General features: G+C 46.0%; 47 protein-coding genes and 1 tRNA gene (2 of these 48 only partly in view). 7 read left to right on the forward strand and 41 right to left on the reverse strand.

The window, feature by feature from the left end; genetic code table 11:
- Window positions 1-690, reverse strand: partial view of a PIG-L deacetylase family protein gene (locus tag FJQ58_RS16230; protein ID WP_238404104.1) — the 5' portion only. The gene continues 21 nt to the left of window position 1, outside the view; 690 of the gene's 711 nt are visible here — the first part of the coding sequence; the start codon lies at window positions 688-690; the stop codon falls past the left edge of the window.
- Window positions 691-838: 148 nt separating this feature from the next.
- Between FJQ58_RS16230 and FJQ58_RS16235 the strand changes: the two genes are divergently transcribed.
- Window positions 839-1,735, forward strand: coding sequence for an AraC family transcriptional regulator (locus FJQ58_RS16235; protein ID WP_139995253.1), 897 nt, complete (start codon window positions 839-841; stop codon window positions 1,733-1,735).
- 188 nt (window positions 1,736-1,923) lie between these two features.
- Here the strand turns inward: FJQ58_RS16235 and FJQ58_RS16240 are convergent, their stop codons facing one another.
- Window positions 1,924-3,273 carry an FAD-binding oxidoreductase gene (locus FJQ58_RS16240; RefSeq protein ID WP_139995255.1) on the reverse strand — a complete coding sequence of 450 codons (1,350 nt, stop codon included), beginning with the start codon at window positions 3,271-3,273 and terminating at the stop codon, window positions 1,924-1,926.
- 198 nt (window positions 3,274-3,471) lie between these two features.
- Between FJQ58_RS16240 and FJQ58_RS16245 the strand changes: the two genes are divergently transcribed.
- From FJQ58_RS16245 to FJQ58_RS16255, 3 genes are read left to right on the forward strand one after another with little or no spacing between them, the layout of a single operon-like run.
- The gene (locus tag FJQ58_RS16245; RefSeq protein WP_139995257.1) at window positions 3,472-4,326 is read left to right on the forward strand and encodes an ABC transporter ATP-binding protein; all 855 of its coding nucleotides are present in this window, start codon (window positions 3,472-3,474) and stop codon (window positions 4,324-4,326) included.
- Complete coding sequence (locus FJQ58_RS16250) at window positions 4,319-4,972, forward strand: ABC-2 transporter permease (RefSeq protein ID WP_139995259.1); 654 nt, start codon at window positions 4,319-4,321, stop codon at window positions 4,970-4,972. Before FJQ58_RS16245 ends, FJQ58_RS16250 begins: the two co-directional genes overlap by 8 nt.
- Window positions 4,972-5,337 carry a GntR family transcriptional regulator gene (locus FJQ58_RS16255; RefSeq protein WP_139995261.1) on the forward strand — a complete coding sequence of 122 codons (366 nt, stop codon included), beginning with the start codon at window positions 4,972-4,974 and terminating at the stop codon, window positions 5,335-5,337. The genes FJQ58_RS16250 and FJQ58_RS16255 overlap by 1 nt, the downstream gene beginning before the upstream one ends.
- Window positions 5,338-5,441: 104 nt before the next feature.
- Here the strand turns inward: FJQ58_RS16255 and FJQ58_RS16260 are convergent, their stop codons facing one another.
- The 20 genes from FJQ58_RS16260 to FJQ58_RS16375 form a co-directional block, all read right to left on the reverse strand.
- Window positions 5,442-5,810, reverse strand: a complete 369-nt coding sequence (locus FJQ58_RS16260; RefSeq protein ID WP_139995263.1) for a DoxX family protein — start codon at window positions 5,808-5,810, stop codon at window positions 5,442-5,444.
- Window positions 5,811-6,077: 267 nt separating this feature from the next.
- Window positions 6,078-6,695, reverse strand: a complete 618-nt coding sequence (locus FJQ58_RS16265) for an acetate uptake transporter (RefSeq protein WP_139995265.1) — start codon at window positions 6,693-6,695, stop codon at window positions 6,078-6,080.
- A gap of 131 nt (window positions 6,696-6,826) precedes the next feature.
- Window positions 6,827-7,483, reverse strand: a complete 657-nt coding sequence (locus tag FJQ58_RS16270) for a response regulator transcription factor (protein ID WP_202915277.1) — start codon at window positions 7,481-7,483, stop codon at window positions 6,827-6,829.
- Window positions 7,443-8,639, reverse strand: coding sequence for a sensor histidine kinase (locus FJQ58_RS16275; protein ID WP_162341516.1), 1,197 nt, complete (start codon window positions 8,637-8,639; stop codon window positions 7,443-7,445). Before FJQ58_RS16275 ends, FJQ58_RS16270 begins: the two co-directional genes overlap by 41 nt.
- A 29-nt stretch (window positions 8,640-8,668) precedes the next feature.
- On the reverse strand, window positions 8,669-9,076 hold the full coding sequence (locus tag FJQ58_RS16280; RefSeq protein WP_139995269.1) for a CPBP family intramembrane glutamic endopeptidase: 408 nt from the start codon (window positions 9,074-9,076) through the stop codon (window positions 8,669-8,671).
- A 22-nt stretch (window positions 9,077-9,098) separates the two neighbouring features.
- Window positions 9,099-9,446 (reverse strand): hypothetical protein, encoded by a 348-nt coding sequence (locus FJQ58_RS16285; RefSeq protein ID WP_139995271.1) that lies wholly within the window; start codon window positions 9,444-9,446, stop codon window positions 9,099-9,101.
- Between the two features lie 366 nt (window positions 9,447-9,812).
- The gene (locus FJQ58_RS16290; RefSeq protein WP_139995273.1) at window positions 9,813-10,424 is read right to left on the reverse strand and encodes a nitroreductase family protein; all 612 of its coding nucleotides are present in this window, start codon (window positions 10,422-10,424) and stop codon (window positions 9,813-9,815) included.
- Window positions 10,425-10,558: 134 nt separating this feature from the next.
- On the reverse strand, window positions 10,559-11,539 hold the full coding sequence (locus FJQ58_RS16295) for an ABC transporter substrate-binding protein (RefSeq protein ID WP_139995275.1): 981 nt from the start codon (window positions 11,537-11,539) through the stop codon (window positions 10,559-10,561).
- 27 nt (window positions 11,540-11,566) lie between these two features.
- Complete coding sequence (locus tag FJQ58_RS16300) at window positions 11,567-12,763, reverse strand: alpha/beta hydrolase family protein (protein ID WP_139995277.1); 1,197 nt, start codon at window positions 12,761-12,763, stop codon at window positions 11,567-11,569.
- A gap of 171 nt (window positions 12,764-12,934) precedes the next feature.
- On the reverse strand, window positions 12,935-14,521 hold the full coding sequence (locus tag FJQ58_RS16305) for a helix-turn-helix domain-containing protein (RefSeq protein WP_162341517.1): 1,587 nt from the start codon (window positions 14,519-14,521) through the stop codon (window positions 12,935-12,937).
- Window positions 14,522-14,731: 210 nt separating this feature from the next.
- A complete protein-coding gene (locus FJQ58_RS32585) occupies window positions 14,732-20,623 on the reverse strand; it encodes a glycosyl hydrolase family 95 catalytic domain-containing protein (protein ID WP_202915278.1) in 5,892 nt (1,963 codons plus the stop codon).
- Between the two features lie 118 nt (window positions 20,624-20,741).
- Window positions 20,742-21,758 carry an ABC transporter substrate-binding protein gene (locus tag FJQ58_RS16335; RefSeq protein WP_420799843.1) on the reverse strand — a complete coding sequence of 339 codons (1,017 nt, stop codon included), beginning with the start codon at window positions 21,756-21,758 and terminating at the stop codon, window positions 20,742-20,744.
- A 63-nt stretch (window positions 21,759-21,821) separates the two neighbouring features.
- Window positions 21,822-22,817 carry an ABC transporter permease gene (locus FJQ58_RS16340; protein WP_139995283.1) on the reverse strand — a complete coding sequence of 332 codons (996 nt, stop codon included), beginning with the start codon at window positions 22,815-22,817 and terminating at the stop codon, window positions 21,822-21,824.
- A 25-nt stretch (window positions 22,818-22,842) separates the two neighbouring features.
- Window positions 22,843-24,351, reverse strand: a complete 1,509-nt coding sequence (locus tag FJQ58_RS16345) for a sugar ABC transporter ATP-binding protein (RefSeq protein ID WP_139995285.1) — start codon at window positions 24,349-24,351, stop codon at window positions 22,843-22,845.
- 392 nt (window positions 24,352-24,743) lie between these two features.
- A complete protein-coding gene (locus FJQ58_RS16350; protein ID WP_139995287.1) occupies window positions 24,744-25,730 on the reverse strand; it encodes a substrate-binding domain-containing protein in 987 nt (328 codons plus the stop codon).
- Entirely contained in the window at window positions 25,714-27,492 is a 1,779-nt protein-coding gene (locus FJQ58_RS16355) for a sensor histidine kinase (RefSeq protein WP_238404090.1), read from the reverse strand. Before FJQ58_RS16355 ends, FJQ58_RS16350 begins: the two co-directional genes overlap by 17 nt.
- A 23-nt stretch (window positions 27,493-27,515) precedes the next feature.
- Entirely contained in the window at window positions 27,516-29,135 is a 1,620-nt protein-coding gene (locus FJQ58_RS16360; RefSeq protein WP_139995291.1) for a response regulator transcription factor, read from the reverse strand.
- Window positions 29,136-29,587: 452 nt separating this feature from the next.
- On the reverse strand, window positions 29,588-30,787 hold the full coding sequence (locus FJQ58_RS16365; RefSeq protein WP_162341518.1) for a YhgE/Pip domain-containing protein: 1,200 nt from the start codon (window positions 30,785-30,787) through the stop codon (window positions 29,588-29,590).
- Between the two features lie 90 nt (window positions 30,788-30,877).
- Window positions 30,878-31,492, reverse strand: a complete 615-nt coding sequence (locus FJQ58_RS16370; protein ID WP_139995295.1) for a TetR/AcrR family transcriptional regulator — start codon at window positions 31,490-31,492, stop codon at window positions 30,878-30,880.
- A 104-nt stretch (window positions 31,493-31,596) separates the two neighbouring features.
- Window positions 31,597-32,208, reverse strand: a complete 612-nt coding sequence (locus tag FJQ58_RS16375; protein ID WP_139995297.1) for a TetR/AcrR family transcriptional regulator — start codon at window positions 32,206-32,208, stop codon at window positions 31,597-31,599.
- Window positions 32,209-32,231: 23 nt separating this feature from the next.
- Between FJQ58_RS16375 and FJQ58_RS16380 the strand changes: the two genes are divergently transcribed.
- The gene (locus tag FJQ58_RS16380) at window positions 32,232-33,437 is read left to right on the forward strand and encodes an MFS transporter (protein ID WP_420799846.1); all 1,206 of its coding nucleotides are present in this window, start codon (window positions 32,232-32,234) and stop codon (window positions 33,435-33,437) included.
- A 30-nt stretch (window positions 33,438-33,467) separates the two neighbouring features.
- On the opposite strand, the gene FJQ58_RS16385 is transcribed toward FJQ58_RS16380, so the two are convergent.
- Window positions 33,468-34,700: an acyltransferase family protein gene (locus FJQ58_RS16385; protein WP_139995299.1), complete on the reverse strand. Its 1,233-nt coding sequence runs from the start codon at window positions 34,698-34,700 to the stop codon at window positions 33,468-33,470.
- A 173-nt stretch (window positions 34,701-34,873) separates the two neighbouring features.
- Here FJQ58_RS16385 and FJQ58_RS16390 point away from each other — a divergent pair, with 173 nt between their 5' ends.
- On the forward strand, window positions 34,874-38,479 hold the full coding sequence (locus FJQ58_RS16390) for an FG-GAP-like repeat-containing protein (RefSeq protein WP_162341519.1): 3,606 nt from the start codon (window positions 34,874-34,876) through the stop codon (window positions 38,477-38,479).
- 145 nt (window positions 38,480-38,624) lie between these two features.
- Here FJQ58_RS16390 and FJQ58_RS16395 read toward each other — a convergent pair whose 3' ends face one another.
- From FJQ58_RS16395 to nrdR, 4 genes are all read right to left on the reverse strand, one after another.
- A complete protein-coding gene (locus tag FJQ58_RS16395) occupies window positions 38,625-40,154 on the reverse strand; it encodes an apolipoprotein N-acyltransferase (protein WP_139995303.1) in 1,530 nt (509 codons plus the stop codon).
- Window positions 40,155-40,251: 97 nt separating this feature from the next.
- Window positions 40,252-41,148, reverse strand: coding sequence for an AraC family transcriptional regulator (locus FJQ58_RS16400; RefSeq protein ID WP_139995305.1), 897 nt, complete (start codon window positions 41,146-41,148; stop codon window positions 40,252-40,254).
- 100 nt (window positions 41,149-41,248) lie between these two features.
- Window positions 41,249-41,324 (reverse strand) — tRNA-Ala (locus FJQ58_RS16405).
- Between the two features lie 105 nt (window positions 41,325-41,429).
- Window positions 41,430-41,912 (reverse strand): transcriptional regulator NrdR, encoded by a 483-nt coding sequence (nrdR, locus tag FJQ58_RS16410; protein ID WP_139995307.1) that lies wholly within the window; start codon window positions 41,910-41,912, stop codon window positions 41,430-41,432.
- 143 nt (window positions 41,913-42,055) lie between these two features.
- On the opposite strand from nrdR, the gene FJQ58_RS16415 reads away from it, so the two are divergent.
- Window positions 42,056-42,274, forward strand: coding sequence for an alpha/beta-type small acid-soluble spore protein (locus FJQ58_RS16415; protein ID WP_053377233.1), 219 nt, complete (start codon window positions 42,056-42,058; stop codon window positions 42,272-42,274).
- 109 nt (window positions 42,275-42,383) lie between these two features.
- On the opposite strand, the gene FJQ58_RS16420 is transcribed toward FJQ58_RS16415, so the two are convergent.
- The 14 genes from FJQ58_RS16420 to FJQ58_RS16485 form a co-directional block, all read right to left on the reverse strand.
- A complete protein-coding gene (locus FJQ58_RS16420; protein WP_139995309.1) occupies window positions 42,384-42,950 on the reverse strand; it encodes a lytic transglycosylase domain-containing protein in 567 nt (188 codons plus the stop codon).
- Window positions 42,947-43,543: a dephospho-CoA kinase gene (gene coaE / locus FJQ58_RS16425; protein WP_139995311.1), complete on the reverse strand. Its 597-nt coding sequence runs from the start codon at window positions 43,541-43,543 to the stop codon at window positions 42,947-42,949. The genes FJQ58_RS16420 and coaE overlap by 4 nt, the downstream gene beginning before the upstream one ends.
- 15 nt (window positions 43,544-43,558) lie before the next feature.
- Window positions 43,559-44,263, reverse strand: coding sequence for a sporulation membrane protein YtaF (ytaF, locus tag FJQ58_RS16430; RefSeq protein ID WP_238404092.1), 705 nt, complete (start codon window positions 44,261-44,263; stop codon window positions 43,559-43,561).
- A 138-nt stretch (window positions 44,264-44,401) separates the two neighbouring features.
- Window positions 44,402-45,247, reverse strand: a complete 846-nt coding sequence (gene mutM / locus FJQ58_RS16435) for a DNA-formamidopyrimidine glycosylase (protein WP_139995313.1) — start codon at window positions 45,245-45,247, stop codon at window positions 44,402-44,404.
- Window positions 45,248-45,295: 48 nt separating this feature from the next.
- On the reverse strand, window positions 45,296-47,974 hold the full coding sequence (gene polA, locus FJQ58_RS16440; RefSeq protein WP_139995315.1) for a DNA polymerase I: 2,679 nt from the start codon (window positions 47,972-47,974) through the stop codon (window positions 45,296-45,298).
- 112 nt (window positions 47,975-48,086) lie between these two features.
- Window positions 48,087-49,301, reverse strand: coding sequence for an EAL domain-containing protein (locus FJQ58_RS16445; RefSeq protein ID WP_139995317.1), 1,215 nt, complete (start codon window positions 49,299-49,301; stop codon window positions 48,087-48,089).
- Complete coding sequence (locus FJQ58_RS16450) at window positions 49,298-50,803, reverse strand: GGDEF domain-containing protein (protein WP_139995319.1); 1,506 nt, start codon at window positions 50,801-50,803, stop codon at window positions 49,298-49,300. The genes FJQ58_RS16445 and FJQ58_RS16450 overlap by 4 nt, the downstream gene beginning before the upstream one ends.
- Before the next feature lie 191 nt (window positions 50,804-50,994).
- Window positions 50,995-51,654 carry a phosphate signaling complex protein PhoU gene (gene phoU / locus FJQ58_RS16455; RefSeq protein ID WP_139995601.1) on the reverse strand — a complete coding sequence of 220 codons (660 nt, stop codon included), beginning with the start codon at window positions 51,652-51,654 and terminating at the stop codon, window positions 50,995-50,997.
- A gap of 121 nt (window positions 51,655-51,775) precedes the next feature.
- Window positions 51,776-52,531, reverse strand: coding sequence for a phosphate ABC transporter ATP-binding protein PstB (gene pstB / locus FJQ58_RS16460; protein WP_054023757.1), 756 nt, complete (start codon window positions 52,529-52,531; stop codon window positions 51,776-51,778).
- Window positions 52,532-52,576: 45 nt separating this feature from the next.
- A complete protein-coding gene (gene pstA, locus FJQ58_RS16465; protein WP_139995321.1) occupies window positions 52,577-53,452 on the reverse strand; it encodes a phosphate ABC transporter permease PstA in 876 nt (291 codons plus the stop codon).
- A gap of 1 nt (window position 53,453) precedes the next feature.
- A complete protein-coding gene (gene pstC / locus FJQ58_RS16470) occupies window positions 53,454-54,317 on the reverse strand; it encodes a phosphate ABC transporter permease subunit PstC (protein WP_238404105.1) in 864 nt (287 codons plus the stop codon).
- A gap of 190 nt (window positions 54,318-54,507) precedes the next feature.
- On the reverse strand, window positions 54,508-55,509 hold the full coding sequence (locus FJQ58_RS16475) for a PstS family phosphate ABC transporter substrate-binding protein (protein ID WP_139995325.1): 1,002 nt from the start codon (window positions 55,507-55,509) through the stop codon (window positions 54,508-54,510).
- 99 nt (window positions 55,510-55,608) lie between these two features.
- Window positions 55,609-56,886, reverse strand: coding sequence for a methyl-accepting chemotaxis protein (locus tag FJQ58_RS16480; RefSeq protein ID WP_139995327.1), 1,278 nt, complete (start codon window positions 56,884-56,886; stop codon window positions 55,609-55,611).
- A gap of 310 nt (window positions 56,887-57,196) precedes the next feature.
- A protein-coding gene (locus FJQ58_RS16485; RefSeq protein WP_139995329.1) for a beta-galactosidase crosses the window boundary here: on the reverse strand, window positions 57,197-57,671 show its final stretch. The gene runs 1,598 nt beyond the window's last position; 475 of the gene's 2,073 nt are visible here — the last part of the coding sequence; its start codon lies beyond the right edge, outside the window; it ends in the stop codon at window positions 57,197-57,199.

Here is a 57,671-nt window from a genome sequence, read left to right on the forward strand (position 1 = left end):
GGTTAACCGCGGCCAAGCTTGGCTTTGCTTAAAGCCTTCCGCATAAGGCTTCCCGCATTGAAGTCCGCGGAATTTAGAGACCGTTCTGACAAAATCCAGAAAGTCGATGCCATCATGCTCATACAGCCATTTGATCTGGCTTTCGTGGCAGTCATTCATTTGAATCTTCGTCTCGATAAAGTCACTAATATCCACGTATTCGGTAGGCAGAAAATTGACTCCGGCAAGCGTATCCATATAGTAGAGCGGAGCAACCTTATGATGAGCCTCTTCCCCTTCTGCATGATGATAATGAGGTACGGTTGCCGCAAAGCTCGCATCAAATACGGCACGGGATACCTCCATATGGTCCTTCATATAATCCTCAGGCGGATGCGTGATGATATAATCCGGTTTCACCCTGCGAATCACCTGAACAAGTTTACTTATTAGCTCCTCTTGATCCGACCTCACTGCCAGATCGGGAACGTCCAGGCTAATCACTTCCGCACCAATCAGCTGTCCAGCTTTTATGGCCTCAAGTCTTCTCAGCTGTTTCAATTGATCTGGCTGGATCACTTTATGCCCTTTATCTCCACTAGCCACATGAACCATCGTTACCTGATGCCCTTGCGAGGCCAGCTTCGCCAAGGTTCCTCCACAACCTATTTCCAGATCATCCGGATGACAGCCTACAGCTAGTACATTCATCACATCTCACCCATTCCTTTTTATTGCTAATCTGCTACTATAAGTGTAAGCGGTCTCCTTCTCCTGATCTTTAGCAAAAAGAACTTGAATAATAGCAATTAGTCCAAAATGGACATCCTGTTCAACGATTCAAAGGAGGCAATCGCCAATGAAGGATAGTTACTTCACGCCTACTAAGCTTAACGAGCCGTTATCCATCAAACAGCTGGTTTCCTTCCATTATTTTGAGTTTTCCAAAGATTTCGCTTTTGAAGGGGAGAAGCATGATTTCTGGGAATTCGTTTACGTAGATAAAGGAGAGCTGGAGGTTTTTGCAGACACGGATGGCTATCAGTTGAAGCAAGGCGATATGATCTTTCATAAACCGAACGAATTTCATGGCGTCTGGGCCAACAAGAAAATCGCGCCTAACGTCATTATTTTGTCATTCATTTGTTTCTCCAAAGAAATAGCGTTTTTTGAAAATAAAATTTTCACTTTGGACGCTGAGCAGCAGGAGCTATTAGCTAAAATTATGAAGCATGGCTTCGCAGCCTTTACGCCTCCTTTCGATGATCCGCGAAACCATGCCCTTACTAGAAATTCAGAAGCACCTATCGGTTCCGAGCAACTGATCAAACTCTATTTGGAAATGCTTCTGATCCACTTGAGAAATACGGGAGACAAGCTCGTCAGACGGGAGCAGCGATTGTCAGCCTCCATCAAGCAGCGGAGCGAAGAGGATCTCGTTAGCCGCATGTGCGCGTATATGGAAGAACATATTTATGAAGATATTCGCCTCGAGCACATCTACAAAACATTTCATTTAAGCAAAAGCCATGCGCTTACCATTTTCAAAAAAAACAAGGACGTCAGCATTATGAAGTATTATCGCCATTTAAAAATCCAACTGGCCAAACGCATGATTCGCGAGCAGCGGCATACCTTTACAGAAATTGCGGAGCAGCTTCATTACGGCAGCGTGCATAGCTTCTCCAGACATTTCAAATCGATTACGGACATGTCGCCTTCCGAATATTTGCGTACGGTTATGGCGAAGATTTGAAATGTGATTCCGGTCAAAAAAAAATGATCCGGTAGCTGCCTTCTGCAAGCAGCAACGGGATCATCGATGTAGGGCATTTGATATTAAATCAGGTATCATTTGGCTATAGTGATTTTATTAACCCCATCTTAATTTTGTCGATTAAAGGCTGATTGAACAGGGCAATCGATTGCAAGGCCGCCACAATTTTATCCCTTGCAAGCCGGTGGGATGCTTTGGGGATTCCTAAAGACATTTCCAGGATCATATTTAGCTTTTATTCTCCGTAACCTTGGAAAGTTTGCACCATAGTAAACGTGCCCGGAATTTTTAATCCCTTGGTCTGGTACGTTGATATAGGACCCTACAATAAAGGGCTGCAGCTTCCGGCGCGTATGGCGAACGATGGCGATATTTTTAGCGGCTTCCGATTGCTTGATCCATGAGCTGTTCCATTCCACATAATATTGTGCTTTACGCCAGTAGAATGCCGTTGATCTAGGTGCTTTACGGCTTACTGCTCCACCCCAGTTGAGGAAAAAGAACCCTGCGAACTCCCCCTCTACATTTTCTAAAAACTCGCGCATGGATTTTATGGCCTTATTCGGAAACGGCTTCCTACCGAAACCGGAAGAGAACTGATTGCTGTACCGTTGGGTCAGCACCGGATCGGGAGGCAATAGAAATTTTACGGCTTCCGTATATGGCAATAACCGGATGATTGTGCTTGTAGGAGTCCCGACGCTTGTAACGGGCTTTAATAGGCGAATCGCCTCTGTTTTTGATCCGAGGAACAGCCCTTCCATGGATACATTCCCGCCCTTTTTCGGGCCAATTGATAATTCGCTGCCTAGTTTATTATTGACGAAAGGAGCCCATTTTTGCCAGGCTTTGAGCACCTCTTCGAATTGATTCCATGGCCAAGTGATACGATATACAGTTGCCTTAGCGGGAGCGCGATGCACTTTGAATTTGTATTTTGTATATACGCCAAAGTTTCCACCGCCGCCCCCTCGGGAAGCCCACAGAAGGTCTGAGTTGCAATTTTTGTTGGCACGAATTACCTTTCCCTTCGCGTCAACCATTTCTAGTGCAAGAAGATTATCGCTGATGAGCCCAATCGACCGTTGCAGCGGCCCGATTCCACCGCCAAGTGTGATACCGCCAATCCCGACAGTAGGGCTGTCACCGAAGGGAGCTATAAAGCCTTGCCGTGCAAGCGTGTTTGCAATTCTCCCCACTCGATTTCCTGTCTCAACAACAACTGTTCCATTTTTTTTATTTAGCTTAATTTTTTTCATTTCGCTTACATCGATAACAATGCCGCCATTGACCTGTGAAAGATTAACTTCGAGAGAATGTCTTCCGCTTCTAGGACGAATGGGCACTTTGTTCTCGCGGGCCCATTTGATCGCGTTTGCTACATCTTGAGTTCTTTGGGCAAATACAAACACCTTGGGAAATTTATCCGTATGAGGATCCCAATTTTTACGTGCCGATTCATATCCCGAATCTCCTCTGAAGATAACTCGCCCGGTAAGCTTCGTTTTTGATTTCAATCATCACATCTCCCAATGAGCAAATGATTATACCGTCATTCAAAATAAAGCACCATATATCGTATGTAGGACATTCGTGTGTGGAATAGGCCGGTGTACTGGAACTAGTCACATCGGATAAAAGCAATTGACATGCGAACCATCGCAATGATATATTGTGCATACACAACATACACAATTAATAAGGAGGTTAGCTATATGCTTGCATTAGACATTAAAAATTTAAATAAAAAATATGAGCATTTTCATTTAAAAGACGTATCTTTCCAACTCGAAAAGGGCTATATTATGGGATTTATCGGGGCCAACGGCGCAGGTAAAACAACGACTATAAAATCCATTTTGAATTTGATCCATAAGGATAGCGGCGAAATTCATATTTTGGGCAGAGAGATGCTTGAGCACGAACTCGAATTAAAACAAGAAATTGGCTCTGCCTTTGGAGACATCAATTTCTATACTCGAAACAAGATCAAAACGTTAACAAACGTAATTAAAAAGTTTTATCGCAATTGGAACGATGATGCCTATTACAATTATTTGAAAAGGTTTAATTTGAATGAAAACAAAAAAATAGCTGAATTATCTACCGGGATGAAAGTGAAATACAGCTTGGCCATCGCTTTATCACACGGCGCAAAGCTGCTTATTCTTGATGAACCCACAAGTGGACTTGATCCGGTTGCAAGGGATAATTTGTTGGATATTTTTCAGGAACTCGTGGAAGATGGTGAAATCAGCATCCTGTTTTCAACTCATATCACAACTGATTTGGAAAAATGTGCCGATTATATTACTTTTATCGATAACGGACAAATTATCAACAGCTCTGAGAAAGAAGAATTTATCGATACCTACCGCTTGGTAAATGGGAAAGCAGAGCAATTGGATTTGATAAAAGACAAGTTAATTTCCTTTAAAAAGAATTCATTCGGCTTTACAGCCTTGATCCATGCTAGAGACTTTGATCCCTCTTGGAATCTTAAATCAGCTTTGCCTAGTCTTGAGGAGATCATGATCTATTTTGCGAGGAAGGAGATTGTACATGTATAATTTACTGTTGAAAGAATTAAAGCTAGGCGTAAGCCCATTCTTTTATATCATGCCTTTTTTGACAGGGGCCTTAATGCTAATTCCCTCATGGTTATATTTCCTTGTCCTGCTTTACTTTTGTTTCATCACGATACCGAATATGCATGCAGGGTATAAATCTCAGAATGATTTGATATTTACAAACATGCTGCCTGTAACCAAAAAAGACATCGTAAAAGCAAAGGTATCTGTTATTGTCATCCTAGAATTAATGCATATCATTATTGCAATGATATATGGGATAATTAGTGTTCACCTGTACCCAAATTTGATCTACTTATTTTTCAAACCATCCTTTGGTTTTTGGGGACTATGCTTCGTTATGATTGCGATCTTCAACATTATCTTTATATCGATGTATTATAAAACAGCCTATAAATACGGCGCAGCATCGATTGTTTCTATTACAGCTGCTATTCTGTTTGCAGGAGGAGCAGAATGGCTTGGAATTCAGAATTCATTTGTGTCAGATCTCTTCAAAGGAAATGGTACTGATCAATTAGGAACTCATCTATTTATCCTGATCACGGGCATCGTCATATTTGCGATATGTACGTTTATCGCTTATCGTATTGCTATCAAACGGTTTGAGAAAGTGGAAATATAATGAACATAGCCATTTCGAATACCTCTGATAAACCAATTTATCAGCAGCTTTTTGAACAAATCAGCGCTCAAATTCTCAAGGGGGAACTCGAAACGGGGTATAGCTTGCCACCCATACGACAAGCGGCCACGGAGCTTCGTGTGAGTATCATTACGGTAAAAAAAGCGTGGGAAGAGCTCGAACGTGTCGGTTTGATTTATACCGTAACCGGCAAAGGATGTTTTATAGCTGAGCTCTCGCCCGACGAGATGCTTCAGAAACGAAATGAAATGATCATGAAGCAAATGATTACCGACACGGAGTATTACAAATCCTTTGGCCTCTCGTTACAAGAAGTCTTTGAGCTGTTGAAGGAAGTTTACTGAATAGGAATACAAAAAAATCACGTCCTAAGGGGACGTGATTTTTTTGTTTTATTGGTGCTTTATCTTTGATTCAAAGGGCTAGCTTGCTGTCGCCACGAATAGAATTAGCCAAAAAGATTGGACAATTCATCTGCATATAAGAATACTACAGCAATAGCTATCAGAAGATTCAATATGGCCGGGAACACTTTTCCAAATGAATGGTTGACTCTAAGATGAGAGAGGATAGCCAGCAGCATCATAATGCCAATCCCTATTCCGGACCATGCCGCAACCTCCGGATACCAATAACCGATGATGAGCCCTATGCATGCAACAATTTGAACATAACCCGTAATGACGCGAAACCATTGAGGAAGTTTAATAGAATCAAACAGTTCGACCTGATGCTTGGCTCCTGCAATCTTGCTTCCGCCAAAGAAAGCCATGGAAAACAGCAGCCAGCTTTGAAGAACGATGGTTAGAATATGCATTCAAATCCTCTTCCTTTTCCATATTTATTAGACACCATTCGGTGTCCTATTTCATAATAGTACATCGATACGCATCCTGTAAAGTAATTATTATGAAGTAATAGATGGAAATGATTAGCCCACTTCCTCCCTTTCCTGATAACTACATAAAAACACAAAAAGACCCGTAGGAGGGCACCTTTATTAAAAGTGCATATCCTACGGGTCGCTGTTCTTATTTTGATTTCCACCGCCTATTCGGGCAGCTTCTAGTTGAGAATTGTGTAATTATTTCTTGAAAATTCTAAAGGGAGAGCCGACTGGCAGAAAAACATGCCCAAAGTGCGTGTTCAACACGGCAGCACCACATCCGTAAAAAGAGACAATGGCTATAGCCATTTCAGAGTAAGCCGCGAATGAGTGAAAGGCACCATTCCCTACACCAAATGAATCCAAGCTTAAACCTATAAATAAGAAATCAATCAATACAAAGATAAAGAATAGCACCTTATTTGTTTCCATTGCTCCAATGGTCATAAAGAGCGTAAAGATCAGATAGCCAAGAAATACAAAGCCTAGCTGCTTAACATCAAGTCCAGATGCTAGTTCCGGGCCAAAAACACCCAATTTTATGAGCCAGCTTGCTGCCATTCCAAACCAGAAGAAAGCATAAGCTCCAAAAGCTGTCATTCCAAATGTATTGTTATGCTTAGCATCTTGAATGCAAGCAAATAGCTGAGCGAATGCACCGAGAAAAATAGCCCAAGGAATGACATAACTGAGTCCATTCGTGATACCTAGCTTTTGAGATGAAGCAACCAGCGTGACGATAGCCAACCCGAATAATCCAATTGCACTAGGGTCCGCTGTTACGATTTTTACATTTTGATGTGTCTGTGATGTCATAAACTAAGAAGCCTCCGATTGTAAGTATATCCATTCGAGGACCTATTCTATCACATATCTAACATACTGAATATGTCCGTATATATATTGTCACATTTCATGTCGGTTATTCACAGAACATTCACGGATGATCACATAGATAAATAGCTCTGTAATAACAAGACCGCTTTAGCCCGATCATTGGTGCCGATCTTCGCGTATATATCGCTTAAATAATTTTTAACCGTACCTTGTGTCAAATATAACTGTTCAGCAATCTCCTTTGAATTGCAGCCTTCCACTAGAAGCCTTGCAAGGTCAAGCTCTCTTTCGGTCAACTCAAATTCCTTACCGGCTCGTTCAATCCGACTGTTCTGGTTACGGATATTAAGGGCAAGCTTGCGAGCCACTTTGCCGGTGAGCAGCAAATTGCCGGAAAGCGCTTCATAGATGGATTGAACAAGCTTTACTCCGTCAATGTCTTTAAGCAAATATCCTGCAGCCCCATTGCATAAAGCTTCTATTATATAAGCATCATCATCGAAAGTCGTTAATATAAGAATAACCACGTTCGGATGCAGCTCCTTTATGATTTTGGTTGCCTCCACGCCTCCCATGCCCGGCATGCGAATGTCCATAAGGATGACATCCGGAACAACCAAGCGAAGCCGTTCAAGCGCTTCTTCTCCGCTATACGCCGTCCCAACGATCTCCAAGTCCGACCGTACCGAGAGCAGCGTTTCCAAACCTTCCAGCATAAGCTTCTGATCATCCACGAGCATGACGCTGACCTTCCGATCTATTTTCACTACTTTTCCCCCTGGCTACAGGCATTTGGACTTGGAGAACAAATCCCTTGTTGAATTCACTTATTACGTTCAATTGACCTCCAATAGCCTGAATTCTTTCCTCCATCGAATTGAGTCCAAAGCCATAAATGACTGAATCGCTTCCTCTTCCATTGTCCTTTACCATCATATGAATCGTATCTTGCTGCTCCGTAATCGCAATCTCAATCCTACTCGCTTGGCCATGCTTTAGTGCATTGGTGATCGACTCCTTGATAGAGTTGATCATGACATACTCCTGAAGGGAGATGAGTGGGGTATTTACCTCAAAGACGAATTGAAATTGAACGCCCGTCTGCTTCGCTGTATCATTCATGATTTTAGTAATCCCTTGCTCAAGCCCCGCTTCCGCATTCCCGTCTTTTATTTTTAGCGTTCGGACGACCTGACGAATGTCGCCAAGCCCCTGCTTCAATTGTTCGCGCGCGACGAGTATCTTTCGAAGGGCTTCCTCAGGTCTGATATCAAATAACAGCTGGGCCCCTTCAAGAGCAACAATCGCTGTCGTTAACGAATGTCCCACCGTATCATGGACCTCTTCCGCAATGCGGGACCTTTCCTTAAATACCGCCAGCTCTTCCCTTGTCTTAGCCTCCTGAATCAACGCTTTATTTAAGCGAACGCTCATATCCCTCTGATTGAGCAGCAGCTTAGTGCTCCAAATCGGAATAACCAAACACGTATAGCTCAAAATGTAGAAAACATTTCGCCACAAATCTTGCCCATCAGTTGGCCACAAAACAAGATAGGCTACAAAGCCGCCATAAGCAAAAGGCAACGCATACCACGACTTATAGTGCAGAAGAAGATCTGCAACAAATACGACAAATACGATACTTTCAATCTCAGTGCCGTTTCGCAGGAAAATTAAAAATAAAAGAACGATCTCGACGATCGGAGAAACGGCAGCTATGGCATGAAACTTGGGATGGTTCAACACATATTTTGAGTGCCTGAAGAAATAGAGCCCGCTCAGAATCGCAACTGCTAGCAAGCTTTTCGTTGGAGTCAAAACAATATATAGCAATAACAAAACCATATAAGCGCAAGCCAGCCCATAAAAAAATATTTTCGATATTTTCGTATTGCTTAGGGTATGAACCGTTGAAATATGCATAAGACCACTCATCTCATCGAAATAGGCCATCATAGAAAACCTAAAATAACAGCTGTAACGCCGAACAGCAAGGGAATGGACTCCACTCCATGAATGATGACAGCCGGCCAGAAGCTGCGATATTTGGCATTTAAAAACCCATACAATAGCGAACCTACGATAAACAAAGGAATCTCTGATATTTTATGAAGATGGTACGTTGCGAATAAAACTCCATTTACGGCCCAATCCCATTTGCCAAAGGCTCCCTTCATTTTCGGAAGAAGAACGCCCCGGAAAAACAACTCTTCCCCAAGCAAATAATTAAACAGACAACTGATTAAAGCAATACCGAGCAAATACCAGGCACCAACAAATTCAGGTGTCGCTAGATTTTCAATCCTTGTATAGTCCTGAGGGGCCAATACCGGAAAAAGACGATTGATCGTTTCTTCCATAAACCCGAACAAACCCGAGCTTTCAAAGAAAAAAAGCGTACATGATGATTGGGATGGTGAAGGAATAAGCAATTTTGTAAACCTTGAACGTCTTCGGATGTACCGGATGATTTAACCACAATCTTTTTTTCAGCCTCTCCCAGCTTAGATTGCCTAGCTCTCTTTTCAGGAGAATCACAGATAATACGAACTGCCAAATCATGCCGACAATCATAAGCATCCAATAGAGAATCCCCGGATGGAAAGTGACGATTGGCGCAAGAATCGGCAGCAATACGAATCGGAAGAAAGCCATCGGCAATGCGACCAAAGCCCATAACCCCAATATTTTACTAACACTGTATTGTTTTGTTTCCATTTCTCTATTCAACCTTCCCACTCCTTCTAAGGCAAAGTCCATTTCGAAAATAAATATATAAAAAAAGACCGTCACATGATAAGTGACGATCGTCATCATTCGGAATGAAATAAAATGAACATACGACTGCTAAAATCCTGACATATGCTTTCGCCAACAGTAAGTTTATATTAGCGTTGTACACAAAATGTCTTCAACAAGCACATGTAAAGGCAAATAACGGGGAATGGCTACTTTCATCAGAATCGGCATACATTATCCGTTTCCTTCAGAAACGAAAAATCGCCCTCCAACTTGCCAGAATGGCAAAGTAGAGGGCGATTATCTTTTTATTCTTATCGATTGTTCACATCATTGATAACCATTAAATCAAATATATTATTCTTTGCTTACTTTACCTTCAAATACAACTTGGTTGAGCGGTTTGCGCCCATTCGGCACTTCGCGCTCCGCAATGCCCTCAGGCAGGCTGCTTTTATCGCCACGATATCCAATCGCAATTACAGCATGCAGCTCGAATTGCTCAGGAATTTCTAGCACGCGGCGCGCAACCTCGCGGTCAAATCCGCCAATGGCATGTGTGGAAATCCCTTTAAGCGTGGCTTGCAAGGCAAGGCTGCTCCAAGCGGCACCCGCATCGAATGCATGAGCGCCATTGGGATCGCCATTCTCGCGTTTGGAATCCGAGGCAATAAGTACGAGAACTGGCGCGCTTGAAGCCCATAATTTATTAAAATCACCGAGAAAGGCTTGGAAGACTCCCAAATGTTCTTCGGTCTTGGCAACGATAAACCGCCATGGCTGGTCATTGTACGAAGATGGCGCCCAATGAGCCGCCTCCAAAATAGCATTTAAATCCTCATCCGTTATCGGCTGATTCGTGAACGCTCGCGGCGACCACCGGTTAAGAAACAACGGACTGATTTCATTTTCTGGCGTACGGTTGCCCTGTACTTCTTCTGCAATGGTTTGAACAATCTCCAGACTCATCATAAACACACCTTTCGCATTGGAATTATTTACATTCATCTCATCGTAACATGGTTATCAAGTTTTTTCAAAATGTTTGTTCGAAATGAGCCATGTTCATCCGTAACCGTTAATGAATCAATCACTGACCTCGATTACTTCGCGAATAATCTCACTAAATCATCCAGCATGGAGTTTGCAGCGTTAGGTCCATAACCCCCGAACCATGAATCGGAAGCTACCGAATAAACCTGATCATTTTTAACAGCTTTTAGATTTTTCCACGTCGAAAACTCTTGTAGCTCATTAAAAATTTCATTATTGTCATTAATAAGCAGAATGTAATCAGGATCAATCTCTGGAAGTACTTCCTTAGACAACACTTCATAACGGCTTTCCGGGTTTGTTACAGGATAAACGGCTGGTCGCGAGAATCCAAATTCTTCATATAACCATTTATAATCAACATCGCCATAATAACGAATATCATTTCGAATACGGAGCACCATTAATGTTTTACCGGCAACCTTATCACGGATTTGGGATACCGCATCTTTCTTATGCTTATCGTATTCCTGAATCACCTGCTCCGCTTTATCCTCCAGCCCAAACGCAGCACTAGTTGCACGGAAGGCGGTCTGCCAATCAGGTGCTACATAACCATTTTCCAAAATAGCTGTTGGAGCGATTTTTGCATAAGAGTCATAGATATCGATGCTGTTTGTATCCGTTATGATCAGGTCAGGCTGTAGGGACAGCAGCTTCTCAAAGCTTACTTTACCTTGTTCACCAATAATATCTACCTGGTTCAGAAATGGCTTTAAATATAAAGGGAAATCCTCATTTTGTGATTTCACTGTCGAAGCCGGGGTAAGACCTAGCGAAATCATGTGGTCTGTCAAATAGGTAACCGTTGTTGCAATACGAGTAGGCTGCTTATCAAGGGTCTGTTCACCCTTCGTGTCCTTAAATGTAAAGGCCGTTGCTTGTGATGTGCTTGGACTAGCTTCAGGACTAGCCGCTAAATCTGGCGTAGAATTGTTGCTTGCCTTACCGCATGCAGTTGCAACCATTAGCAAAGATACAATAATAAATGCTGAATAAATAGTTCTTCGTACTAGATTCTTACTTGTCATGATCTCGTTCTCCTTCAAAATGTTCCCTTATTTTTTCATTAAGCGAGTACTGGTTTTCCAGCCCTTGTCATTGGCAAGCTCCATATAAAAAGTACAATTCCCTTGGGGCAAATTGACAGTTGCCGTACCTTTTTCTGCGTTTGTTCCTTCTTGCGCTAATACAGCCTGGGCGCTATCCCAGTGTGCCCTTCTCCAATCTGAGGCTTCCTCACACCAGTATAAAACGGCGTCCACGACCTTGATCTGGGATTTAAAACTTACTTGCAAAGACTCACCGCATTGCTCCGATTTTGTAAGATGAATCAACGGAGGGCCTACTCCTGTTATGCTATCGGCAAATGCATAGCTTTCCGGGCAAGACCATGCGGCTGAATAACTGTGTGGCAGACCATGCTGGATGCTAATTCTGCTATGCAGCAGAGCATTAGCATCGTTTTTCTCATGCAGCTCATAAGATTTCATAAATATGGATAACGGAAAATGCGTATCCTGACTGCCGTTCAGCCAAAGCATAGGGAGTTGGCTGTGATGCAAATAAGATGACGGGTCCCAAAGCCTTCGAATGTGCTCTGCATGATCCGGCGGCATAGCTGCAAATCCAGCACCGTAAAAGGTCCCTGGTTCATACAAATACCCACATCCATAAATGGGCATAGCAAACCTAAGCCTTTTATCCAGCCCGGCCATCAAGCTCGTAATAATGCCTCCCCAAGATATACCGGTTATCCCAATTTGATCAGGGTCTACGCCAGGCAAGCTGCGCAGGATCGAATGTGCGGACAACACGGCGGCTACAGCATGATAGAACCATTGCTCCTGAGGCGGTTCTGCATAATCCGCGAATACACCTTGTTTGGCTGGTCCGCTCCATGGGTGTGTGGAAAACTCTGTCGGCACAGCATGCGTTTCAATGTGACGGGGTCTTTCTTCATTTAGTTCACCATAGCTGGAAAATGGAATCTGTCCCTCCAAATCCATTGCAATCGCAGCGTAACCTCGATCATTCCACAGCTTTACCCATTGTGCAAACGCACTCCCTGCTCCTCCATGGACCAATACGATGCCTGGCACGAATGGAGGGGTTTCAAGTCGTTCTCCTTTTGCTTCTGGTACGCCATAATAAGCAAACACACGCGTCTTATTGCCTTGGTAAGAAACCCCGTCATAAAAAATGGCTTTTATGCCGCTCGCCTCATCTTCAAATAGGGAATCGATCCGAGGCATTTGGCTTAATCGTGCAAGATCCCAAGGAGAGTCCGGAATAATAGAATTGACCCCCTCTCAGTAGTGAAAATGATTTTCTTTCTCAATACAAGATAGCACTGCGCGCTTGCATTTAACATGGACGTTAAGCACTTCTGTTTTGTACAATTGTTACCTAGCTCTGAATTAGCATTATCTTTTCCCCAATAGTTCTGCAAAAAAAGACAACGAACGATCATGCGACCAAGCCGAATACTCAAATAGCTTCTCTGTTCCGATCTCATAAATATTTTGATTTTTCACAGCGCTCATGTTTTGCCATGCCCTACTGCCTTGCAATGTCCGCCACGCCATGGCTGCCTTTGGCGAGGGATCAACCATGACAATAAGCGCATCGGCATCGTATGCAGGTAAATCCTGCTCGTTCACCGTAGCGTATACATCGACCTTTTTCAGCTCATGAGTAGCGGAAAGCCGCAAATCCCGATAGAGCACTGCTCCAGCATTCCGATCCCCGTATATCCGGTATTCTTGGTCCGTAATGCGACAAATATTAATAGTCAGACTCCCCCATAGCTGGCGTATTTTTCGGCTGATCCGCTCTGCTTTTCGCTCGTATTCCCCAAGCCATTGCTCTCCTTCCATTGTATAGCCAGTTGCTTCGGCTACGAGAAGCAGCTGTTCCCGCCAATCTGTTGCAAGCCAAGGCACACGGATAACAGGTGCGACCTGTTTCAGATCCTGCTGCGCTTCCTGCGACAAAAAATCGGTACAGAAAATAAGCTCAGGAGCAGCCATTTGCAGCATTTCCACGTTTTTATGCCACGACTGTCCGATTCCCGCTTCATTCGCATGCAAACGGAGCATTTGCGCGTACTTTGTATGAGTGGGATAAAACGCAGCAGCCTTGGGCAAAAGCTGCAAAGCGAGCATGCTGCCTGAAATCGGCTCAGATACGCTCGCTATATTTCTTCTTCTGCTCTTCATATAAGTAAGCGGCGATAATCCCGCATGCTGCTTGAATTTTCTGCTAAAGTAAAACTCATCCTCAAAACCGACCTGAACAGCTGTATCCTTAACGCTATTTCCATATAGCAGCATATTTTTCGCTTTGGCCATTCGCAAATCCATTATAAATTTTGTCGGGGTTTTCCCGATTTCTTCCTGGAAAGCACGGGAGAAATAACCCTGACTTAGCCCAGCCTTTTGGGCCAGCTCAGCTCTCGTGAAATCCTGATCAATGCGCTCCCGCATAAAATTGGATACGCGAAGAATAGCTTCAGCCGTCGTCTCCCCCGTGTGCCTGTTTCTTCTCGAATCCTCCATGAGAGCCATTAGCCCATAAAACTCACTCTGAATGCTGTACCCATTCGGCTGTTCCATACTAAACGTGTGATACAAACAATCGCATCGTTCAATCAAATGCTTGATATGTCGAATCGTAACCCCCTCGTGACGAGTGCTTGCCGACTTCACTGGCATTCCATAATCCTGTTGAGCATGCAGATAGGAGTCATAAAGAATCCGCAATCCTTTTAACGGAGCACCGCCCATTGCTCGAAGCTTTAACTCGCGACCTGGTGGCTGTATGCTAATTTCGCCTTCCACGAGAGAAAGAGCATCTTGCCCCCACCCCAGCAATCCTTCGCCATGTAAGCAAATGATGAGTGTATAGGAGCCTGAGCTTGCATAATGGATCTCCCCGTTAGCAGCAAATTCAATCGATTGTATATCATTAACGTGCAAGATCTCCCTACAGGATTGATTTAATTTATTCAAGGCAGTATACCTCCGCATATCCGATGCCGTTTTTTCATTCGTTATTTTAAGTATACCGTCTTGTCCGATGGAGAAAAAGACAAAATCCATGCTTTATCTTTCCAATGGAAGTCAATGACGGCTTCCCCGTCGATTATGATTATGCTGGGACAAATTCAAAAGCAGCCGTCCCCTCTCGGGAACGGCTGCTTCTGTTGTTTCGCACAAAAATTATTTGTTGTACATTCGGTAGAGCAGCACCGCAGTCTCCGCTCTTGATGCATATCCGAGTGGATTAATGTTACTGCCGTTTCCGTTGACGATTCCGTTTTTGACTAGGGTAGCAACGCTTTGCCTTGCATAATCTGCAATATTGTCTTTATCCGAGAACGATTGGACTTCAACAGACGTGCCCGCAAGCAAAGTTTTGTTGGAGAATGCCATTGCCCTATCGATAAGAACCATCATATCCTGCCTTGTAATCTTCGCATCCGGATTAAACGTTCCATCGCCCGTACCGGTAGCTATGCCGATCTTCTTAGCTACGGCTACAGCTTCCGCATAATAAGCCGCTGGATTCACATCAGAGAAGTTCCCCTCTGTTGTAGCGCTTAAGCCTAAAGCATTGACCAAAAGTAGAATGAAATCTGCTCTTTTGATGGATGCCTCAGGGGTATATTTGTCAGTCGATGTACCGTTGATTACTCCTTTAGAAGCCAAAACCTCAATCGCTTGCTTAGCCCATCCATAGTTGGCTATATCGGTGAAGCTCTTCGTAACATAGGCGATTACAAAATCACCGAATTGTGTTGTAGTAAACGTAACAGAGCCTTTTGCAGAGTCATACTTTCCTGTTGGTACAGGGATGACTTTACCTGTCTCATCTATGCGCCAAATAACAAGATATTCGGGATCAGACAATTCAGAAGACGTAGGCGTATAAGGAATCGATATCGTTACCGGTGCATTTGGATTGCTCCAAGGCTTTGTTACGCCACCCAGCTTGAGGTCAATTCCGATTACTGGTCTACTGATTACATTGGTTTGATCCGCAGTATTCCATTTACCCGCATCCTTTTGCGTAATCGTAATCGAGACATTATGTGCTCCAGTCGTCTCAACCGCGCCCAGCATCGCCGAGGATACCGTTACCGTTCCAATCGAGGTCGTAATCTCAATCGTTCTGGCCGAATCATCGGCTTGAAAGGCTGCTATTGGAACCGTAACCTGATACGCATGAGCGCCATTCACGCTTGGGATCTCAATATATACCTGCTTAGAAGCATCGCTTGCTTTACGAAATGTCTCTGAATCAATGACGGTCGTTGCCGTACCCGATGAATCGATCGAAGGTACAGCACCCTTGATATGATTCGGTTTTGTTGTGACAGGAGGCGGTACCGTTCCTCCATTGCCGCTTCCATTATGGCCACCGCTTCCTGCATCCGCGGTAGTGGTTGCGGATGTCGAAGGTCCGTCAGTACTCCAGTTATCTTCTGCATCGCCTGCTTCAACCTTGAACGTATAGGTCGTGCTTGGCGATAGCCCATTTAATGTATAGCTATATACGCTACCTGTTACCGTGCTCACCAGATCTGTTCCATTATATACGCGATAACCGGCTACTTCAGTATCGCCAGCTGCCGGCGTCCACGCCAGCGTCAGTTCCTTGCTGCCTACTTGAGATGCAGTAAGCGTGCTTCCCGCAGGCCAGCTTGGCTGCACTTGTATTCGATTTGACTCCAACTCAATAGGCAGCACTACGTCGGTATCAACGGTAAAGCCAGCGCTTTGTGAAATAAAGCCAACCTTGCTCACGGTATACGTATAAGCTCCTCCTTCCGGCAATCGGAAGGATTTTCCATCTCCTGACGAGCTGTACCAATAGCCTTCGGAATCCTCCACTGTAATAACTGCATCAGCAGGCGAGACATCAAACGAGACGTCGCGGTAGACCGTAGAGTCGTCATTTGCCTGCAAAATATTTAAAGTGACGTAGGATAAGTTAAACCCGGTTTGCGGCCAGAACAAATAAACATCTTTTTCCCCGCTACTCTCCGCAATTTCCGAAGTGAACACGTCTTTAAGGTTTGTCCAGCCGTCAGTCGTTCCGCTAGTATTCAGGGTCGCTACCTTCACAGCTTCATTCACTGTCCCTACATCCGGTTCGGCAATGCGAACTTGAATTTCTCTTGTGGAGGCAGACGGTGAAGCATAGCCGATCAAGACATTTTGAATGCCATCCTTTAAATCAACTTTGTTGAACTTCAACCAACCGTTGGAACCAAGAAATTCAACCCAATCGTTATTAAAAGTCATGATTCCATTAGGATTGGTTCCGCCGGATTCCGCATTTCGCTCAATCCCTCTAATCTTGAGAGGCTGAATCGTGCCAGAGACCAGTCGAACTTGAAGATGCTTTGTCCATTGCGGCTCTTTGGTTGACGTGGCACTAACTATGATATCTTGCGTACTTGCACCTTCCTTAATCGACAGCGTGCCATCGCTGTTGATCTTCACACCCGAATAATTCCCGTTCAAGCTCCATTTCACGTTGCTGCTGCCCGTTTCGGTTGAACCGTCATCATAGGAAATGGATGCGGTATAGCTCACATCCGTTCTTCCTGTTGTCGGTAGGCCAACCAGAGTACTTCCCAACACGTTTATCCCCACGATTGCGGCGTTATCCTTGCTTGTGAAAAATTGTAAGGACTTCAGATTGCTTGGACGTGTAAAAGAAATGTACAGATCATGCGTGCCACTCACGTTGTAAGGCAGGCTCGCGGACAACGTTTTGTATATCCCCATGTCGCCGGTGTTGTCTGCAAGTATGCTCGCAATGACCGGAGAGGTTGGGCTATCCAGCCTCAGTTCGATGTTGCCCAAATCTTCAGGGACTTTTTTATCCGAACTGACCTGAATGCGAACCTTATTTGCTCCCTCATTGCCGAATTGAACATTTTTAAACATGGCATAATCTCCGGCAGCAGCTTCTTGCAGCGCTGTAGAGCTTTTGTTTATTCTGCCGTAAAGGATATCCGCATCGACCGCATTCATGATTACATAAGGATTATGTGATACGGCAGCATCTTGAATGTCACTAATCACATAAGTATCACCCTGCTGAGCTGAGATAACGATCGTGTTGTCATCTACAATGCTAAAATTGACGGGAGTATTGCCATTCATGACGGAAGCCGTGCTGATGTTGGCTCCTTTGATTGTGACGAGCCCCGTTGTACCCGTCTTCAGAACCGCTGACGAGAGGCTCGCCTGATCCCAAGTCATGTCAACCTCTACATTCCCTCTAGCTTTCAAACCGGATACACTACCCGTACTCCATTTGGAAGGAAGCGCGGGTAATAGCTCGATCGCCCCGCCTTGGCTTTGCAGTAACATTTCGGTCATTCCAGCTGTTGCTCCGAAGTTTCCATCAATCTGGAAAGGGGGATGAGTATCAAATAAGTTGCTAAGCGTCGATTCGTACAAAATCTCCTTAACCAGCTTCTGTGCGCGGTCGCCATCACGCAGACGCGACCAGAAGTTAATCTTCCATGCTTTGCTCCAACCCGTACCTCCATCTCCCCGAGTATTCAAAGTAACTTTCATCGCATCCACATAGTTGTCTTCCTCTTCGCTTCGTCCTGCGACAATTTGTGAACCCGGGTGAAGCCCATACAGGTGGTTCGTATGACGGTGGCCGTTGTCTCCTGTAAGGTCCATGTTGACTTCGTCTTTCCACTCCATGAACTGCCCGCCAAGACCTATTTTAGGACCTGCAAGCTTAGACTGTGACTTTATAATTTCCTGCAGTTCCTTGCTATCGATATTTAACACTTCACTGGCTTTGATCACTTCCTCAAATATTCCCCATACAACCGCCTGAACCTCAGTCGCACCCAATGAATAAGGACCGTGCTCTGGGGAATAAGAAGGGTTCGCAACTAATGTGCCATCGCGTGTATCCTCCCATAGGTTATCTACCCAAAACAAAGCCGCTTCCAGCATAATGCTATAATTATCCCGAAGAAAAGCTTCGTCCATCGTAAATTGATACCGTTCCCAAATATTTTGAGCCAGCCAAGCGCCATCTTCAGGAGAAAAAAATGCATCGCTCACCGCAGGCGCGGTATTTCCCCAAATATTGTTCTCGTGATGTGTCGTCCATCCTCTGACCGGATGACCTGCGGGTGTGACATAGCCATGCTGAGCGCTAATTCTTCCCCTAGGCACTAAGCTCTGAATATATTCGATTAGAGGAACATGGGTTTCGGATAGATTCGTTTGCTCCGCAAGCCAGTAATTCATTTGCAAGTTAATATTAATGTGATAGTCCGCGTCCCAAGGCGGATTCGTTCCCGCAGCCCATACCCCCTGTAAATTCGCAGGCAATGAGCCTTCTCTTGAAGACGAAATTAATAAATATCTGCCAAACTGATAATATAGCTGCTCCAAATATCGATCTTCCAAAGGCTGATTGGTTCTTGCATATCCGGCTAACAGCTCATCCGTTGGCTTGTTAGGGAATGGAGCATTCATCAAATTAAGATCAACACGGTCAAACAAATTTTTGTAATCGCTGACATGTCGATCATAAAGCTCAGCATAACCCTTCTGTGCAGCGGATTGAAGTCTCTCACTAACTGCGATGAGCGGATTCACTCCTGTAAAATAATCAAATGAATCGTCCATAGACTGCTGATAGTTGGTGCCAGAGGTCATGAGAATTAAGATTGAATCCGCGTCCTGTACCAAGATCCCATTATTTTCCGCAACCATAGTACCACCCGTAGGAATCACTTTCATTTGCATGGCAAAATGCAGCGTGTTGTCAAAATCATTAGCCGCATTGGCTTTATTATGGTCGGATGGCCACCCCGTCATCGTAATGGTATCTCCAAGTGAAGTGACCGTTTTTCTCGTCTGTGCCGATGTCACGCTGACGAATTGATTGAATTTCCCTTTATCCGTAGAGCTGAGACGTATCGCCATCACATTATCGGGATAATTAACAAGGTATTCCCTCTTTATTTCTGCACCGCCCTGATTATAGGACACGCTAGCAACAGCGTTGTTAAAATCAAGCTCCCGTTTGTAATTAGAAGGATGATCATTTTCGGGCAGAGTGCTTTCGTCGAAAATGATTTTCAACTCGGACATTTGAAGGGCTTGATTGGTTTCGTTCAAAGAAGTGATGTTCAGCTTAAAATATTTGTACGCGCCGGGCACGTCTAATTCAAACTGCATGGTTTGTTTCCGTCCTGCTAACTCGAAAGCGCTTACAGTATCGATTGTAGAATAAGTCACTCCATCATTGGATGCTGAGATTGTCCAGTTTTTCGGGTCTCTTGGCTGAGCATCGTTGCCCGTTGTGATGGAATAGGACTTCGTCGTCATTTTCTTATCGTATTCCCATTCGATTACATACTCCTTGGCCCCCTGGTTACCATCGGCAAAATATTTAGTGTCCGTATTATCATCGAATAATTTATCTACCTTCTCCCCAGCATTTTTCGTGTTATCCTGAGCAGTAAAGGTCTTTGTAATTGTAGGTCTTAACGACTTCACATCCTGCAGCCATATGGAGCCCAGTTCCTGATAGGAACCAAAATTATTCTTCGTCCCGATCAAGCCGCCCGATCCTTGAACTCCATTGATTTGATTTCTAATCGATGAGCTATTGCTATAGTCACGGGCAATCACTTTGCCGTTCTCATCCTTATAAGCAGGGGCTCCTGATGAAAATTGAGTCATCAAATCCTGTAATTCGGTTCTTGCTTGCTGCAGAAGAGCATGCTTCTGTTCCGCACTGTCTTTATGCCCGCCGTTATAATCGGGGTTGGCGCCGGGACCGCCAGACCAAAGGGTCTTTTCATTAATTAAAATTTGATCCTTATCGATGCCTCCGAAAACCATCGCTCCCATATAACCATTCCCGAGCGGAAGCGCTTCGGATTCCCAGTTCGTAGCCGCTTTGGTATACCAAGATTTAAGCGGTGCAGGGTCAGTAATTGGATTTGCCACTAAGCTCGTAGGGTCCGCGTAAGAAGAAACAGGCAAGTAAGTGAAGCTTGTCACGGTCAATACGATGGCAAGAGTAGAATGAACAAGCCTTTTTCGCATGGAGCTTCCACCTCAATTTCCGTTATTTTAATGGAATAAAATGATTGGGACTGTCGCTGAAAGATAAGCACCTTTTCGTACAGCCCCAATATGACGATGATACGATTCGCTTGTCTAGTTATTCGTAAAGAACGGCTTTAACGTCTTCGTTATCGATGTTCGATTTGTCGTACCAGACGAAACCGCTGTCGATAGCGGGCTCAACCGTTTCGCCTTTAGCAGCCGCAACTGCGGCTTTTACCGTTTCATAGCCGATGCCAACCGGATTTTGGGAGATCGCGCCCGCCATCGTACCGTTCTTAATCGCATCAATTTGTGCTTTGCCGGAATCATAACCGATAACCGTCACTTTTCCGACCGCTTTGGCTTCCATTACTGCATTAATAACACCGATGGCGGAGCCTTCATTGGTACCGAAGAAGCCCTTGAGTTTTGGGTACGCTTGCATAATCGCCTTTGCCGCATCGGTCGATTTGAGATGATCTCCCCCGCCATACTGAATATCGACGATTTTAATATTCGGGTATTTTTCTTCGATACGATTCTTGAAGCCATCACGACGATCAATGCCCGTGCGGCTCGTTTGGTCATGGGCAATAATCGCGATCTCGCCCTCGCCGCCAATTAATTCCGCCATTTTATCTGCTGCAACTCCAGCCGCAACCGCATTATCCGTTGCTACTGTACTAAGCGGAATGTCACTATCCACACCGGAGTCGAATGCGATAACAGGAATGCCGGCGTCTTTAGCCTTCTTGAGCAGCGGGATTGAAGCTTGGCTGTCCAGCGCTGCGAAACCGATTGCGCTAGGTTTTTTATCCAATGCGACTTGGAGCATTTCAAGCTGTTTGTCGACTTGGGACTCAGACTCTGGGCCTTCGAACGTAATATCTACGTTCAGCTCGGCTGCTGCCTTCTCTGCGCCGATCTTAACCGCTTGCCAGAATTGATGCTGGAATCCCTTAGAAATGACTGGTACATACATTTTCTCCGTTTTCTCAGTCGCTTCAGAGCTTGGTTTTTTAGTTGACTCTGGTGCATTCGTAGGTGAATTGCTGCCTCCGTTCGAGCTGCAAGCGCTAATGAATACTACGAGTACCAAAGCTGCCATCATCCATACTTTTCTCATGTTCATATCCCCTTCATCATGAATAATATTTGCATTTATATATAATCTCCGGAGAAGACTATATCGCTGTTAAGCCTTGCGACGACGCAAAATATCCGCATATACCGCGAGTAATATAACAAAACCGACCACGACCGTCTGCCATTCCTGAGGAACCGACATGATGCGTAAACCGTTCGTCAATACGCTCATAATAAGAGCGCCGATTACAGTTCCCAAGATCGTTCCCTTACCGCCGCTTAGCGAGGTGCCGCCGATGATTACCGCTGCTATCGCTTCCAGCTCGTAACCTGCACCAAGAGAAGGATGCGCCGTGTTCAACCTTGATGCCATCAGAATGCCAGCTATTCCCGTAAACACGCCGGTTATCGTATAAATCACGATTTTCCAATTCCGCACGTTAATGCCGGATAGGCGCGTCGCCTCTTCATTGCTGCCGATTGCGAAGTTGTAACGGCCAACAATCGTTCGGGACAATAAGATGCTCCCGAGGATGGCTACGATGAAAAAAATAAGGACAGCGTTCGGAATATCAAAGCCTGGAATAAGGTCACCTAATACCGATCCTAATGATATTTCCATAAAAGCCTCATTGTCGGTGAAATAGATCGGCTTGGCTCCAGAGATAACTAATGCTAACCCTTTGGCAATCATCATCATCGCGAGCGTAGCGATAAATGGCGGAATTCCCAGCCTAGCAATCGTAAAGCCCGATAAAAATCCGCATAACGCCCCGGTCAGCAAACCGCCGATAATACCGATCGGAATGGGCAGCCCCCAGATCGTAATGAAAACGCCAGTCATGACTGCGGAGAGCGTCATGACTGTGCCAACCGAAAGATCAATGCCGCCCGTAATAATGACGAACGTCGAGCCTAACGCCAGTACGCCGATAACCGCGGTGGAGAGCAAAATGCCAATGAGATTGGAGAAATGAAAAAAATTATCCGACGCGATAGAAAAAAAGATGACGAGCAATATCAAACTTCCAAATACTAAGAGCTGCTGCAGCCCTGACTTAATCGCAAAATGCGATTTCTGCTCAACCACTGTTGTTTTATTCATGCTTCTCTTCCTTTCCCTCCCGACCTTATCCGATTCGATCTGTTGCATAGGTCATGATCTGCTCTTGGGTCGCGAGATGGTCATTCATCAGCTCCCCGGTAATTCTTCCTTCGCACATCACAATGATACGATGGCTAAGCCTTAAAATTTCCGGCAGTTCCGAGCTGATCATAATGATCGATTTGCCTGCAGCCGCCAAGTTCTCAAGAAGCTTATAAATTTCGCTTTTGGCTCCGATATCAATCCCCCGAGTCGGCTCATCGAAGATCAGGATGTCGCAGTCCCTCGTTAACCACTTGCCAATAATGACCTTCTGCTGGTTCCCGCCGGATAGAAATTTCAGCTTCTGTTTTATGCTTGGCGTTTTTACCTTAAGCTCCTCAACGATTTGAGTCGAAACCTCATTCATCCGTTTTTCATTCATCCAAAATCCTGCCCTTGTGAAACGGCCTGTCGTTGCTAACGTGGCATTCGTTGATACATCCATTTCCAGCAGGCACCCAAAGTGCTTCCTATCCTCGCTCAAATACCCAATGCCATGCTTTACGGCCTGATGAGGCCCGTTAATCCGCGCCTTGCGGCCATGAACGTAGATCTCACCGGAATCGAGGGGATCAGCACCGAAGATTGCCCGGGCAACCTCCGTTCTTCCTGCACCGACTAATCCGGCTACGCCAAGGATTTCGCCCTTCCTCAGCGTGAAGCTTACGTTGTGAAGAACATTTCTACGGTTGAGATTACGCACCTCAAGCATGCTTTCGCTCGTTTCGTCCTTTAACCGGTTCGTCTTATCCGATTGAAAGAGCTCTCGGCCCACCATCATCGAAATAATTTTATCGATGCTTGTATCGGCGGTCGCAACCGTATCAATGTAGCTCCCGTCTCGCATTACCGTGATGCGATCGGTAATTCGTTTCAGCTCCGCCATCCGGTGGGAGATGTATACGATGCCTACCCCTTTAGCTCGCAGCTGGACGATAATCTTGAACAATTCCTCAATTTCCGCATCACTAAGCGCCGCTGTCGGTTCATCCATAATTAACACTTGAGAATCGTAGGAAATGGCTTTAATGATTTCAACCATTTGCTGCTTGGCGACCGTTAGCTTCGATACAAGCGTGGTAGGATCGATATCCAGATTCATTTGTCTAAGCAAAATGGAGGTTTGTCGATTCATCTCTTTCTCGTCCAGAAACAGTTTGAGCGCTTTCCGCGGCTCTTTGCCGATAAAAATGTTTTGCGCGACGGTTAGATCGGCTGCGAGATTCATCTCCTGATGAATCATGCTAATTCCCTTTTTTTGAGCGGCTCTTGTATCCGGAATACGTACTTCTTCGCCCTGATAGAGAATGCGTCCCTCGTCCATCTGATACACGCCAGTCAACACCTTCATCATGGTCGATTTCCCGGCGCCGTTCTCCCCAACAAGTGCGTGTACCTCGCCAAGCCGCAGATCGAACCTACAATCCTTTAAAGCATGAACCCCGGCAAAGCTTTTTACGATTCCTTCCATCTGCACAAGGCTTTCACTCATCGCTTCATCTCCCCTCTCCATATTCATGTTGTTACCGATAACTTTACACGGTTCATTCCGTCACTTACATGTGATTTCTTCTTGTAAGAGTCGAATAATTTTGGGGATTCGACCCATTAAAGACCAACTAAATAATTTCAATTAAACTTTTCATTTTGATCGCTACGCGAGTAGATCATTCTTACGATCGCGGTTGCAGCCAGATTCTTGGATTGGATTAGACATTTAAAGGTTAGGATCCGGCCGCAAAGGCGAACACTCCGTTTCTTCAGAACGATTTTCTCACTGCGCTTAAATGCTTTTTTTAGAACTTATATAACCGTTAACAACAAAAAGGCAGAGCAGGCTTTCGCCTACTCTGCTAATCTCCCATTATTTTCAATTTCGTTTATTCACTCATTTCCAACAAACGGAAACAACAGCTTCTGATTCTCCTCTTCATACATATTTTGTTTCGTTATAAGCAGCGAGCCCGTATCAATAAGCTTCGCAGCCTTCTTGCCTTTAACAACTTCCATGGCCGTTTTAATGCTAAGATAACCCATTTGAAAAGGCCTTTGAAGCACAGTAGCATTCATAACCCCTTCATCCAAAAGCTTAATCTCGTTGAAAGAACTATCGAATCCAATCAGCTGCACTTTCCCCTTTAATCCTAGTTCCTGAATGGCTCTTCCCGCTCCAACCGTAGTTGGCTCGTTGAGACCGATAATGCCGAACACATCGTTATGCTCCTGCAGCATTTCCATAGCCAGCAAATACGAATTTTGCTCGGATCCTTCGCCATTGTAGGTACCGAGCATTTCGATTCCAGGATGGTCCTCCAACACTTCATGAACGCCCTTTTCCCTGTCGATATGAGAAGCAGCGCTTTTGACATAGCTGATAATCGCGATTTTAGCCTGGTCTTTAATCAAGCTTTTCATCGCTTCGCCCGCTTCTCTGCCAGCGCTGACATTGTCCGTCGTGACGATGCTGTCGGCAGAATCGGAGTTGATTCCCGAATCGACAATAATAAGCTTAATTCCGCTCTTCTTTATTTTCTCAGCGACGGGTACGAGTCTCTCGTAGTCGGTCGCGGCCAATACGATTGCATCCGGCCGATTTTGTATCGCCTTTTCGACAAGGGCAATTTGTTCATCAACATCCGTTTCCGACTTTGTCCCCCATACCTGAACGTTTACATTGAACTCTTGGGCAGCTTCATGCACTCCGTCGATTAATACCTGCCAGAATTCTACCGATGTATCGATTGTTTTCAGAATGACCGTAACCTCTATCTTCTGTTTCGAAGATAATCCGTTATGCCCATATACAAAAACGGCCACAGCGATGAGTAGGAGTGCAACGGCGGTTGTTACCCACTTATGAATTCCTGCCATGTCTCTCGTCCTCCAGAACTTGGCGTATTTTGGGAATACGGATGTATACAGTTGTTCCCACTCCTAGAACGCTGTGGTAAGTTAATCCGTATTGCGCTCCGTAATAAAGCTTTAGCCGTTCCTGAACATTTCTCACGCCGACCCCTCTTCCTCCCTCCGTAACGGAAGCTGGAAGATGAAGCGACTTTAACTTCTCCTCGTCCATCCCATTTCCATTATCTTCAACGATCAGAATAATGTCCGTGTCCGTTTCTTCGCAAGCGACCCGAATGAAACCAGGTCCCTGCTTCATCTTAATGCCATGATAGATCGCATTTTCAATAAGCGGCTGTATGATGATTTTGATGATCCGATACTCCTGAATCGCTTCGGATATTTCGATATGATAATCCAGCTTATTTTTATACCGCATTTTCTGGATCATTAGATAGTTTGTAATATGCTCAATTTCTGTCTTAATCGCAACCAGCTCCTCCCCCTTGCTGATCGATGAACGGAAAAGTTTGGCAAGCGCTGAAGTCATTAGCACCACTTCCCTAGACTTATTGCTCTCCGCCATCCACACAATGGAATCAAGCGTATTGTAAAGAAAATGAGGGTTGATTTGAGCTTGCAGGGCAATGATCTCACTCTTGCGTTTTTGTTCCTGATCCAACACCGTTTGCTGCATAAGCTCTTTAATCTTCCCGACCATCATATTAAAGGCTCTTGCAAGCCTCTGGATTTCTACCGTTTTGTGACCAGGGACATGGATATCGAAATTCCCCTTTTCCACTTCCTTCATATAGCCTTGCAATCGTTTGATCGGTTGGCTCACGCGCTGAGATAAGAATAATGAAATCATAATGCCAATAATAATACAGATGATTCCCAATACAATGATAGACAGCAGCACATTATTCTGATTTTCAGCTAATTCGCTCACGTAGGAGACACCGACAATTTTCCAGCCAAACTCAGAATCCTGAACCGTGTACATTCGGCTTTCGCTGCCTTGGCTGCTTATGAACGTTCCGTTTCTGACTTCCAGCACTTTATCAATCATCTCTGTTTTTAAATTACTATAAATCAATTGCTGCTGGGGATGATAGACGATTTTCCCATCTGAATCGATGATGAATAAATAACCTCTTTGGCCTAGTCGAATATCCTTGAACATGTCATTCATAACGCTAAAATTCAAATCGACCAAAAAAACGCCCAGCTTCTTATTCCCTTCCTTGCTGACCAGTTCCCGGCTCAATGAGACGACCCAAGGATATCGGTCTTTAAAAATAGGCTGCACGTGAGAAGAGGAAATAACGCTTTGCCCGCCCATGCTTTTTGCGTTTCTATACCAATTCATGCTTGTAATATCGACGTTTGGATTTAGCTCGAGCTCTTTGCGGCCGGACACGAACTGTCCGCCATAACCAAAAATGTTAGCTGAGCTAATATCCGTTCGGGAAACCAGCATCGCACCTAGCATTTCTGAGATCGCTTCCTTGTAATCCTTCTCTTCCTTTAAACTATTAAAGGAAGCTGAAGATAAATAAGCTTGAACCGCATAATTGCCAGCCACAAGATCAGACATATACTTCATGCCGTTAATGTAGGATTTAATATTGTTGTTTACCTGTTTCACCAGCTCCGTAGTGTAAGTCTGCGCTGTGGAATTAACGGAATCCTTAGTTAAGTAAAAGGAAGTAACGCTCATCATAATGCTTGTCATAATAATGAGCGCGACCGAGGCAAGAACCATATTCGTCTGAATACTAGGCAATCGCGAAAACATTCTCACTCGTATCACACTAACCCTTTTATTTTTTTATGGCGATAATCCGTTGGGGTTTCTCCCGTATGCTTCTTAAATGCGCCGCTGAAATAATGAGGATCGCTGTATCCAACGGCATAGGCGATCTCGTAGCTCTTTAAAGCTGACACGATTAATAATTCCTTCGCTTTCTCCATACGCAGATGGGTTACGAATTCCACGAATGTCTTGCCGTTGGTTTGCTTAAATATGCTGCTGAAGTAACTCGAACTCATCGATACGTGATAACACACCGACTTTAATGATAGCTTTGAGTCCATATAATGCAGTTTAATGTACTCTATCGCTTTCGCAATTTGAAACACGCATTGATGCTCCCGCATGCTTTTGATTGATCCGACTACTTTCCCGCATTGCTCCTTCAGCCACACTTCAACTTCACCCATCGCCGAAAACTTAGCTATTTCTTTCATTGGAGCTTGGTTTGCTCCGAACACTTGTTCACTGTCAATGCCCATGACATAGAGCGTGTGCATAATCGTCAATACCATCCGTTGCAGATACATATGGCAAATATCGAATGGAAAAGCATGCTCTCGGAACATAATAAATAGTTGCCTAATCCATTCCTCCATCTCTTCCGGTGATCCGGTTTTCAGTTTCGTAACTAACTCGCTTTCCCAATCCATGAGCGACAACAACTCCGGCCGTTTACGCTGCTCCATATCCCATATACATATAATTTGATTGGTACCGATGACAAAACGATAATCAAGCGCTGACAAAGCAGATTGATTTAAACGCTGCACTTTGTCCGTTAAGCTGCATACATGTCCGATGCCTATAGAAAGCTTAACAGGCAAGTAATCGGTAATCTTACTGTGAATTTCTTCGGCTACCTGCGTCGATAGCTCATGCAGTTCATTGGTCTCATGACCAGAGATGATAACATGAACGCGGTTTTCCCGATCTCTAAAAATAAGCGTACCGGAGCAGTCAGCTGTAATTTCCTGGGCAATGTTATAAACAGCAAAACGAATAAGCTCCTCGTCGGACAACGTCTTAGGCTGGCTCCATATGAACTCGTCCACTTCAATAGCCAGCTCAATCATGCAGGAGCCGTTCCACTCAATCTCAAAATAGCTGAAGTTCTCGTTTTTTTGTTTTTCTGTCATTGCCGAAGTGGCAAATCGTTCTAAAAAACGCTCTTTCAACAAAGGCTGGTTCTCTCTCAATTGACGCTTCAACTGCTCGAAATCTTGCATTTGATTTCTTTCGCTGTCAAGCTCAGAACGAAGTTTACTAATAACCTGTTCGAGCTCCGCTGCCGTCACCGGTTTCAAAATATAGTCGACAGCTTGCAATTTCAAAGCCTGCTGGGCAAAATCGAAATCATCGTAGCCTGTAAAAATAATAACTTTTACTTTCGGGAAATTGGCAGCAAGCTCGCGCGTCAGCTCAATGCCGTTCATGAACGGCATTCCAATATCGGTCAACACAACATCTGGCGTATGACGGTTAATGAAATCAAGCGCTTCCTTGCCGTCCTCGCAACTGCCTATACATTCAAAACCAAGCCTTTCCCAGTCCATTTGATCTTCTATCGCTTCTCGAACAAGCGCCTCATCGTCGACAATCAACAACTTGTACATGAGATCCCCGCCTTGTTATCTAAGGTACTTTGCGTATTTACAATAACGATCCAAGATGTTAATCAAGATTTTTGAAAGCGCAATCAAATTGTTTGCTTCGAAATATTTGAATCAGGTCCAGTGGCGTAAGCTACGTTGTATTTAAAATGGAGGGATGGATGTTATACGAATTCATCTCATCGTATAAGAGGAATAAGGCTATGTACATGGGAATATATTCGGAGTTAGTCGAATTTTCTCTTTTTATAAACGTATGACAGATCCAAGCTGCGCGCCATCATAACAATCCTTCCTCATTCATCCTAACCTCCGATTTATAACTTCACCAACTGCAGACCAAACCCTCTTTTCTAATTAGATAATTAAGCTGCATTTTACATAGATACCCTCCTATGAAAATAAAAAAGGCAGCTAAGATTTCTCTTAACTGCTCTTTTTATTCCTTACTGACCCTAAGCTGCACTTACTGCAGCTTTCTCTACATCTGCCTTCCTCGAAGGCTTAAAGGATGAGCTGAACAATACCAAAATACCGACAACGGCAATCGAGAGCAATACGCCAGTCGACCCGCTGATACTAATATCTTTTCCAAAGTAGAACAGATCCTTCAGGCTCTCAACCATGAATCGCATCGGTAACCAAGAGTAGATATAGTCCCGGTAAAACGACGACAGAAATTCGGGGGCAAAGCTTAGCAGAGGAGCGCCAAAGAATAAGAACAAGGCGAAGAAGCCCATTCCGCTTATACCTGTCCAAGATAATACGGCAGATATCATGATAAAGAAGCTAAAATAGCTACTCGCTAAAAGGATAGCGGTTTGGTTGAAATGAGCAATGTTCATCCCCCATAAACTTGCAAACCATGTTAAACCATACCCGACAATGATGGAGATTAACACTCCCCAGAGCACATGTGCCACATGAGACAATAGCTTTTGCTTAGGCTTGATGAATTTTAGCTTGTTTTTGGAGATGAGCATAATGACTGCCCCAATCATCGAACCGATCCAGAGCGGCTGAAACAAAGTAACAGGACCGTTGCCATTACCGCTGTTGGTGCCAACGGGATTGAGCGTCGTGACCTCTTTGATGATTGGGGATACGAGCATAGCTGCCTGCTTCAAATTAATGGAGCCTCCCTGTTGCTCCAAACCTGCCATGAGCTGCGTGCGAACCTGGGTATTCAAGCCATCGATCATACCACTGAGCAGCTGTGAAGCTGCATTCGCAGCTGTCATATTTGCGCCTTGGCTCACATATATCTGCACCTTAGGTGATTCCGGTGCTGTCGTCTGGAGAGTCGCTTGATTCGCGCTAAAATTATTCGGTATAACAACTGCTGCATAATACTTCTTATCGTTCAGACCTTGCGTAGCAGTTTCTATACTATCCACTGTAATCCATTTAGCCGTGGGTTCTCCTCCGTTATTCTTCTCAGACAATGCACTTTGCATTCCCTCAAGCAGCTTTTCTCCGCCATTCACGAGGCCTTGACCTGGAATATCTATACCAGCATCTTCATTTACCACGGCAATCGGCAAGTTCTCCGGATGTGGATTAATGGAAGGAATCATGGTAAGGCTAAAAATGAAAACAATGGCAATAACAATGATAGGAAGCAAAGCGACTAGCTTTTGTTTGAATATAGACATCATGCAGTTCTCCTCTTTTTCAATTCATTAATTGGTTGATTGATCGTTTGTTCAATTTAATGGCAAAAAAATTTTGTGGAGAAGGCCACCCTATGGCTTCCTCCATAAATCTATCGTATAATCCACAATTTTCTCCAAGTATGTCTCCGTATCTTCCCACTGTATTTTGACCATACCGAGCTCTGATACTAAAGTTTGCATCATCATTGAAAAAAACTGTCTGGTTGCCATCGTGTAATCTAAATTTCGGATTTCTCCCTTTTGCTCTCTTCTCTGCAGAAATTCGGAAAACATTTGCGTTTGCTGCTTAATCATATCCGTTAATTCTTGTTGCTCCTTCAGATCGAGGGAATCACTGACGCGAACCATGATTCGCAAAATATCTATATCCGCCATAAAAACTTCATGGAATCGCCTACTAAACCTAAGCAAAGCATCTCTTAGCTCTAGTTCTTCAATCGCTTGGGCGGTCAGTTGAAGCTCATGCTTGCGACGCGCCATGCTCTCCTGCAAAAGCACGGACAAAATTTCCCGTTTGCCACCAGGAAAATAATGATAAAGAATGCCAACGCCTTTGCCAATTTGTTTATTTATTTCTCGCACTGACGTTCCTTCGTAGCCTCTTTCTGCAAACAATGACTTGGCAGCCTCCAGCAGCTTCTCTCTCGTAGCTATAGCTTGTTCTTTCCTTGTTGTGCCTTCCAACGCATGATCCTCCTTGCCTGTTGACTAAACGTTCGTTCAACCAATTATAAAGTCCCATATTTTCTTTGTCAATTTGAAATAAAACCTTCCTCTATCTCCCGCGCTTACGACAGCGTATCCCATATGCGCATCAGCTGTGTGATAGCAGCATCAATGTCCTCAATCGGAACGCCATCCCTTGCTTGTGAAGATATGCCTCTAAGAAAGGTGTCAACTAGGGTAACAAGCATGGAGATATCCGTAGTATCGGACAGCTCACCTTCCGCTATGGCCCGTTCAATACACTCTTTCTGCCAACCGCGCACCTTTTGCCTTTCTTTAAGGAGCAGCTCTTGGATGTGATTCAGCTCTAATGAACAAGTCGCAGCGGACAAAACCAAGAGGCAGCCAAGAGGATGGGAACCTTCTGTCTGCATCCGTGCTGATCGACGTAATCCCTGTTCAATGGCTGCTCTCGGTGTCAGGCTTCTGTCCCTGAAGCTCTCCGATACCTGTCCATAAGTGGATATATAGAGGTCCACTGCTTCGCGGAACAACGCTTCCTTGGATTCGAACGCAGCGTAAAAGCTCGCAGCTGAAATATTTCCCATTGCAGTGCGCAATTGGGTAAGTGAAGTAGATTCAAAGCCGTGTTCCCAAAACAGAAGCATCGCGGCAACAACAGCCTCGTCGCGATTAAATGCGCGAGGGCGTCCTGTATGGAATGATCGATCCATAAATAAAGTCATAACAAGGAGGAATTACATTGTCTCAGATTTCATCATTGGAGAGTGCGGTTCAAACGAATAAGATTCCAGCCAGACTTCCTTGGCTTGCACTGCTTGCGCTTGCGATGACAGGATTTATTTGTATCTTTACAGAAACCATACCGGCTGGGTTACTCCCCCATATCGCCGAAGGGCTTAGCCTTACAAAAGGGATGGCGGGTCAGCTCGTAACGGCATATGCTATTGGTTCCATCGTGGCCGCTATTCCGTTTGCCATGTTTACTGGCGGATTAAGGCGCCGTCCGCTTTTAATCGCTATCATAGTTGGATTTCTTATTTTTAATTCGGCAACCGCATGGTCAAGCAGCTATGCCTTAACGCTTATCGCCCGTTTCTTCGCTGGTGTGTCTGCCGGTGCGGCATGGGGAATGGTGGCCGGATATGCGCGGCGCATGGTACCGGATGCTTTAAGAGGCCGAGCTTTGGCTGTCGCGATGGTGGGTACTCCGATTGCCCTTACATTCGGGGTTCCGGCGGGCACCGTTCTCGGCGACATCGTCGGTTGGCGTCTCGTTTTCGGTCTTATTTCGCTTTTAACGCTTGTTTTAATCGCTTGGGTACTATGGAAGGTACCAGATTTTCCAGGGCAACCTGCTGAACAAAGAATGACGGTCGGACAAGTGTTCGTTTTGCCTGGAATTCGTCCGATTCTTATGGTCGTTCTTACTTGGATGCTGGCACACAATATTTTATATACGTATATCGCCCCGTTTCTTGAGCATTTGGGACTTAAAGGACAAGTCAGTCTTGTCTTGTTAGTCTTTGGAATCGTTGCACTTGTATCCATCTGGATAGTAGGCTTGTTGATTAGCCAATATCTACGCCTGCTCGTTCTGATCAGTCTGCTCGGATTCCTACTGGTCTCCGCAGCACTATGGACGGGGGCCTCTTCAGCCTTGTTCGTTTATGCGGCGGTAGCGCTGTGGGGACTTACCTTCGGCGGTGCGGCCACTCTGCTGCAAACGGCGCTTGCCGAAGCAAGCGGTGAAGATGGCGTAGATATCGTAATGCCGATCAACACAACCGTATGGAATCTGGCTATAGCTGCTGGAGGGATTGCAGGGGGTACCTTACTTGAGCATATTGGAGCCCAGTCGTTCCCCGGTGTCTTATTGATTCTGCTTCTTATTGCCCTGATTATCGCTTGGCGTGCCAAGAAACACGGTTTCCCCAGCTAGGACTTCAGCCAATATAAACAAAAAAACACATCACATGGACGTGTTTTTTTGTTTTATGGTTGGTGTTGAGGCTGAGGCTGATGCCATCATTTTCTTTTCAACTATTCGAGCCAGTTTTAATGCACCTTGATCGATATATTTCATGTAATAGTGCGACAAAATAAATAAGGGTACCATGGAAACTAGAAATGTAATGGCATAGGCAAAATTATAGCTATAATGATGAATCATTTTACTAAACAGGAACGCAGAGAACGTATTTAGGAATGTGAAATGAATGAGATAAAGGGAAAATGAAATCTGCCCTAAATAAGCAAACGGTTTCCATCCAAACATATGCTGAAGCACTTTTATACGAAGCAGAGCAAACAAAATCATAGCAGAACCTAAGGTTCGTGCAAGCATCCGTGGATCAATGTTAAATTGAATCCATTGGTTAATATGGTTTGTCCACACTTCTATGGGTTCATACATGGTCCCCATTAACGAAGTATAAGGCGCCGAACCTAAGTAAATCCCCATAAAAAGCACAAGTATTGCCGCTAACTTACTTTGGACCCATTTGTGCTTAAGTAGATCGGCCAGCAGCATCCCCCACAAAAAAGCGACAAAATAAGTTTGAATAAACGCAACGGACAAGACCACATACACAATCCATCTTTTTTTCACCCGTCCAAATACAGCTAGAAAACCGAAAATCAAAAAAGAGCCTAATAGCTCGTAGCCCATGGTCCAAAGGACTGGATTATATGGATGCCCAGAAAACCGGAAAAACGGATCAAAAATAGCAGCCTTAATAACGGTATATAGATTTGTATCTAATGCATAGTAGTCCTTTTTCATATCCGTCCATGTCATCCCCCATATTTCTTGGAGATGAAACGCGTTCGTAATGATGGCTAGGTAAGCAAGCAATACAGATACCGCTGCCGGGACGGCAAGCCGAATGTACCTTCGTATGGCGCTCGAATGCAGCAATTTTTGAAAGGTATCATTATCGATCCCTTTCTCAAACATTTTGACGCTGAGCACATAACCGCTTAGCACAAAAAACAAACAAACGGCAAATTGCCCATTATAAAATAAATTAATCGGAGAATGGCCGTACCAGATATCCCATTTAAAATGAGCTTGTTCCGCTCTTCCATTTAATGCAGCTGGATAAAATACTTGAATATAGTGTGCGATAACTACGGCAAATGCCGCAAGTCCCCTTATGCCATCCAAATAGAATAGCTTTTTCTCAGATGTCTCTTTATTCATTGTTCCCCCTTCTGCCACGAAAGAATTATTATAACATGCAGCGCTCGCATTTGCCCACGCTGGAATGTCCTTGTCACACGCGGATACATAGAGATTTATATTGACTAACTGGAATATTTTATGCTATGTTTGCGCATGTAAACGTGTCGAAATATGTAAGGGAGATGGATATTTTGAGAATTAAGCCGAAGAAATCTAGTTCTAGGAGATTAAAATTAATTGTTATAAGTTTATGTTTATTTGCACTTCTTTTACCTTCTTCTGCGTTAGGCAAATCAAACTTTGAAGGAGCGGAAAACATCGGATTAGGCGCTCAGCCTAATGCAACTGCCGTTGGTGATTTTAATAAAGATGGGCTACCTGATCTAGTAACTGCGAACTCGTATGAGAACCAGGTTTCAATTCTACTTAATGATCCTTCAGGTCTTTATCAGGAGAAACATTATCCGGTTGGTATGAAACCTAGTGATGTAGCTGTTGGCGATCTGAACGGGGACAACATCGCAGATATTGTAACAGCTAACAGTGGGAATGGAGCAAGTGATATTCATTCCAGTACGGTTTCTGTATTGGTTGGTCAAGCAGACGGGGAGTTTAAGTCCACAGTTAACTATAGTGTCTATATCGAAAGCGTTGACTACAACACCTTTACGCCTAATTCAGTAACCATAGGGGATTTCAACAAAGATTCGTTTATGGATTTGGCTGTATCAAACCGTGACTCGCTTACAAATGAGCATCACATTGTATTGTTACTTGGTGAAGCTCCACAATCGGATGGAACGCTTGCATTTAGTGAGCCGATCCCGATTCGAGTAGGGTATGAGCCTAGTTCTATTACTGCCAGTGACATTAACGGGGATGGCAACTTAGATTTTATTATTACCCATAGCAGCGAAGGGAAAGTTTCTATTTTAACTAATAATGGGAACTTGTCGTCGATGTCAACTACTGAATATCCAATAGGGAACAACCCAAGAACATCTGTTATTGGAGATATGAATGGGGATGGCCATGCGGATATTATTGCGGTTACTACTGGAGACTCGGCTGGAATTTCTATACTTCAAGGTGACGGACAAGGTTCATTTGCATCTGCCGTTAAATTTAAGGCAAGCTGTCCAAATTCATACGTGCCTGGTCTTGATGATCCTTACTCGCTTGCTCTCGGGGATCTAGACGGTGATGGCGATCTTGATTTGGCTGTTGGTTGTTCAGAGGCAACTCAAGTATCCATTTTACTAAATAATAGTGTAGGATCCGTGCTATCCCTGCAAGCCGCAGATCGATATGCTGTACAAGGCTCTTACTCTCAGGTCGTTATTGCTGATTTCAATTCTGATCATAAATTGGATGTAGTCGCAACAAATTATGATGAGTTTGGTAATAATGTGAATTTTTCCGCCTTATTGTTAGGTAGAGGAGACGGAACGTTAATTGCGTCCGTTAATTATGAGGTTAGTGGCAGTCAACCAACGTCAGTTACAAGTTTCGACTTTGACGGAGATGGAAATTTGGATATAGCAACGGCAAATTATAATTCTAATAATGTGTCCATCCTGCGAGGTAATGGGAAAGGTCAGTTTGCAGCTGCCGTTAATTATGCAGTGGGCAGTAAGCCTGTTCAAATTTTGCCCGTTGACCTTAACCTCGACGGCAAACCAGATCTGGTCATTGCTAATTCTGGCGATAATACCATAACGCGCTTATTAAACGATGGGACAGGATCATTTATTAGCAGTAATGTTGTATCTAGTACCGCATCTGGTTCTAAAGCTAGAACAATAACTGTTGCTGATTTTAACGGAGACCATAATCCCGATCTAGCCGTAGCACATACAGGATCAAACCAATTAAGCGTGTTGCTTGGAGACGGCAAAGGGGAATTTCAACTGGTAGATCATCCCGTTGATCATCGAATCTCCTCCCCCAATTCCATCGTTTCGGGTCATTTTAATGATGATGACAAGATCGATCTGGCCATAGCAAACAAAGGAACGAAGAAAGTATATATCTTGTATGGACAAGGGGATGGAACGTTTACCTCCGGTGACGAATATGGGGGCAACAACGAACCAAGCGCGATTGCTACAGGTGATTTTAACCATGATGGATGGGTTGATATAGCGGTTGCTAATAATGGTCCGTCAGAATATTCGCTTCATATTCTTTTTGGTAATCAAACGGGCACATTACGAGAGGAAACGATTTCTACCTTTTCGAATCAGGTTTTTTCACTAGCAGTTGGTGATTATAATGGAGATGGGAAGTTGGATATTGCAGTTCCTGCTTTATTGCGGTCAGTATCTGTATTTTTAGGCGATGGCACGGGCAGTTTTAACTTGGAAAATAGTTATAGTACCGATGTCATGCCTCGGTCGGTTGCGGCTGGAGATTTCAATAACGATGGTAAAGATGATCTAGCTACAGCAAACTACTATGCCGATAATATCACGATTATCAAAAGCTTCGCACCTAAAGTTACAGAAAGCGGGCCACCAACCACGCAACCCATTAACCCAAAACCAGATAATCCAATACTATTGGATGGTGTAACGCTAGATAAAATAGCGACGTTAAAAGAAGTGGTAGTAGGAGGTCAATCGACGACGATTGTATCCCTTGATACGGAGAAATTGAATGCTGCAATGGAAGGTAAAAACAATCAAACACTCATTATTCCAGTAACTTCTAAATCAGATGTAATCCAGACAGAATTGAGCGGTAAAGTGATTAAATCGTTAGAGAAAACAAATACCGTTATTAAAATTGAGACCAATGATGCTATTTATACCATCCCATCGAAGCAGCTCAGTATGGATCAAATCGCGTCTCAGTTTGGCAATAACGTGAAGCTAGAAGATATTAAGTTAAGCATTCGCTTAGGAAAACCTTCTATTGAAAGTAAGAAGTTGCTTGATTCTGCCATTGCAAACCAAAATGTCACTTTGGCTGCTCCAGCGATTAATTTTGAAATTATAGCTATGTATGGAGATCGTACCATTAAGATCGATCAATTTAATCGTTATGTGTCACGTGAAATTGTATTGCCAAATTTAACCGATCCCACTCAAATCACAACAGGCGTTGTATTAAATGAAGATGGAACAATATCCCACATTCCAACAAATATCTTTACTAAAGATGGCAAACTGCATGCCGTAATGAATAGCTTAACGAATAGTACCTATGCGATTATATGGAACTCGAAGAAATTCGCGGATGTGCAAGGACATTGGAGTCAAAATGATGTCAACAATATGGCTTCGCGCCTCATTGTGAATGGTGTTACAGCAACAACCTTTCTGCCTGATCAAGACATCACCCGTGTAGAGTTTCTCGCAATTGTTGTTAGAGCATTGGGCTTGAAGTCAGTTGAGCAGATCAACTTGCCACAGGATGTGAAGTCAACAGATTGGTTTGCATCTGTTGTACAAACCGCGTTAACTTATCAACTTGTTCAAGGTTTTGAGGATCACACGTTCAAACCTTATCAGACGATTACAAGGCAAGAAGCCGCTGTGATCTTATCTAGAGCGATGGCGATCACTTCGCTTGCATCGACCGTGACGGATGCCGAAGCGAATGATGCATTAAGTTCGTTCGAGGACAAACAACAAGTTTCTGGTTGGGCGAAGCAAGCCGTAGCACTTATGGTCATTAACAATATTATGCAAGGCAACAATCAACAGCTTACAGCAGCAAGTCACCTAACGCGTGCACAAACTGCTGCCATTGTAACAAGATTCTTACAGGAAGCACAGTTGATTAATAAGTAATCACATCATGATAACCACGGACTATCCCCTAGCTTTTAATGGGATGGCGAAACGCCTTCTAAAGACATTCAACTAACAAAAAGAAACTGCCCAAACCTGGCTGTGGCCGAGGATGAGCAGTTTCTCTTTGTTAGCACAATCGAACTCAAAATGTTGTTCGTGCTTTACGCACTTTGCTGATAATTGTTACTGCTACGGTAATAGTAAGAATCAGTAAAGATGCCGCTCCGCACAGTAATGGCAATAGATCTCCGATAGTCTTATATGCGGTATGTTTCCGATCTGATAAAGGAAGCTCCGCGGTCAAGACTTTGCCGTGATCGCTATCCAAATCGTTCATTTCTGCGACCTTCCGACCCTTCGAATCATATACCGCACTCATTCCGGCATGTGTGACGCGCAGAACTGGCATCTGATTTTCGATCGCTCGAAAAGCGCTGATTTCCGTATGATAAGGTGTAATTGACTCCCAGTCGCTGGATGGAATAATGAGTATATCAGGATTTTGCAAACCGGCTTCGCGAATTCGGTGTGGGAAATCTGCATCGAAGCAGATCGCTGCCGCAATTTTCCCTATGGCTGTCTCGACAACTGGTACCGCCTCTTCCCCTTTACGGAAGTAGCGCTCCTCCCCTGGTACTAAAGAGAATTTGGAGTATTCCGCTATTATCGTGCTATCTGCATCAATAATAACCACTTGGTTGTCCATCTTAGCTCCTTCCGGTGCGTTTATTCTCACATATCCTGCAACCAAAACCGCTCCATGCGCTGCCGACAATGACTGCAAACGCCGCAGAAATGCCCCTTCCTCTTGTTCCAGCACAATCGAAGCTCCCTCCGACCAACTGATCAAGCTGCTGCCACGTTCGAGCTCCTGCTCAGTACGGAGGAACAAGCCTTCATTTATACGATTTATCTGTTCGATTAAAGCGGGCTGTTCCGCTAGTTGATCATAAAATCCGGTCTTTCCCCATTGGTCGAATAATTGTTGTATTGTGTCATCCCATTTCATTCGTTCAGGAGTAATACCTGTCACCTTGATCGTTTCTGCCTGATTCTGTCCCGATTCCGGCACGATGCCTCCTCCGACAACTAGTAATAATACCGTTACAGTAATGAACAATAGCCGTTTATGTTGTCGAACACCATCGCGAAATCCGGATTGAAACGTATATGACATCAGCGAAGCGAACAAATACTGGATAAATATGATCCCCCATATCCCAAACACAGATGCCAACATCGCAATGGGTCTTATCGCCAATTGACTGTATGCAGCAGAATTAAATGTCCCGAACGCATTCCCATAGCTTGCAAAATATTCAAATGATGTCATCAACAACGGAAAAAATAACAAAGATGCTACATGTCTGGTTTGAGTGACCACCCATTTATTTAACAACAGCAGCACAATCAACATAACGGTAGAAATCAACACCGTGATTGAGTCAACTACGAGACCACCCGGAATGACACTTCGATTGGAAATGATCATCACGACACTGACGAACGCAAGTGCAATCGGGACTGATTGTTTTACTCTTTCTCTATACATATAGATCAGCAGCAGGGCTGGCGCTAGCCAAGCCGTCAACATATAGAGATTCGAAGTAATTGGCATCAAATAGAATAAACAGACAACAGCTATTAACCTGACATTCGAATTAAAGCGCACATCATTCACTTCCTTTCATTCTTGCCTTTACTTTAGCAAGAAGTCACAGGTCACGTTTGACGTTTATTGCTCTCATTTACAACATATAGAGAAAGGGCTACTGAACCGAAAGGTAAATTTCCACCTCCGCATCGTCTGAGTAAGGAGATTCAAATGTAGGTAAATACTTTTCAAGCAGAAGCTCGCCTGTCAGTTTCGCATTTGAAGCAGGAATGCGGTATTGGTACAAAAAATGGTAGGTTGAGAGAATGTTGTCCTTATTCGTTTGAAACAACTTGCCCCGATGTACGAACTTCATCATGTTCAGCCCGTTTAATTCGATTTGCATCATTCCTGACGGGAGAATCCCCAACTCCTTCACTTCAACCGCAACCATTTCCTTAAAATAAGCTGTTTCGCCGATGTAAGAAATGTCGTAGCACAGACGGAATACAGTATCCGATTTCCGGTTAGAAATTCCTTCAGCTTGTTGAATGAACGATTCGATAAACGGAAAGATTGTGCTCACATTCTCATCGCACGACAGTCGTTCCATGCCGACGAGCTGTATATTTTCAATCTTTTCATGATGGTCAGTTACGAGCACATGGCCATGTTTTGCTTGAATATCCAACCAGATCGATTCTATATCGATTCTCGATGACAGTTCACCCAATCGATGATCCTTGCCTGCATACATTGAACGATATTTTGCGGGGGGAATCTGATACATTTTTTTGAAATTGCGGCTAAAAACCTCCTGTGAGCCAAAACCGTATTTAACTGCAATATCCAAAATACTGCCGCGAGCTTTTCTCAATTCAGCAGCAGCACAAATCAATTTCCTCTTCCTTATGTAATCGTATATCGTTATACCGACCACTGCTGTAAAGAGACGATAGAAATGGAACTTCGAGATATAGGTCATTCCAATCAAACGGTCAATGTCGATTTGTTCCTCGATATGCTCTTCCACTGAATCAACAAAACGCTGAATCGCCTGTAGATAATCCATCGTAAACCCCCCTTCTCAACATTATTATGATTTCATTCCTTAGGCATTCCAACAATAAAACAGAAAACCACGTCCTATGGACGTGGTTGATTTGTTTTATTGGTGGAGACTAGCGGGATCGAACCGCTGACCTCTTGCATGCCATGCAAGCGCTCTCCCAGCTGAGCTAAGCCCCCAGAATCAATCTAGTGCTGGTATTCATCTTCTGAGCATAAAAGCATTTACTCTTATTTGCTCTAAATAACGACAAGATTGAGTTTAGCACAGGTTGGCTAGAATTGTCAATCCTTATCTATCATGCCGTTAAGCGGATGTTTGGAGAGCAAGCTGTTAAGCTCCTTCATGAACATATCGATGTCCTTGAATTGACGGTATACGGATGCGAAGCGGACGTAAGCGACCTCATCGACAGGATAGAGCTCATTCATGACAATCGAGCCAATATCGCTGCTGTCAACCTCGGCATGCGCCGTTGTACGCAGCTCCTTCTCTACCTCGGACACAATAACCTCCAGCCGCTCTACTGGCACTGGACGCTTCTCGCAGGCGCGTATCAACCCACGCAAAATCTTATCGCGGCTGAACTCTTCGCGGCTTCCGTCTTTTTTGATCACAATTAGAGGCGTTTCTTCAATCATTTCGAAGGTCGTGAAGCGACGGCTGCACTTCTCGCATTCACGGCGGCGACGAATTGATTTGTTTTCATTGGCGGGCCTGGAATCTAATACTTTGGTTCCGGCATAGTCGCAATATGGGCATTTCATGCTGCGTTGCGCCTCCTTTCTTCATTGCAAAAGCCTTTGAAAACGGCTCTTCTCAAATAAATTTTAATTTCCATGTAATTCCTGTAATGAACTTTTGATTTTTGCACATAATACTTTTACCAACCGCAAGGAGGTGAACATACATGAGCGCATCCCGCAGCAGTAACCAATTGGTAGTGCCACAAGCGACAGCTGCCCTTGACCAAATGAAATATGAAGTTGCTCAAGAGCTAGGCATCGCGATTCCGCAAGACGGATACTACGGCAACATGGCTACAAAAGACGCAGGCTCGATCGGTGGATACATCACTCGTCGCCTGGTGCAAATTGCCGAGCAATCTCTTGCTGGTCAATACAAATAATGCTTTATTACTTGTTGTATGAATAACGGAAGCTTTGGATCTAGCCCGCCCATGAAGCGGCGGGCTTCCAAGGCTTCATTGTATTTTCGCATTTGGTGTCGTTCCGTATTTAGAAGCTCGGATATAAATCCTTGTACTTATTATAATAATAGAACACCCGCTGTACATAATGCCTGGTCTCGCCAAATGGAATCTGTTGTACAGTATCTATTGTACCGTCCCATACTCCCGAGTCAAGCCACTTCCGAACATTACCTGGACCGGCATTGTATGCGGCTACGGCTGCGATTTTATTTTGATCGAATTGCTGATCCAAAGACTTTAAGTACCAAGCCCCTACTTCGATGCTCACATCGGCCCGATGCCGAAGCATGTCCTCTGTTACTTCAGCAAAACCAGCCTTCTGAACAACCCAATTGGCCGTGTCCGGCATAATTTGCATCAGCCCGAGCGCGCCCTTCTTCGAATCCTTACCTGTTTGATAATTGGTTTCGCTACGAATAATCGCGGCAACCAAATGCGGCTCTACGCCGTAATTTGCGGCGCTTGCGCGAATATCATCCTTGTAATGCACCGGATACATCCACTCCGCAAGCCAATCGGACTTTAGAAACAAAATCGTAATCAGCGCCAACAGCAACACAAGCAGCACTCTTTTCTTTAGCAGCACTCTCATGGCAATCTCTGGCTCTTCCAAAATTCGTTGATCTGCCGCTTTGTTTCCTCTAGCGTTCCGCTGTTGTCGATGACCCATTCCGCTTTCTGCCGCTTCAGCTCAATATCCATTTGCAGCTCTACACGCCGCTTCGCTTCTTCTTCCGTATACAGATTGCGTGCCATTAATCGGGAAATCTGAACCGCTGCAGGCACATACACCACCATAATGCCTTCATATAAATGCGCCTGATTGGTTTCATACAACAAAGGGACGTCTGCAATGACTAGCCGATTAGGGAATTGCTCGGCATACTTATGTATCCGCTCCTGCATGAGGGTTCGAATTGCCGGATGGGTAATGGCTTCAAGCTTCGCTAATGAAGCTTTATCGCGAAATACGATTTCGCCAAGTGCCTTCCGATTGAGCGAGCCATCCGCTTCAAGTAAAGCTTGTCCGAACGTAGAGGCAATTGCCTCTAATGCTGGTTCACCTCGTTGAACGACTTCCCTTGCGACTCGATCGGCATCGACCAGCAGCGCACCGCGTTCTACGAGTAAGTTTGCGATTGTGCTTTTACCGCTGGCAATACCGCCGGTTAATCCGATTTTCATCCATTTCACCTCAAATTATAACAGCTTCATGATTCCCATTACGATTAATAATAGACCTGGCAGCATGGACAAGGCTTGCATGCCCTTCCAAGCTGAGAAACGAAAACCGAACCGAATGCCTCCCACAAGAAAAATCGCGCTGGCTGCCATTATCGCAATCGAAGTCAGCAACGCAGGCAAACCAATCATGGCCGCGCCTAGCCCTGCTCCGAAGGCATCTAACGATAACGCAACGCCGAGCATGACCGCCTCTGAAGCGGAAATCGTACCCGATTTGTCGACGTCAGCCACTTGCGGAGTTCGAAGAATTTGAATGACGAGGCCTAAACGCTTTAGTTCAACCATCACAACTAACGCCGCGGCAGCAATATCTCCGGTTGGCAATTCCCTATCGGCTTCGATTTCTGTACCCGATGGTCCTTGGCTGTCCGCACTCTCTTGATTTTGCCTTCCGCGCCTCCATTGCAATAGCGCCCAGCATCCAATCAAAATCAGAACGCATGCCCCAATTAGCCTCGCCACAAATTCGGTGAGAAAGCCGGTCAGCCAGCCGCCAACCTGCATGGATAAGAAAATAATCAATCCTGAACAGCCCGCGATGATGATGACAGACAGCAATGGAATACGAATTCTGCGTAGCCCATACGTAATGCCAACACCAAATCCGTCTAAACTAACGGCAAAAGCAAGAATCAACAGCGAAGCAACATGCGCGAACAATCGTAAAGTCCCTCCCCGCACGGCGGCAGCCCAGCTCACCATCATGGGTGAGTAGTCATTCGCCTATTGTTCGTAACACACTTATCATATGCGGGGAGTATTTGTCTGTGCATGCACAGCTATAAATGCTATTTCTTCCTAGCCCTTCGTTGACAACGACAGCGGCTGGCATTTGCTGCATATATGGGTGCCTCTGCCGCCAACTACGAATTTGTGTATCGGTCTCTTACAGGTCGGACAAGGCTCATCCTTCTTGCCGTATACGAGCAGCTGATGCTGGAACATGCCCATTTCACCCTGTCCGTTCACGTACGATTTAATTGACGATCCGCCTGCATCTACGGCATTGCCGAGAGTAGTTCGAATCGCTTCGTATAATCGTTTCCATTCCGCTGGCTTAAGCGTATTCGGCGTTCTCTCCGGATGGATCTTCGCTTGAAAGAGCGCTTCATCCACATAAATATTGCCAAGCCCAACAATATGCTCTTGATTGAGCAGCAACGGCTTAATCTTAGAAGCGCGTTTCTCCAGCTTGCTGCGCAGCGCATCTACGGTAAACCCAGGCTCCAGCGGTTCAATCCCCAGCTTGTTCAGCGGCGGAAGCTCCAGCTCATGTCCCGTTTGGAATAAATGCATCGTGCCAAACTGGCGCACGTCCTTATAGCGAAGATCCGTACCGTCCTCGAAATGGAAAATCACATGCGTATGCAGCTCGATCGGCTCCTCCGATGGGAATACACCATACCGTCCCTCCATGCGCAAATGCGATACAAGCACTAAGCCATCCAACATAATTCGCAAAAACTTGCCACGGCGTTCCACCGTTTGGATGGTATGTCCGACAAGGGCATCCGCGAATTGTTCAGGTTCTGCAGGACGCTGTATAATACGCGGGAGTCTAACGGTAACCGCTTGGATTCGTTTACCCGCTACTAGTTCAATTAACGTTCTTCTTACGGTCTCTACCTCTGGCAATTCAGGCATTTCTCCTCACCTCAATAACCATTATACCTGAAAACGGCCGAAAATGGGCTATTTCGCTTCATACCAATTGTCACCGAAACTCATATCCGCTTTGAGCGGCACATCCAATTTAAGCGCTCCAGCCATCACTTCCGGCACCAGCGTCTTCATCAGCTCAAGCTCGTCCGCAGGAACCTCGAACACGAGCTCATCGTGTACCTGCAGCAGCATGCGGCTCTTCAGCTTGCGCTCGCGCAGGGCGGCGTCCATATGCACCATAGCCAGCTTGATAATATCCGCCGCAGTCCCTTGAATCGGCGTATTCATCGCCGTTCGTTCCGCAAAGGAGCGCAAATTGAAGTTCGAAGCGTTGATGTCGTTCAAATATCTGCGTCGCTCCAGCAGCGTAGCCACATAGCCATCCTGCCGTGCTTGCTTCACGATGTCGCTCATATATTGACGGACGCCTTTGAACACTTCCTTGTAGTCGTCAATAAATTTCCCGGCCTCTTTACGCGTAATCCCTAGGTTCTGCGATAGGCCAAAATCGCTGATTCCATAAACGATGCCGAAGTTGACCGCCTTTGCGGAACGGCGCATATTCGAGTCCACTTCCTCTGCTGATACACCGAACACGTCCATAGCCGTCTTCGTATGAATATCCATGTCGTTGATGAAGGCTTCCTTCATATTCTCATCATCGGCAATATGCGCGAGCACCCGCAGCTCAATTTGAGAGTAATCGGCTGCAAGGATGGACCAGCCCGGCTCGGACGGCACGAAAGCTTTACGGATTTGGCGCCCTTCCTCCAGGCGGATCGGAATGTTTTGCAGGTTAGGGAACTGGCTGCTAAGGCGCCCGGTAGCCGCTATCGTCTGGCGGTAATACGTATGCACCTTGCCCGTTTCCTTGCGCACCTCCTTCAGCAATCCTTCCACGTAAGTAGACTGCAGCTTGGAGAGCTGGCGGAAATGCAAAATAAGCGGAATGATCTCATGGTATGGCGCGAGCTCTTCAAGCACCTCGGCATCCGTCGAATAGCCGGTCTTTGTTTTCTTCTTAGCCGGCAGGCCTAGCTTCTCAAACAGAATCTCGCCAAGCTGCTTCGGCGAGCCAATATTGAACTCCGTCCCTGCAAGCTTGTACACGCTGCTTATGATCGTCGTCAGTTGGCTCTCCAAATTGCGGCCGAGCGCTTCGAGCTCCTCCGTTTTCACCTTGATGCCGAGAAACTCCATACCGGCAAGAATGCGGGACAACGGATGCTCCATGTCAAAATACAGCTTGCTCATGCCCGTCTTGCTAAGCTCCTCCGTCAACAGAGGAACTAATTGGCGGACGGCTTCAGCCTTAAGCGCCAAATGACGGTATAGCGTCTCTGCCTCCGGCACTTTAAATCTTGCGCCTTTGCCGTATACCGATTCATCGGAAGGCAGCGCTGCGAGTCCCTGCTTGTCGTTAATGCCGCTCAGTGTTTGGCTTGCTTCCGTCGGGTCTAGCAAATAAGCGGCAAGCTGCACATCAAACGCGGCGCCTTCAAAGTTAATTCCGCTCCACCTGAGCGCAAGCTCGACCTTATGCTGGTCAAAGCCATACTTCGGCTTGTCCGCCTGCTCCAGCCAGTCGCGAAGCTTCGCTGCGAAAGGCTCCTTCACAACGGAATAAGGTAGAGCAAACACCTCGTGCTCCGTCGCAATCGCAAGACCGATCAGCTTGGCTTGATGCGGATTCTCGCCGATGGCTTCCACGTATAAGCCGTTTTTGTCCGAGTGCCCGAGAAGCTCGATCAGCTTATCCAGCACAGCGGCATCCTTGTCCGATTCTATTACATGAATATTCAGATCCGCAGCCGCAGCCTGCGCCTGCTCCTCCATATCGCCAGCATCGTCGCCTAGCTCCAGCCGGTCGATCAGAGATTTGAATTCCAGCTTGCGGAACGCCTCGGCCAGCTTCTTGCCGTCATAGCCCTCGTAGCGGATTTCCTCGACGCCCTTCTCCATCGGCACCTCGCGGAAAATCGTCGCCAGGCGCTTGCTCATCGTCGCGTCATCCTTGTGGTTCTCGATATTTTCCTTGAGCTTACCTTTCAGCGTGTCGAGGTTGTCCAGAACGCTCTCCACCGAGCCATGCTCATGAAGCAGCTTCAGCGCGGTCTTCTCGCCGACGCCCGGCACGCCAGGAATGTTGTCGGAGGTATCGCCCATAAGCCCTTTAAGATCAATTATTTGCATCGGCACCAAGCCGTATTTCTCTTGAATCGCCTCTGGCGTATAAAGATCTACCTCGCTAACGCCCTTACGGGTAACCGCAATGGTCACCTTATCCGACGCCAGCTGCAGCATATCCTTATCCCCCGTGACGACGAATGCTGGTACGCCCTTCTCGTCGGCAGCTTTAGTCAACGTGCCAATAATATCATCGGCTTCATAGCCGGAAAGCTCATATTGCGAAATGCCGAATGCATTCAGCAGTTCCTTAAGCACCGGAAATTGCTCAGACAGCTCTGGCGGCGTCTTTTGCCTGCCGCCTTTATATTCGGTATAGCCTTCGTGGCGGAATGTGATTTTGCCAGCATCGAATGCGACAAGCACATGAGTCGGCTTCTCTTGCTCAAGCAGCTTAAGCAGCATGGTCGTAAAACCAAAGATTGCATTCGTGTGCTGCCCCGCCGAATTGGTTAGCGGAGGCATGGCGAAGAATGCGCGGTAAGCAATACTGTTTCCATCAATAAGCATCCATTTTTCCATGGGAATCAACACCTTCTTTATGTAGCATACATACCTCTAAGTATACCACAAAAAGGGCTTTTCCCAAGCATCGCCGCCGTAGGAAAGCCCTCTCTCTTCGTCATAGGTCCGTTTACGGGAAAGCCGCAGGCCTGCCGAGCAAATAACCTTGTGCATAGGCAACGCCTAGCTCCCGTACCTTAGCCAGCTCTTCTTCCCGCTCAATCCCTTCCGCAATGATGGCGATGCCCATTTTGTCCGCTAGCTGGATTAAGGTATACAGGATATGCTCCTTCATCTCGTCCAGATCGATGTTCTGAATAATGGACCGATCCACCTTCAAATAATCCGGACGCAGCTCGATGATCGACTGCAATGACGAGTAGCCTGCCCCCACGTCATCGATCGCGATTTGGTAGCCTTGGCTGCGATAATGCTCCAGCACCTTCTTCACGGAACCAAAGTCGGCAATCGAGCTTCTTTCCGTAATCTCAAACACCACATTATGCGGCGACAGCCGATGCTGCTCAAGCAGGCTGAGCGTCTGTCCAGGCGAGAAATCCGGGTCTTCCATAATTTGCGCCATGACATTGATAAACAGCTTCTGTCCCTGTCTCAGCGGGATGCACCCGTCGATCGCCTTCTCCCTTGCCAGCCTATCGAGCGAATAAGTCAGGCCTTCTTGCTCTGCGAATTGAAATAGCTCCATCGGACCCGGAAACCATGTCCGATCCGCTGTCCGGGCTAAGGCCTCATAGCCGAAAATCTCTCCGTGGCTATGCAGCGACACAATCGGCTGATAGACGGGCTCGATCAGCCTCTCCCCGATTAAGCGGTCCAATGCCCGGCGCATCAGGCTGCGCTTCATCGCTCCGGCGGATTGACCGTGCAAAATCGCTTTTTTCATCACCTCATACCAGATTAAGCCATCCGATAGCCCTGCCCCAGCTTCAACCACCGCAACGCCTACGTGCAGCTTTCCTTTGGGCAGTAACTGTTTCTCGATCTCCCATTCTTCCGCAAACTGCTGCTCCCAAGCCTCCGTATGCTTATGCGCGAAATCCAGCAGCCATTCCTCCAGTTGAACCTGGCTGCCCGCTGGCAGGCGCATATGTATGAATAGGTCATCCTGCATCCATTGCAGCCCCTCATAAAGCATCGAGCTGCGAAATACAGATTCTGCTTCACGTTCTGCAAATTGATGCCATTGCTCTTGAAAAGATGCTGTGCTGCTCCTCTGATTAGCAGCCGTATGGTGCCAAGACAAATAAATCATACCCAAATGGCCCGAACATTCATTTTCCGCATCTGCTGGCTGTCCTAACTCCCGAAGTTGTCTCACGTTCACTTTCGTTCCTCTCCATGATGCATTCCTATTATTTGGTCCATGACATAGACGCTTCCTTTGCGGGCCTTTGCTTGCTTCTTCAGCTTAGCAGCAAGGCGCGGAATATCCTCCGCCGCAAGCGGGACTTCCCCATCCCACAGCATCAGCGACAAGGAGAGCGTCACGCCTCCCTGTTCGACGGGATTGCCATGCCGATCCTCAACCGTCGTAACCTCCACGCCGCCATAGAAAGCTTTGATGCCTTCATCGAATCTCTCAATCAGAGACTGGCATAACAACTCTGCGTATTCCGTACCCGTAACCGCAATGAAGTCATCTCCACCGATATGCCCGATGAAATCGCCATTCCCGTCAAAGCGCTCACGCTCTCTGCGCAATAAGTCGGCAACATAACGAATAAGGTCATCACCCAGTCCAAAGCCAAAGAAGTCGTTGTACCATTTAAAATAATCCAAATCGGCATAGATGACAGCAAACGGCTTCTTTAGCGCAATACGCTGCTGCAGCTCATGCTGAATCTCCTCGTTGCCAGGCAATCCCGTTAGCGGATTCGCGGTTCGAGCAGCCTCTGTCCGCAGCGTAGTAATGCACTCCAGAATGGAGCGGATGGAAGCCGCGCCGGCCATTTGGCCTTCTTTTGTAATAAGAACGACGTCATACAGCTGGGAGAAATCCCTTGCCATTGCTAGTTGAGATACATATTCAACGGGAAGCTGCTCGTCGACAATGAGTGGTTGGTTATTCATAATCCGATCTACCGGCCTATTCCAGTAGAGAGGCAGCCCGAATTGTCCCGCCAGCATTTGATGGAGCTTCTCTTTCATCAATATCCCGATTGGCCGGCCTTGGTCAACGATGACTGCGCCCTGTGCTTTAGCGTTCGTATCGAATAGGTAAGCAACCTCCGATACTCTGGCCCGTGCTGGAAAAATGGGAAAAGGAACGGCAAGCGTACCTATTCTTACACTCTTCCCCTGCAGCTGCGGTTCGATCGTCTGCGGTTCAATCGCCATGCCCGGATGGCCGTTTTGTCTCCCGATCTCATGATGCTCCGTCCCAATCGGAAGGTTATAGGCGCTCTGCTCCATGGCATCCATGAGCATCCGGAAAATAACCGTTTCCGAGGAGCGTCCCGTTGCGGGCGGAAATGCCACCGCCGATCCAAGGCTGACCTCCACATCCTTATCTTCTCCTGGCTTGCTTGCCGCTTTGGCCCAGGCCGCCCGGAGCTTGCTGTTCAAGCGCTCCTGCGCTTTCTCGATCAGCTTGTCGATGGGCTCATCCTTCGGATGCCTGGCGAATAAATAAAAATTTTCCCATTCCAAGCGCTGGCGCCATATCATTTTCGGTTCTTCGCTCTCCCAGAGCTGCAATACAGACTCGGAAGCCGCGTTCCCTATGCGGAATCGAACATAAATGACGCCAATGCCCCCGTCATGCCAGCGCTGCTTAATGCTGCGGACCATTTCCCGATTGAATAAACCAATCCCAACCTCATCCATCCGAATCCCCTCGATTGACAATCGTCTATTTCCGTTGCTTTGTGTATTACTTTACCAGCTATTTGTGAAGTAAGATGCATAAAAGCATTAACTTTCGGTAAAATTCGACATTTTTTTAGTTCTTTCGTCATATATAAAAAAGACCATCTAAGTCGATTCTCTTAGATGGTCCTCCATTTGGGCGTTAATGGCTATACATTCAAATCCGGCCTATTCCCGGTAACGAGGTATACGACGCTCTCGCCGATGTTCGTCGCATGGTCGCCAAACCTTTCCAGGTAACGGCCAACGAAGCTGAGCAGCGAAGATTGTGTAATATTGCGGGGATTTTCCATCATAAGCGAATATAGCTCGCGTGTAATTTGTCCATACAGCGCGTCGACCTGATCGTCGTCCTTCGCCATCTTATAAGCCAAATCCACATTTTCTTGAATGAACGATTGAATGGATTCGTACGTCATCAGCTGCACGATCTCCGCCATGCGCGGCAAATCGATAAGCGGCTTAATCAGTTCCTGCCCTTCGAGGCGCAGCACAACTTTGGCGATATCCACCGACAGATCGCCCATCCGCTCCAAATCGCTGGCGATTTTGAAGGCAGACAGTATGCGGCGCAAATCCTTGGCCACCGGCTGCTGGGTTGCGATCAGCTTCGAGCCGATCTCGGTAATTTTTTCTTCCATTTGATTGAGCGACGGATCATTCACAATCACTTGCTTCGCACGGGCTACATCAACGGATTTTAATGCCTCCATCGATTCAACGAGCGCCTTCTCCACGAAAGTTCCCATATCAATGAGCAAATTATGAAGATGTTCAAGTCCAAGATCAAATTCTTTACGGGTGGTCATCACAGCGGCATTCCTCCTAAAGGTTGGTCAAGCGCGCTTGCAATCTGTTTGCAAGCCTATCATTGCTCATGCGTACATACGTGGTTTGAATGCCGTCCTATGATGCCTGAAGTGCGGCTGCTCAGCCGAAGCGTCCGCTAATGTAATCCTCGGTGCGTTGATCGGTCGGGTTGGAGAACAGCTTTTCCGTATCCGAATATTCAATTACCTCTCCATTGAGGAAAAATACTGTTTGGTTGGATACGCGCGCAGCCTGGTGCATATTGTGGGTAACCATAACAATGGTGTACTTGTCCTTCAGCTCTTGGGCAAGCTCCTCGATTTTCAGCGTGGAGATCGGGTCAAGCGCGGAAGTGGCTTCGTCCATCAGCAAAATATTCGGGTTTACCGCAAGCGCGCGGGCAATACACAGCCGCTGCTGCTGTCCACCGGACAGTCCGAAAGCGGAACGCTTCAAGTGATCCTTTACCTCTTCCCACAGTACGGCCGATTTCAAGCTGGTTTCAACGATTTCATCGAGCTCGCGCTTGCTTGTAATGCCATGCAGGCGGGGGCCGTAAGCCACGTTGTCATAGATGGATTTCGGGAATGGGTTCGGCTGCTGGAATACCATACCGACTTTTTTGCGAAGCGTCTCTACGTCAACCTCATTCGAATAGATCTCTGTTCCGCCAATGGCAATGCCGCCCTCGATGCGCGTGCCGGGAATCATGTCATTCATACGGTTCAGCGTCCGAAGCAGCGTTGATTTGCCGCAGCCGGAAGGCCCGATAAATGCCGTGATGGCCTTCTCCGGAATCGTTAGCGTTACATCCTTCAAAGCGTGGAAAGCGCCGTAGAACAAATTCAATTTGTTAATATTAATAAGTGCTTCCATTTCGTATTCCTCCTAAAATGTGTGGGCTTCCGCTTGCTATTTTCGTTAAACGTTCTTCTGATACTTGTTGCGAAGCAAAATAGCCGAGAAGTTCATCAGCAGCAGAAGCGCGAGCAACACGATAATACCGCTGGCTGCCAGCTCCTTGAACTCAAGCTGAGGCTTGGAGAGCCAGTTGTACACTTGAATCGGAATAACGGTAAACGAATCCTTGAGGCCATCAGGCAGAAAGGCAACGTAGGTCAAAGCTCCAATCATAACGAGCGGCGCCGTCTCGCCGATTGCGCGCGACATCGCCAGAATGACGCCCGTCAATACGCCCGGCAGCGCGGATGGCATTACGGAACGGTATACCGTTTGCCACTTGGTTGCCCCGAGCGCAAACGAAGCATCGCGACGTGATTTCGGAACCGCGCGAATCGCTTCCTGCGCCGATACGATAATAATCGGAAGCACCAGCAGCGTCATCGTAAGCGCGCCGGCAATCAGGCTGCGGTCAAGCGAGAGTAGCCGCACGAACAGCGTTAAGCCCAAGATGCCGTACACGATGGAAGGAACGCCAGCTAGCGTACTGATATTGAGCTGGATGATGCGGGTAAGGCGGCCCTTCTTGGCGTATTCCTCGAGATAAATCGCTGCTCCGACGCCAAAGATAAAGGAGATTGGCGCCATGATCAGCAGCATGTAGATCGTGCCGACAAGCGCGGACTTCATCCCCGAGCCGTCCGCCTTGCGGGACGGAAAGTTCGTGAACAGTTCCGGCTGCAGGCGGGCAATGCCATCAACCAATATATCTACGATTAACGCGCAAAGCGCGAGAACGCCAATCGAGGTAGCAATGACGAACAAAATATGGAGATACCAATCGGTTTTGCGCCTATTTGCGATTTGCTTACGGTTCGCATCTTGAAATATGTTCATCCTAGTACTCCTCCCTGAATTTTCTTGCAATGTACTGGGCAAGAATATTGAGCAGGAATGTAATGACGAACAGCGTCATGCCGACCGCAAAGATCGATCCGTACTCAATCGTTCCGTGCGGCGTATCCCCGAGGCTCACCTGTACGATATAAGCCGTCATCGTCTGAATGCTCTCCAGCGGATTAACGGTCATGTTCGGCGTCGAGCCTGCGGCTACCGTTACGATCATCGTCTCCCCGATCGCACGGGAGAACGCTAGCACCGCCGATGCTACGATACCCGAGAATGCAGCGGGCACAACGATTTTCAAAGCAACCTCAAATCTTGTCGCGCCAAGCGCATAAGCGCCGTCCCTTAGGCTGCGAGGTACTGAAGACATCGCATCCTCACTGAGCGAGGAAACCATCGGAATAATCATGATGCCGACAACGATACCGGCGCTAAGCGCATTAAATACTCCCGCGCTGTGAAAAATACTTTGAATAAGCGGTGTTACCAGGCTAAGCGCAAAGTATCCGTATACGATGGTCGGAACGCCGGCAAGCACCTCAAGAATCGGCTTAACAATCTTGCGTACCCGCTTTGGCGCATATTCCGATAAGTAAATGGCGCTCGCTAGACCGAGTGGAATAGCGACTAGGCAAGCGATAAACGTAATCATAAGCGTGCCGGAAAGAAGCGGAAGAACGCCGAAGCTTTTTGGCGGGATTAACGGTGACCATTTGGTCCCAAACAAGAAATCAAAAATCGGTATTTTCTGAAAAAATTGATACGTTTCCGAGATGAGTGTGACGACAATTCCTATCGTTGTAAGCACGGAAACCGAAGCGCATAGAAACAACAGGACGGGCATCACTTTATTCATGATGCTTACGCGTTTATTTTTGAAATCATAAATTTCCTTGCTAGCTGTTTGAGCCTTGCTAACCGTTTGTAACCCTTGGCCTGGCATTGCGGCGTCCCCCTTCTTGCCTTTACAATTCGTTTACATATGTGCCGAGAAAAATGTGATGTCCCTCGAGACACCACATTTTTTTCGTCCTGCGTTTTGCTGCTTATTGGATTTTTGCCGCTTCCGTAGCGTATTGCTCATCTGGAAGGGAAACATAACCAACTTCGCCTGCAAATGTTCCAATGTTGTTGATGTAGTATTTTACGAATTCTTTCACTTCAGGACGCTCAAGCTCTTTTTTGTTAACGTAGATGAAGAGCGGACGGGACAATGGAGCGTAGCTGCCATCTTTAATAGTGTCGTAAGTTGGTGTAATCGCGCCTTTGCCTGCTTCTACTGGAACGACTTTCAATTTATCTTGGTTTTCTTCGAAGTAAGCAAAACCGAAGTAGCCAATGCCGTATTTGCTGCCTGCTACGCCTTGTACAAGCGCGTTGTCATCTTCGGAGAAGCTGATCGCTTTATCGTTACGGATACCTGCTTTTTCAAGAATAGCTTCGTTAAAATAGTCGTAAGTTCCGGAGTCAGCGCCTGGCGAGAACATAACGATTGGCTCAGCCGGGAAGGAATCACGAACGTCTTTCCAAGTTGCAACCGTGCTGCCTGTTACGAAAATTTTGTTCAGCTCTTCCACTGTCAAGTGGTCGATGAAGTCATTGTCTTTGCTAACGACTACCGACAGACCGTCGAATGCTACCGAAAGCTCCGTGTACTCAATGCCCGCGGTTTGGCAAGCTGCTGCTTCTTCATCCTTGATCGTTCTGGATGCATCTGCAATTGCGATCTCGCCTGCGCAAAATTGTTTGAAGCCGCCGCCCGTACCCGATACGCCGACAGGAACGCGAACGTCTTTGTGTTCTTTATTGAACTCTTCCGCAGCTGCTTCCGTTAGAGGAAACACGGTGCTTGAACCGTCAATTTTAATTTCGCCCGACAATTTAACCGCATCATTCGTTGGTGCGTTTGTAGCTGCGTTATTCGTAGAACCTGTATTTTCTGAGCCTGTATTTCCGCCATTTGTATTATTACCGCATGCAGCCGCAAATGCGAGCAGCACCACCATCGACAACATCAAGATCCCCTTAAAGCCTTTCTTCTTAAACAACTCTACCACTCCTCTTATTTTTCTCTTAGGGTCAGCCCCTGTGCCTCTTATACTACTAGCCGTTTGTAAACCTCGTATTCTGTTTTTGTAAACTCCATGTTAAAAATAAGATTGCTGCAATTTTTTCATTTCTCCTGCGACATGAACCGATTGCTGATGCGCTTGCTCGGATAACGTACCAATCTCCTTCGCGCTGTTCCGGTTGTCCGCTGCCGCTCGGAACAAGCGATTGAATGCCTCAACAGCCTCGTTGACATGCGCTTCGCTGGCTGCCGTCTCGGAGCGTCCAGCATGCGCAAGCGAAGTCGTTTGCGCGATCGCCTCCAGAATCGTTTTGGTCAAAATCGTAATCTCATTGGCAAACAGCTTCGTTTGGCTGGCCATCTTCATCACTTCGCCAGCAACTACCGCAAATCCGCGACCGTGCTCCCCTGCGCGAGCTGCTTCAATAGAAGCATTCAGCGCAAGCAGGTTGCTTTGCTCCGCCAGCTCTTTAATCGATTGGGATACCTTGCTGATCGAACCCGCTTCCGCTTGCAGCTTGGTCATCCGGTTTTCTTGCTCCTCCGAATGAGCCGCAATTGCGCCAAAAGCCTTTGTCACCTTATCCAGCTCATTCTTGCCTGAAAGCGTCAAGTCCACCATCTCAACAGAAAGCGTCTCGCCCTGCGAGGTGGATTCCCGAACGCTGCTCACGGCTTGTTCAATTTCATTCACGCGCTGCTCTGCCGAACGAATAACGCTCATTTGCGCATCGACGGCCTCCTGCTGCAATAAGCGAGAAAGCTTCAGCATATCGGAGACGGTCAAGATGCCCGCAAGCCGCTCGTTTAAAGTAACGATTACGCAGTCGTAAAGGACGCTATCATGGCGGCTTAAGGCACTATCGATCAGCTGCTGCGGAGAAAATTCATAATCCACCATCAACGGACTTGCATCCATCAGCTTCGTAATCGGCTTGTCGTCATAGAGGTCTGCGCTGAAGCGATGGCCTAGCTTCAAGAAGAAACGGTTGCGCATCATAAGGCCAATGGGCTCCCGTTTCTCCCCCGTAACGATCAAGCATTCGCAATCCGGATGCTTCTTAAAGACGCCAATCGTTTCCCGGCACGTTTGCTCTGCTGTGATCGTCGGAACCTGCCGCAAGAAATGCTGCAGCTTCGCCCCCTTGCCTGCTTTAGGCCGATCATCCATTTGAGTCGCCTCCCCTGGCTTCTCCATGATGGCTTGTCCATTCTTAGCTGATGCTCCGGCTGCACTTCTAATCTCCGGATTGGCTTCCTGTGATCTTGCTCCGCTAGACGGTGTGTTTGCTTCAGCATTCTCTTGCTTTGCCATGTCCGTGTTTTTTTCCTTTTCCAGAACAGTCGCTGTCACTCAGCTTCACCCTTCCTTCTTTTTCCTCTTGCAATCACTATAGGTCCGAAGCATCAACAGCAATGTGCAGAATTGTTATCGCAATGTTAAATTCGACAATATTTTATAAGAATTCAGTAAATGAAACCGAACTCTGCATCCCGCAGCAGGGCAATCAGTCCTATAGGCGCAAAAAAGCCGATCGAGGCGTAAAGGAACATACGCTTCAATCGGCTTTTCAGTTTAATATTAGAAAATAAACGGACCGTTATGGCATTCCACCAATTTCATGGTCATTCTTCGTTCCATTCAAGCTTTTTTCTCTTCGAGATTATGACTGGGATGCGCGTTTCAGAATGCGAACGCTGTACGCGGCAAGCTCAATGCTTTCAGCTACGGCATCGCTCGTCAACAAATCCATATAGCTGCGCCCGTCAAGCTTGAGCGCTACCTCATTGCCCGTAAAGTTGGATACAAACACAAAATCACTTGTGCCATCCGTACGCATTTGAGCAGTTACGCCATCTGGCAGATCGGTTTCTATTACGCGCTTAATACCCTCTTGCTTCACCAAGGCGGATAGGAAATCGTTCGTGAACACGGCATCGTTGCGGGAAGCTACATAATACGCTTTGCCTTCGCCCAACTTGTTAACCGTTAGCGCTGGACGGCCTGCATAGAAATCCTCGCCATAAACCGCAAGCGCCTCCGCGCCTTCAAGATGGATAAGATCGCATAGCTCGCGCGCCGTATATTCGCCGCCAAGCCCCAATGAATTGCCGTCGTGCATAACGACGCGATTCGTA

Source organism: Paenibacillus paridis (genome assembly GCF_006345825.1).
Classification (GTDB): domain Bacteria; phylum Bacillota; class Bacilli; order Paenibacillales; family Paenibacillaceae; genus Pristimantibacillus; species Pristimantibacillus paridis.

Coding starts and splice junctions, on each gene's coding strand:
- FJQ58_RS16235 (WP_139995253.1), top strand. CDS start 839: ATGAAGGATAGTTACTTCACGCCTACTAAGCTTAACGAGCCGTTATCC.
- FJQ58_RS16245 (WP_139995257.1), top strand. CDS start 3,472: ATGCTTGCATTAGACATTAAAAATTTAAATAAAAAATATGAGCATTTT.
- FJQ58_RS16250 (WP_139995259.1), top strand. CDS start 4,319: ATGTATAATTTACTGTTGAAAGAATTAAAGCTAGGCGTAAGCCCATTC.
- FJQ58_RS16255 (WP_139995261.1), top strand. CDS start 4,972: ATGAACATAGCCATTTCGAATACCTCTGATAAACCAATTTATCAGCAG.
- FJQ58_RS16260 (WP_139995263.1), bottom strand. CDS start 5,810: ATGCATATTCTAACCATCGTTCTTCAAAGCTGGCTGCTGTTTTCCATG.
- FJQ58_RS16265 (WP_139995265.1), bottom strand. CDS start 6,695: ATGACATCACAGACACATCAAAATGTAAAAATCGTAACAGCGGACCCT.
- FJQ58_RS16275 (WP_162341516.1), bottom strand. CDS start 8,639: ATGCATATTTCAACGGTTCATACCCTAAGCAATACGAAAATATCGAAA.
- FJQ58_RS16280 (WP_139995269.1), bottom strand. CDS start 9,076: ATGGAAGAAACGATCAATCGTCTTTTTCCGGTATTGGCCCCTCAGGAC.
- FJQ58_RS16290 (WP_139995273.1), bottom strand. CDS start 10,424: ATGAGTCTGGAGATTGTTCAAACCATTGCAGAAGAAGTACAGGGCAAC.
- FJQ58_RS16295 (WP_139995275.1), bottom strand. CDS start 11,539: ATGACAAGTAAGAATCTAGTACGAAGAACTATTTATTCAGCATTTATT.
- FJQ58_RS16300 (WP_139995277.1), bottom strand. CDS start 12,763: ATGCCTCGGATCGATTCCCTATTTGAAGATGAGGCGAGCGGCATAAAA.
- FJQ58_RS32585 (WP_202915278.1), bottom strand. CDS start 20,623: ATGCGAAAAAGGCTTGTTCATTCTACTCTTGCCATCGTATTGACCGTG.
- FJQ58_RS16335 (WP_420799843.1), bottom strand. CDS start 21,758: ATGAACATGAGAAAAGTATGGATGATGGCAGCTTTGGTACTCGTAGTA.
- FJQ58_RS16340 (WP_139995283.1), bottom strand. CDS start 22,817: ATGAATAAAACAACAGTGGTTGAGCAGAAATCGCATTTTGCGATTAAG.
- FJQ58_RS16345 (WP_139995285.1), bottom strand. CDS start 24,351: ATGAGTGAAAGCCTTGTGCAGATGGAAGGAATCGTAAAAAGCTTTGCC.
- FJQ58_RS16350 (WP_139995287.1), bottom strand. CDS start 25,730: ATGGCAGGAATTCATAAGTGGGTAACAACCGCCGTTGCACTCCTACTC.
- FJQ58_RS16360 (WP_139995291.1), bottom strand. CDS start 29,135: ATGTACAAGTTGTTGATTGTCGACGATGAGGCGCTTGTTCGAGAAGCG.
- FJQ58_RS16365 (WP_162341518.1), bottom strand. CDS start 30,787: ATGTCTATATTCAAACAAAAGCTAGTCGCTTTGCTTCCTATCATTGTT.
- FJQ58_RS16375 (WP_139995297.1), bottom strand. CDS start 32,208: ATGGATCGATCATTCCATACAGGACGCCCTCGCGCATTTAATCGCGAC.
- FJQ58_RS16385 (WP_139995299.1), bottom strand. CDS start 34,700: ATGAATAAAGAGACATCTGAGAAAAAGCTATTCTATTTGGATGGCATA.
- FJQ58_RS16400 (WP_139995305.1), bottom strand. CDS start 41,148: ATGGATTATCTACAGGCGATTCAGCGTTTTGTTGATTCAGTGGAAGAG.
- nrdR (WP_139995307.1), bottom strand. CDS start 41,912: ATGAAATGCCCATATTGCGACTATGCCGGAACCAAAGTATTAGATTCC.
- FJQ58_RS16415 (WP_053377233.1), top strand. CDS start 42,056: ATGAGCGCATCCCGCAGCAGTAACCAATTGGTAGTGCCACAAGCGACA.
- FJQ58_RS16420 (WP_139995309.1), bottom strand. CDS start 42,950: ATGAGAGTGCTGCTAAAGAAAAGAGTGCTGCTTGTGTTGCTGTTGGCG.
- coaE (WP_139995311.1), bottom strand. CDS start 43,543: ATGAAAATCGGATTAACCGGCGGTATTGCCAGCGGTAAAAGCACAATC.
- mutM (WP_139995313.1), bottom strand. CDS start 45,247: ATGCCTGAATTGCCAGAGGTAGAGACCGTAAGAAGAACGTTAATTGAA.
- polA (WP_139995315.1), bottom strand. CDS start 47,974: ATGGAAAAATGGATGCTTATTGATGGAAACAGTATTGCTTACCGCGCA.
- FJQ58_RS16450 (WP_139995319.1), bottom strand. CDS start 50,803: ATGGATGAGGTTGGGATTGGTTTATTCAATCGGGAAATGGTCCGCAGC.
- phoU (WP_139995601.1), bottom strand. CDS start 51,654: ATGACCACCCGTAAAGAATTTGATCTTGGACTTGAACATCTTCATAAT.
- pstB (WP_054023757.1), bottom strand. CDS start 52,531: ATGGAAGCACTTATTAATATTAACAAATTGAATTTGTTCTACGGCGCT.
- pstA (WP_139995321.1), bottom strand. CDS start 53,452: ATGAACATATTTCAAGATGCGAACCGTAAGCAAATCGCAAATAGGCGC.
- pstC (WP_238404105.1), bottom strand. CDS start 54,317: ATGAATAAAGTGATGCCCGTCCTGTTGTTTCTATGCGCTTCGGTTTCC.